The organism is Rhizobium sp. C4 (genome assembly GCF_021026315.1).
In the GTDB taxonomy this organism is placed as follows: Bacteria; Pseudomonadota; Alphaproteobacteria; order Rhizobiales; family Rhizobiaceae; genus Ensifer_A.
In genome coordinates this window covers 1-57,377 of the sequence record NZ_JAJNCX010000010.1, presented here as the reverse complement: position 1 = coordinate 57,377, position 57,377 = coordinate 1, and the positions used below count along the sequence as shown (strand labels likewise).

General features: G+C 61.9%; 52 protein-coding genes (1 of these 52 running past the window's edge). 24 read left to right on the top strand and 28 right to left on the bottom strand.

The features are described 5' to 3' along the window. Positions 1-102: the 5' end (the start) of an FxsA family protein gene (locus tag LQK84_RS17110; RefSeq protein ID WP_230829943.1), read on the bottom strand. The gene continues 408 nt to the left of window position 1, outside the view; the window shows 102 of its 510 coding nt (coding positions 1-102); it begins with the start codon at positions 100-102; the stop codon falls past the left edge of the window. A 114-nt stretch (positions 103-216) separates the two neighbouring features. Here LQK84_RS17110 and LQK84_RS17105 point away from each other — a divergent pair, with 114 nt between their 5' ends. The 5 genes from LQK84_RS17105 (at position 217) to gyrB (ending at position 5,592) form a co-directional block, all read left to right on the top strand. After that, positions 217-915, top strand: a complete 699-nt coding sequence (locus tag LQK84_RS17105; RefSeq protein ID WP_230829942.1) for a Tim44/TimA family putative adaptor protein — start codon at positions 217-219, stop codon at positions 913-915. Then, positions 915-2,024, top strand: coding sequence for a murein transglycosylase A (gene mltA / locus LQK84_RS17100; RefSeq protein ID WP_230829941.1), 1,110 nt, complete (start codon positions 915-917; stop codon positions 2,022-2,024). Before LQK84_RS17105 ends, mltA begins: the two co-directional genes overlap by 1 nt. Before the next feature lies 1 nt (position 2,025). Further along, positions 2,026-2,580 carry a Smr/MutS family protein gene (locus LQK84_RS17095; RefSeq protein ID WP_230829940.1) on the top strand — a complete coding sequence of 185 codons (555 nt, stop codon included), beginning with the start codon at positions 2,026-2,028 and terminating at the stop codon, positions 2,578-2,580. Then, the gene (locus LQK84_RS17090; RefSeq protein WP_230829939.1) at positions 2,577-2,945 is read left to right on the top strand and encodes a helix-turn-helix domain-containing protein; all 369 of its coding nucleotides are present in this window, start codon (positions 2,577-2,579) and stop codon (positions 2,943-2,945) included. Before LQK84_RS17095 ends, LQK84_RS17090 begins: the two co-directional genes overlap by 4 nt. 208 nt (positions 2,946-3,153) lie before the next feature. Then, positions 3,154-5,592, top strand: a complete 2,439-nt coding sequence (gene gyrB, locus LQK84_RS17085) for a DNA topoisomerase (ATP-hydrolyzing) subunit B (protein WP_230829938.1) — start codon at positions 3,154-3,156, stop codon at positions 5,590-5,592. Between the two features lie 95 nt (positions 5,593-5,687). On the opposite strand, the gene LQK84_RS17080 is transcribed toward gyrB, so the two are convergent. Further along, positions 5,688-6,269, bottom strand: a complete 582-nt coding sequence (locus LQK84_RS17080; RefSeq protein ID WP_230829937.1) for a nitroreductase family protein — start codon at positions 6,267-6,269, stop codon at positions 5,688-5,690. A gap of 345 nt (positions 6,270-6,614) precedes the next feature. Between LQK84_RS17080 and LQK84_RS17075 the strand changes: the two genes are divergently transcribed. From LQK84_RS17075 to LQK84_RS17040, 8 genes are all read left to right on the top strand, one after another. After that, positions 6,615-7,913 (top strand): polyhydroxyalkanoate depolymerase, encoded by a 1,299-nt coding sequence (locus tag LQK84_RS17075; RefSeq protein ID WP_230829936.1) that lies wholly within the window; start codon positions 6,615-6,617, stop codon positions 7,911-7,913. A gap of 145 nt (positions 7,914-8,058) precedes the next feature. Then, a complete protein-coding gene (locus tag LQK84_RS17070; RefSeq protein ID WP_230829935.1) occupies positions 8,059-8,490 on the top strand; it encodes a DUF2852 domain-containing protein in 432 nt (143 codons plus the stop codon). A gap of 110 nt (positions 8,491-8,600) precedes the next feature. Then, positions 8,601-9,341, top strand: a complete 741-nt coding sequence (locus tag LQK84_RS17065) for a M48 family metallopeptidase (RefSeq protein ID WP_230829934.1) — start codon at positions 8,601-8,603, stop codon at positions 9,339-9,341. A gap of 98 nt (positions 9,342-9,439) precedes the next feature. Then, positions 9,440-10,114: a phosphoribosylanthranilate isomerase gene (locus LQK84_RS17060; protein ID WP_230829933.1), complete on the top strand. Its 675-nt coding sequence runs from the start codon at positions 9,440-9,442 to the stop codon at positions 10,112-10,114. Further along, positions 10,111-11,331: a tryptophan synthase subunit beta gene (gene trpB, locus LQK84_RS17055; protein ID WP_230829932.1), complete on the top strand. Its 1,221-nt coding sequence runs from the start codon at positions 10,111-10,113 to the stop codon at positions 11,329-11,331. The genes LQK84_RS17060 and trpB overlap by 4 nt, the downstream gene beginning before the upstream one ends. 5 nt (positions 11,332-11,336) lie before the next feature. After that, positions 11,337-12,176 (top strand): tryptophan synthase subunit alpha, encoded by an 840-nt coding sequence (trpA, locus tag LQK84_RS17050; RefSeq protein WP_230829931.1) that lies wholly within the window; start codon positions 11,337-11,339, stop codon positions 12,174-12,176. 32 nt (positions 12,177-12,208) lie between these two features. Next, complete coding sequence (gene accD / locus LQK84_RS17045) at positions 12,209-13,075, top strand: acetyl-CoA carboxylase, carboxyltransferase subunit beta (protein ID WP_230829930.1); 867 nt, start codon at positions 12,209-12,211, stop codon at positions 13,073-13,075. 46 nt (positions 13,076-13,121) lie between these two features. Continuing rightward, a complete protein-coding gene (locus LQK84_RS17040) occupies positions 13,122-14,417 on the top strand; it encodes a bifunctional folylpolyglutamate synthase/dihydrofolate synthase (RefSeq protein WP_230830066.1) in 1,296 nt (431 codons plus the stop codon). Between the two features lie 50 nt (positions 14,418-14,467). On the opposite strand, the gene trxA is transcribed toward LQK84_RS17040, so the two are convergent. The 12 genes from trxA to LQK84_RS16980 all read right to left on the bottom strand — a co-directional run bounded on the left by trxA (position 14,468) and on the right by LQK84_RS16980 (position 32,188). Beyond that, complete coding sequence (gene trxA / locus LQK84_RS17035; RefSeq protein ID WP_230829929.1) at positions 14,468-14,788, bottom strand: thioredoxin; 321 nt, start codon at positions 14,786-14,788, stop codon at positions 14,468-14,470. Between the two features lie 84 nt (positions 14,789-14,872). Next, on the bottom strand, positions 14,873-18,436 hold the full coding sequence (gene addA, locus LQK84_RS17030; RefSeq protein WP_230829928.1) for a double-strand break repair helicase AddA: 3,564 nt from the start codon (positions 18,434-18,436) through the stop codon (positions 14,873-14,875). Continuing rightward, positions 18,429-21,620 (bottom strand): double-strand break repair protein AddB, encoded by a 3,192-nt coding sequence (addB, locus tag LQK84_RS17025; protein WP_230829927.1) that lies wholly within the window; start codon positions 21,618-21,620, stop codon positions 18,429-18,431. Before addB ends, addA begins: the two co-directional genes overlap by 8 nt. Before the next feature lie 4 nt (positions 21,621-21,624). Further along, positions 21,625-22,359, bottom strand: coding sequence for a nucleotidyltransferase family protein (locus LQK84_RS17020; protein ID WP_230829926.1), 735 nt, complete (start codon positions 22,357-22,359; stop codon positions 21,625-21,627). A gap of 28 nt (positions 22,360-22,387) precedes the next feature. After that, entirely contained in the window at positions 22,388-23,911 is a 1,524-nt protein-coding gene (gene tsaE / locus LQK84_RS17015; protein ID WP_230829925.1) for a tRNA (adenosine(37)-N6)-threonylcarbamoyltransferase complex ATPase subunit type 1 TsaE, read from the bottom strand. Next, complete coding sequence (locus LQK84_RS17010) at positions 23,908-26,397, bottom strand: ATP-binding protein (protein ID WP_442966977.1); 2,490 nt, start codon at positions 26,395-26,397, stop codon at positions 23,908-23,910. Before LQK84_RS17010 ends, tsaE begins: the two co-directional genes overlap by 4 nt. 255 nt (positions 26,398-26,652) lie before the next feature. Further along, the gene (gene ahcY, locus LQK84_RS17005) at positions 26,653-28,053 is read right to left on the bottom strand and encodes an adenosylhomocysteinase (RefSeq protein WP_230829924.1); all 1,401 of its coding nucleotides are present in this window, start codon (positions 28,051-28,053) and stop codon (positions 26,653-26,655) included. Between the two features lie 226 nt (positions 28,054-28,279). Further along, the gene (locus LQK84_RS17000; protein WP_230829923.1) at positions 28,280-28,552 is read right to left on the bottom strand and encodes an HPr family phosphocarrier protein; all 273 of its coding nucleotides are present in this window, start codon (positions 28,550-28,552) and stop codon (positions 28,280-28,282) included. A 27-nt stretch (positions 28,553-28,579) separates the two neighbouring features. Continuing rightward, complete coding sequence (locus LQK84_RS16995) at positions 28,580-28,981, bottom strand: PTS sugar transporter subunit IIA (protein ID WP_230829922.1); 402 nt, start codon at positions 28,979-28,981, stop codon at positions 28,580-28,582. A gap of 148 nt (positions 28,982-29,129) precedes the next feature. Beyond that, the gene (locus tag LQK84_RS16990; RefSeq protein WP_230829921.1) at positions 29,130-29,579 is read right to left on the bottom strand and encodes an HPr kinase/phosphorylase; all 450 of its coding nucleotides are present in this window, start codon (positions 29,577-29,579) and stop codon (positions 29,130-29,132) included. Then, positions 29,576-31,327, bottom strand: coding sequence for a sensor histidine kinase (locus tag LQK84_RS16985; RefSeq protein WP_230830064.1), 1,752 nt, complete (start codon positions 31,325-31,327; stop codon positions 29,576-29,578). Before LQK84_RS16985 ends, LQK84_RS16990 begins: the two co-directional genes overlap by 4 nt. Positions 31,328-31,456: 129 nt before the next feature. After that, on the bottom strand, positions 31,457-32,188 hold the full coding sequence (locus LQK84_RS16980) for a response regulator transcription factor (RefSeq protein ID WP_230829920.1): 732 nt from the start codon (positions 32,186-32,188) through the stop codon (positions 31,457-31,459). On the opposite strand from LQK84_RS16980, the gene LQK84_RS16975 reads away from it, so the two are divergent. The 4 genes from LQK84_RS16975 (at position 32,187) to LQK84_RS16960 (ending at position 35,344) form a co-directional block, all read left to right on the top strand. Further along, entirely contained in the window at positions 32,187-32,411 is a 225-nt protein-coding gene (locus tag LQK84_RS16975) for a hypothetical protein (RefSeq protein ID WP_230829919.1), read from the top strand. The two genes, LQK84_RS16980 and LQK84_RS16975, sit on opposite strands and share 2 nt — an antisense overlap. Before the next feature lie 101 nt (positions 32,412-32,512). Beyond that, complete coding sequence (locus LQK84_RS16970) at positions 32,513-34,123, top strand: phosphoenolpyruvate carboxykinase (RefSeq protein ID WP_230829918.1); 1,611 nt, start codon at positions 32,513-32,515, stop codon at positions 34,121-34,123. A 143-nt stretch (positions 34,124-34,266) separates the two neighbouring features. Beyond that, on the top strand, positions 34,267-34,701 hold the full coding sequence (gene arfB / locus LQK84_RS16965) for an alternative ribosome rescue aminoacyl-tRNA hydrolase ArfB (RefSeq protein WP_230829917.1): 435 nt from the start codon (positions 34,267-34,269) through the stop codon (positions 34,699-34,701). Between the two features lie 31 nt (positions 34,702-34,732). After that, positions 34,733-35,344: an alpha-ketoglutarate-dependent dioxygenase AlkB gene (locus LQK84_RS16960; RefSeq protein WP_230829916.1), complete on the top strand. Its 612-nt coding sequence runs from the start codon at positions 34,733-34,735 to the stop codon at positions 35,342-35,344. Positions 35,345-35,410: 66 nt separating this feature from the next. Here the strand turns inward: LQK84_RS16960 and coaA are convergent, their stop codons facing one another. The 8 genes from coaA to hisB form a co-directional block, all read right to left on the bottom strand. Next, the gene (gene coaA / locus LQK84_RS16955) at positions 35,411-36,406 is read right to left on the bottom strand and encodes a type I pantothenate kinase (RefSeq protein ID WP_230829915.1); all 996 of its coding nucleotides are present in this window, start codon (positions 36,404-36,406) and stop codon (positions 35,411-35,413) included. After that, a complete protein-coding gene (locus LQK84_RS16950) occupies positions 36,403-36,723 on the bottom strand; it encodes a phosphoribosyl-ATP diphosphatase (protein ID WP_230829914.1) in 321 nt (106 codons plus the stop codon). Before LQK84_RS16950 ends, coaA begins: the two co-directional genes overlap by 4 nt. Continuing rightward, complete coding sequence (hisF, locus tag LQK84_RS16945) at positions 36,720-37,514, bottom strand: imidazole glycerol phosphate synthase subunit HisF (protein WP_230829913.1); 795 nt, start codon at positions 37,512-37,514, stop codon at positions 36,720-36,722. The genes LQK84_RS16950 and hisF overlap by 4 nt, the downstream gene beginning before the upstream one ends. Positions 37,515-37,611: 97 nt before the next feature. After that, positions 37,612-37,947 carry a hypothetical protein gene (locus tag LQK84_RS16940; RefSeq protein ID WP_230829912.1) on the bottom strand — a complete coding sequence of 112 codons (336 nt, stop codon included), beginning with the start codon at positions 37,945-37,947 and terminating at the stop codon, positions 37,612-37,614. Then, positions 37,944-38,681 carry a 1-(5-phosphoribosyl)-5-[(5-phosphoribosylamino)methylideneamino]imidazole-4-carboxamide isomerase gene (gene hisA, locus LQK84_RS16935; protein WP_230829911.1) on the bottom strand — a complete coding sequence of 246 codons (738 nt, stop codon included), beginning with the start codon at positions 38,679-38,681 and terminating at the stop codon, positions 37,944-37,946. The genes LQK84_RS16940 and hisA overlap by 4 nt, the downstream gene beginning before the upstream one ends. A gap of 22 nt (positions 38,682-38,703) precedes the next feature. Continuing rightward, positions 38,704-39,354, bottom strand: a complete 651-nt coding sequence (gene hisH, locus LQK84_RS16930) for an imidazole glycerol phosphate synthase subunit HisH (protein WP_230829910.1) — start codon at positions 39,352-39,354, stop codon at positions 38,704-38,706. Next, positions 39,354-39,824: a DUF2628 domain-containing protein gene (locus tag LQK84_RS16925; protein WP_230829909.1), complete on the bottom strand. Its 471-nt coding sequence runs from the start codon at positions 39,822-39,824 to the stop codon at positions 39,354-39,356. The genes hisH and LQK84_RS16925 overlap by 1 nt, the downstream gene beginning before the upstream one ends. Before the next feature lie 36 nt (positions 39,825-39,860). After that, a complete protein-coding gene (gene hisB / locus LQK84_RS16920; protein WP_230829908.1) occupies positions 39,861-40,469 on the bottom strand; it encodes an imidazoleglycerol-phosphate dehydratase HisB in 609 nt (202 codons plus the stop codon). A gap of 214 nt (positions 40,470-40,683) precedes the next feature. Between hisB and hslV the strand changes: the two genes are divergently transcribed. The 4 genes from hslV (at position 40,684) to LQK84_RS16900 (ending at position 45,231) form a co-directional block, all read left to right on the top strand. Next, the gene (gene hslV / locus LQK84_RS16915) at positions 40,684-41,214 is read left to right on the top strand and encodes an ATP-dependent protease subunit HslV (protein ID WP_230829907.1); all 531 of its coding nucleotides are present in this window, start codon (positions 40,684-40,686) and stop codon (positions 41,212-41,214) included. A gap of 27 nt (positions 41,215-41,241) precedes the next feature. Beyond that, on the top strand, positions 41,242-42,549 hold the full coding sequence (gene hslU, locus LQK84_RS16910; protein WP_230829906.1) for an ATP-dependent protease ATPase subunit HslU: 1,308 nt from the start codon (positions 41,242-41,244) through the stop codon (positions 42,547-42,549). A gap of 225 nt (positions 42,550-42,774) precedes the next feature. Next, the gene (locus tag LQK84_RS16905; RefSeq protein WP_442966979.1) at positions 42,775-43,725 is read left to right on the top strand and encodes a DUF1402 family protein; all 951 of its coding nucleotides are present in this window, start codon (positions 42,775-42,777) and stop codon (positions 43,723-43,725) included. A 105-nt stretch (positions 43,726-43,830) separates the two neighbouring features. Further along, positions 43,831-45,231 (top strand): cytochrome P450, encoded by a 1,401-nt coding sequence (locus LQK84_RS16900; RefSeq protein ID WP_230829904.1) that lies wholly within the window; start codon positions 43,831-43,833, stop codon positions 45,229-45,231. A 28-nt stretch (positions 45,232-45,259) separates the two neighbouring features. Here LQK84_RS16900 and LQK84_RS16895 read toward each other — a convergent pair whose 3' ends face one another. Next, positions 45,260-45,526, bottom strand: a complete 267-nt coding sequence (locus tag LQK84_RS16895; protein WP_230829903.1) for a DUF2798 domain-containing protein — start codon at positions 45,524-45,526, stop codon at positions 45,260-45,262. Positions 45,527-45,784: 258 nt separating this feature from the next. Here LQK84_RS16895 and LQK84_RS16890 point away from each other — a divergent pair, with 258 nt between their 5' ends. Continuing rightward, complete coding sequence (locus tag LQK84_RS16890) at positions 45,785-47,785, top strand: hydantoinase/oxoprolinase family protein (RefSeq protein ID WP_230829902.1); 2,001 nt, start codon at positions 45,785-45,787, stop codon at positions 47,783-47,785. Positions 47,786-47,956: 171 nt separating this feature from the next. Further along, entirely contained in the window at positions 47,957-50,125 is a 2,169-nt protein-coding gene (locus tag LQK84_RS16885) for a malate synthase G (RefSeq protein WP_230829901.1), read from the top strand. Between the two features lie 86 nt (positions 50,126-50,211). Here the strand turns inward: LQK84_RS16885 and LQK84_RS16880 are convergent, their stop codons facing one another. Beyond that, entirely contained in the window at positions 50,212-50,865 is a 654-nt protein-coding gene (locus LQK84_RS16880) for a L,D-transpeptidase (RefSeq protein WP_230829900.1), read from the bottom strand. Positions 50,866-51,050: 185 nt separating this feature from the next. Here LQK84_RS16880 and LQK84_RS16875 point away from each other — a divergent pair, with 185 nt between their 5' ends. Next, a complete protein-coding gene (locus LQK84_RS16875) occupies positions 51,051-51,557 on the top strand; it encodes an MmcB family DNA repair protein (protein ID WP_230829899.1) in 507 nt (168 codons plus the stop codon). Between the two features lie 6 nt (positions 51,558-51,563). Here the strand turns inward: LQK84_RS16875 and LQK84_RS16870 are convergent, their stop codons facing one another. The 4 genes from LQK84_RS16870 to LQK84_RS16855 form a co-directional block, all read right to left on the bottom strand. Beyond that, positions 51,564-52,109, bottom strand: coding sequence for an ActR/PrrA/RegA family redox response regulator transcription factor (locus LQK84_RS16870; protein WP_230829898.1), 546 nt, complete (start codon positions 52,107-52,109; stop codon positions 51,564-51,566). A gap of 86 nt (positions 52,110-52,195) precedes the next feature. After that, positions 52,196-53,503, bottom strand: coding sequence for an ActS/PrrB/RegB family redox-sensitive histidine kinase (locus tag LQK84_RS16865; RefSeq protein ID WP_230829897.1), 1,308 nt, complete (start codon positions 53,501-53,503; stop codon positions 52,196-52,198). Positions 53,504-53,514: 11 nt separating this feature from the next. Continuing rightward, entirely contained in the window at positions 53,515-55,992 is a 2,478-nt protein-coding gene (gene hrpB / locus LQK84_RS16860) for an ATP-dependent helicase HrpB (RefSeq protein WP_230829896.1), read from the bottom strand. Between the two features lie 83 nt (positions 55,993-56,075). Then, on the bottom strand, positions 56,076-57,035 hold the full coding sequence (locus tag LQK84_RS16855) for an ornithine cyclodeaminase family protein (RefSeq protein WP_230829895.1): 960 nt from the start codon (positions 57,033-57,035) through the stop codon (positions 56,076-56,078). Positions 57,036-57,377: the final 342 nt, after the last annotated feature.

Below are 57,377 nucleotides of genomic sequence, written 5' to 3'. Positions count from 1 at the left end.
GATCACCGGCAGCACGCCGATATAGCGGCCGACGATGATGAAGACCGCAATTTCCAGAAGCGGCAGCACGACCAGTGCCAGGGGAAGGATCGAAAATCGCATGTCAGGCGCCTTTATTGCCGCTGGAACTGTCGAAGCGACATCTAGCGTTTGAATAGCTGTGGTTTGAAGACTATATGATCTCAAGAGATAAATGAGAAACTGGTTTATAGGCCAATGGGTTCAAACGACATCGTCACGATTTTTTTCCTCGTTGCGGCAGTGGTTATTTTCATTCAGCTGCGCAACGTGCTGGGGAGAAGAACGGGCAACGAGAAGCCGCCGCACGATCCCTACGCACGCCGCGATACGGCCGAGGTTCGGCCGACAACTGAAAAGGCCGCACCTGTTGCGGTCGGTCGCGAGGCCGGCGAGCCGGTCAATCCCTATGGTTCGGCTGATGCGTTCACGGCCGCCGGCAGCGATCTGAACAAGGGCATCCGTTCGGTCATTGATGCCGACGCCAGCTTCAATCCGGCAGAATTCATGAAGGGCGCCCGCGCCGCTTATGAAATGATCGTCATGGCCTTTGCCGAAGGCGATCGCAATTCGCTGAAGAACCTTCTGTCGCGCGAGGTCTACGAGGGCTTCGAAACGGCGATCAAGGATCGCGAAGTGAAGGGCGAGCGGATGAACTCGACCTTTGTCGGCATCAGCAAGGCAGACATGCTGAGCGCTGTCGTCAGAGGTTCGGAAGCCTTGGTCACCGTGCGCATCGTCAGCCAGCTGATTTCTGCGACCTATGACAAGCAGGGCGCGCTGATCGACGGGCATCCGGAAGAAGTGGCCGAGGTCAAGGATATTTGGACCTTTGCCCGCGATACCCGCTCGCGCGACCCGAACTGGAAGCTCGTCGGCACCGAATCGGAGCAGTAATGACGCCCGGTTTCTCGCTCGAAAGACGCGGCTTCAACGATCTGGCCGGGTGGGGCGGGGACGACCCTCGGGAACTCATTGCAGCGCTGCGGCGATGCCGCAGGCATATTCTGGAAAAGAAGCCCTATCGCACTGGCGCCCTCGGCATAAAGGCCGAGGAACTCCTGCCGGCCATGGATGTCGCAGAGGCGCTGGGCGGAGCCTCTTCCGCCGAAGCCGCCCGCGCCTTCTTCGAAGCTCATTTCGTCCCCTTTTTCATTCGTCGCGATGATGGCGGAAGCGGCTTTGTAACCGCGTTCTATGAGCCGGACGTCGAGGTGTCGGACACGCCTGATGCGACATGGCGTTACCCCTTCTATCGCCGGCCTGATGATCTGATCGACCTTGACGACCAGAACCGTCCGGCTTCGCTCGATCGCTCCTACATGTTCGGGCGTCTGCAGGACGGCGTGATTTCCGAATATGCCGACCGCAAGGCGATCGATCTGGGCCATCTCGATGGGCGCGGACTGGAGATCGCCTGGGCGCGATCGAAGGCGGATGTCTTCTTTGCACATGTGCAGGGCGCAGCGCGGCTGAGCTTTCGCGACGGATCGGTCACGCGTGTGACCTATGCCGCCAAGGCCGGTCATCCCTTCACGGGCATTGGCCGCCATCTTGTCGAAACGGGTGAAATCGATCCGGCAGAAATCTCCATGGGCGCGATCCGCGACTGGCTGGCCCGCAATCCCGACCGGGCTGACGAGACCTATTGGCGCAACCGCTCCTATATCTTCTTCCGCGAGGAAGAGATCGGTGATCCGTCTCTTGGACCCGTGGCCGCTGCCAAGGTGCAGATGACGCCCGGCAGATCGCTCGCCGTCGACCGCAGCATCCACACCTTCGGCTGTCCCTTTTATATCGAGAGCGAAAGCCTGACGCGACTGGACGAGGGCAAACCTTTCCGTCGCCTCATGCTGGCGCTCGACACCGGCTCTGCGATCCTGGGGCCGGCACGCGGCGATATCTTTACCGGCTCGGGTGCCGAGGCCGGCGACCTTGCGGGTGCGGTCCGCAACGACGCCAACTTCTTCATCCTCGTCCCCAAAGCGGCGGCGGAGCGCTGCTGAGATGGCGACGAAGAAGACCATGTCGTCGGAAGACCGGATCCTTTGGGGAAAGGTTGCGCGCTCCGTTCGCGCCTTGCCGGGACGCATGGAGTTCTTTGAGGATTTCGAAACGGAAGAAGCCGAGCAGGCCAAAGGCGCCAGCGGCATGCCGGTCTTCAGTCCAAAGGACACCGCCACCACCTCCGTTCCAGCCAGTCCCAGGCCCGAACATCGCCACCACCCCATCGAACGGCCGGTGCAGAAAAAGATCGCCAAGGGTCGTCTCCAGCTCGAAGCCCGCATCGACCTTCACGGGCTGGTGCAGAGCGAAGCCCATGCCATGCTGCTGGGCTTTCTCGTTCATGCGCATGAGCGCGGCCTTCGCCACGTCCTGGTGATCACCGGCAAGGGTTCGTCCATGGGCAGCGAAGGCGCCCTGAAGCGTGCCGTGCCGCTCTGGTTCTCCAAGCCGGAATTTCGTTTCCTGATATCGGGCTATGAAGCGGCCAGCCGCGGCCACGGCGGCGAGGGTGCTCTCTATGTCAGGCTCGCCCGCAAGCCGGGGGACAAGTCATGACCCCCTTCGGCGAGGCGATGCGCGAGCTGCGGCGCAAGAAGGGCGTGACGCAGAAGGAAATGGCAACGGCGCTCGGTGTCTCGCAGGCCTATCTGTCGGCGCTGGAACACGGCAACAGAAGTGCCCCAAGCTTCGATTTCATCCAGCGTGTGGCCGGCTATTTCAACATCATCTGGGATGATCTCGAGGACCTGATGCGCGTCGCCGGACTGTCGCATCCCCGCGTTGTCATCGACACGTCGGGCCTCGATGCGGCCTATACGGCACTGGCCAACCGGTTGGCGCATGAGATCAGAAACCTCGATCCGGAGACGGTTTCCGCAATCGATGCCGTGCTGACCGAAGCGGCCCGGCAGCGGGCCTGAAAAAGCCCCGAAAACTGCCGCTTTCCGGGGAAAAGCGGTCCCACGCGTTTGGTTTGGGCAACAAAGTGCCTATAGTCGAAATGATAAATTCATGGTGATTCGGGCAGATGACGGCGGACCGCTCGTCCTGCCCCGAAACCGGCGGATTAGGTGCCTATTCAAAGGCTCGCCTGCCGCATCGGTCGCCGGTTCATCTGGGAAAGTTTAAATGAGCGAGAATACCGAAATCCAACAGGTTTCCAGCGCCGAGGAATATGGCGCAGACAGCATCAAGGTCCTGAAGGGTCTCGATGCCGTGCGCAAGCGGCCTGGCATGTATATCGGCGACACCGATGACGGCTCCGGCCTGCATCACATGGTCTATGAAGTGGTCGACAACGCCATCGACGAAGCGCTGGCCGGCCATGCCGACCGCGTGACGGTGACGCTGAATGCTGAAGGCTCGGTCACGGTTACGGACAACGGCCGCGGCATCCCCACGGGCATCCACCACGAGGAAGGCGTTTCGGCGGCTGAAGTCATCATGACGCAGCTCCATGCCGGCGGCAAGTTCGACCAGAATTCCTACAAGGTGTCTGGTGGTCTCCACGGCGTGGGCGTCTCGGTGGTCAACGCGTTGTCGACCAAGCTGAAGCTCAAGATTCGCCGCGACAACAAGGTTCACGAGATGAGCTTCACGCACGGCGTTGCCGATGCACCGCTTGCCGTGACGGGTCCATATGAGGGTCGCTCCGGCACGGAAGTCACCTTCCTGCCGAGCACGGAAACCTTCACCAAGACCGAATTCGACTACGACACGCTGGAACACCGCCTGCGCGAACTCGCCTTCCTCAATTCCGGCGTTCACATCATCCTGACCGACAGACGTCATTCGGATGTCCGGGAAACGGAACTGGTCTATGACGGCGGTCTCGAAGCCTTCGTTGCCTATCTCGACCGTTCCAAAAAGCCGCTTGTGCCGAAGCCTATCGCCATCAAGGGCGAGAAGGACGGCATCACGGTCGAAGTGGCCATGTGGTGGAACGACAGCTACCACGAGAACGTCCTCTGCTTCACCAACAACATCCCGCAGCGCGATGGCGGCACGCACCTTGCCGGCTTCCGTGGCGCGCTGACGCGTCAGGTGACGTCCTATGCCGAGACCTCCGGTATCCTGAAAAAGGAAAAGGTGACACTGACTGGCGAAGACAGTCGCGAAGGCCTGACCGCAGTTCTTTCGGTCAAGGTGCCGGACCCGAAATTCTCGTCGCAGACCAAGGACAAGCTCGTCTCCTCCGAAGTCCGCCCCGTGGTCGAAAACCTCGTCAACGAAGCGCTGAACCGTTGGTTCGAGGAACATCCGGGCGAAGCCAAGGTCCTGATCGGCAAGGTGGTTGAAGCCGCTGCTGCCCGCGAAGCCGCCCGCAAGGCCCGCGAACTGACACGTCGCAAGGGTGCGCTCGACATTTCCTCGCTGCCCGGCAAGCTTGCCGACTGTTCGGAACGCGATCCGGCCAAGTCCGAACTCTTCCTCGTCGAGGGTGACTCGGCAGGCGGCTCGGCCAAGCAGGGCCGTTCGCGCGAGAACCAGGCGATCTTGCCGCTGCGAGGCAAGATCCTCAACGTCGAGCGCGCGCGCTTCGACAAGATGCTGTCGAGCCAGGAAATCGGCACGCTGATCACCGCGCTCGGCACCTCGATCGGCAAGGACGAGTTCAACGCCGAGAAGCTGCGCTACCACAAGATCATCATCATGACCGATGCTGACGTCGACGGCGCCCACATCCGTACCCTGCTGCTCACCTTCTTCTTCCGCCAGATGCCGGAACTGATCGAGCGCGGCCATCTCTATATCGCCCAGCCGCCGCTCTATAAGGTAACCCGTGGCAAGTCCTCGCAATATCTGAAGGACGAAAAGGCGTTTGAAGACTACCTGATCAATGCCGGCCTGGACGAATCGGTTCTCCAGCTTGGCAGCGGCGAAGCCCGCGCCGGACAGGACCTGCGTGAAGTCGTCACCGATGCGCTGCGCCTGCGTGCCCTGATCGAGGGTCTGCATTCGCGTTATAACCGGAACGTCATCGAGCAGGCGGCGATTGCCGGCGCACTGAATATCGAGCTGGTCCAGAACCGGGCTGTCGCCGAAAACACGGTTGCTGAAGTCGCTCGCCGTCTCGATCTGATCTCCGAAGAAACGGAACGCGGCTGGACCGGCCATGTGACCGACCAGGGTAACCTCGTGTTCGAACGCATGGTGCGCGGCGTCAAGGAAACGGCTCTCATCGACATGGCGCTTATGGGCTCGGCCGATGCGCGCTATATCGACCAGATGCATACACGCCTGAAGGACATCTACGCCATCCCGCCGGTCCTGCGCCGCAAGGAAGGCGAGACGGAAATCATCGGGCCACGGGCGCTGCTCGACATCATCTTCGGCGCCGGCCGCAAGGGCATCGCCATGCAGCGTTACAAGGGTCTCGGCGAGATGAATGCCGAACAGCTCTGGGAAACGACGCTCGATCCGAACGTCCGCTCGCTGCTGCAGGTGCGGGTGATGGATGCGGTGGATGCCGACGGTCTCTTCTCCCGCCTCATGGGCGATGAAGTCGAACCCCGCCGCGACTTCATCCAGGAAAACGCGCTGAGCGTCGCCAACCTCGATATCTGAGCCGTAGAGGAATCCGGCTTGGACTCCGACAAAGAAAAGCCCGCCTCGATCACTCGAAGGCGGGCTTTCTGTTTCTGTTCGAGGTCGCGAGGCGATCAGGCGACGAAAACGCCGTTGCCGGCAATGGCGGACAGCGGCTTGCGCGGGCTCGGAGCCTCGCGCACCTGCAGGCGTTCCGGAAGCGCTTCCTTCTCGCCGCGCGTGCCGATGGCAACTGCCACTTCGAGACGGAAGGACGAAGGCACGTTGAAGATTTCCATTGCCTTGTCATGCAGCACGCCACCCATGGCATGGGCATGATAGCCGAGCAGATGTGCCTGGAGGGCAAGCGACATCCAGGCAGCGCCCGCGTCGAAGGCATGGCTGTAGAAGGGCTTTTCCTCGCCGGTGTCCGACGTCACGGTCTTCTGCGAGAAGATGAAGACGAGGGCCGATGCATTCGTCGCCCACATGGCGTTGAACTCGACCAGCGCCGAGGCCAGCTTTTCGAATTCCGGGGTGTCACGATGCGCGTAGACGAAGCGCCATGGCTGAGCATTCATAGCCGAAGGGGCAAAGCGGGCCGCCTCCAGGATCGTCATCAGATCCTTGTCGGAAATGGCTTGCGGAACAAAAGAGCGGGGAGACCAGCGGGCGGTAAAGAGCGGATCGACGGGAAGTTCTGACTGACGCGACATATTCAGCTTGCCTTGTCTTGGGGTGAATGACGTCTGATAAACGCCTCGCAAGTCCGGCGGGAGGGGCCGGTCGAGGCAGGCGGACATTAGTGCCAATCCGGCAAAGTTGGAAGAGTGTTGCAGCGCAACAAATGTCACCGATTCGTCATTTCTCAAGGAAAGCGGCCGCTATGCATTGGTGGCGCTTTGTAAGTGGCTGGCTGAATTCGTTGAAAAAAGGCGGCAATTCATCCCTAGTCCTAGACTATAATCTTGATTGTTCGGAAAGGGAAAAGTGCTAGGGTCGAACAATAGTCCGGTGCAGTGCGTTATGACATCTGCAATCCGGCCAGAAAGGCTCTGCTGATGTTCTATCAGATGTATGAATTCAACCATGCGGTCATGGCCCCATGGAGAGCTGCTGCTGACGCCATGCGCGTCGCTTACAGAAATCCCTTCAATCCTCTTTCGCATACGGCTTACGGCCGGGCGATGGCTGCCGGCTTCGAAGTCTTCGAGCGTGCCACGCGCCGCTACGGCAAACCGGAATTCGGCCTGCCGCTGACCGTCATCAACGGCGAGGAAGTTTCGGTTCACGAGAAGATCGTCTGGTCGAAACCCTTCTGCAATCTCCTGCATTTCGAGCGCGTTCTGCCGCCGGGTGCGGAGCGGGGGCCGAAACTGCTGATGGTCGCGCCCATGTCCGGCCACTATGCAACGCTTCTGCGCGGTACGGTCGAGACCATGCTGCCGCATGCCGATGTTTACATCACCGATTGGGTGGATGCGCGCATGGTGCCGCTCCAGGACGGGACGTTCGATCTGGACGACTATATCGACTACGTCATCGAGATGATCCGGCATCTTGGGCCTGATACGCATCTGATGGCCGTCTGCCAGCCCTCCGTTCCTGTTCTGGCGGCTGCCGCCGTCATGGCGATGGATGAGGATCCGAACATGCCGGCCTCCATGACGCTGATGGGCGGGCCGATCGATACGCGCAGCAACCCGACCGCCGTCAACCGGCTGGCGGAAAAGAAGCCGATCGAATGGTTCGCTGACAATGTCATCATGCAGGTTCCGTGGCCGCAGCCGGGCGCCATGCGTCTCGTCTATCCGGGCTTCCTGCAATTGTCGGGCTTCATGTCGATGAACCTTGATCGTCACGTGAACGCGCAGAAGGATTTCTTCTTCCATCTGGTCAAGAACGACGGCGAGCCGGCCGAGAAGCACCGCGAGTTCTACGACGAATATCTCGCCGTGATGGATCTCACTGCCGAATTCTATCTCCAGACGGTGGATACCGTCTTCATCCGTCATGCCCTGCCGAAGGGGGAAATGACCCATCGCGGCCGCCTGATCGATCTGAAGGCGATCACCAAGACCGCGCTCATGACGGTCGAGGGCGAGAATGACGACATTTCCGGCGTCGGCCAGACGGCGGCAGCGCAGACTCTCTGCTCCTCGATCCCCGACAATATGCGCATGCACTACATGCAGCCCGATGTCGGTCACTATGGCGTCTTCAATGGCTCCCGCTTCCGTCGCGAGATCGCACCGCGCATCCTGACCTTTATGAAGGACAATGCGGTCGAAAATCGGGGCCAGACGGTTGAGGAACCGCGCGTGGTCAAGGGCCGCTTTGCCCGCAAGTCAGCCACCTGACATCGATTTCGATTGAAATCCTTGAGCGTTTCGCAGCGCTTATCCGGTTTTGGCCCGGGTCGTCTTGAAAGCGATCCGGGCCTTTCCCACTTCGTAATCAGTGAGATCGCATAGGGCGGTCTCCTTGAAAAACGAGGTTTCTTCAATGAACCAGTCAGCCTGGATCCGTCCGGAATGGAATCCGGCGACCATCGCGCTCATGGTATTGGGTTTTGTGATCTTCTGGCCGCTCGGCCTTGCGATGCTCGCCTATATCCTGTTCGGCGACCGTTTGCATGAATTCAAGCGCGAGGCCAACGCCACCGTCGATCGCGGCTTCGAGACCATGCGCCGCTATACTGGCGGCAAGGGCTTCAGCCAGTACACCGGCACCGGCAATGCCGCTTTTGACGACTGGCGTCGTCAGGAGCTGGAGCGGATCGAAAACGAACGCCGCAAGCTCGACGAGGCACGCGCCGAATTCGATGAATATCTGAGCGAGCTCCGCCGTGCGAAGGATCAGGAGGAATTCTCCCGCTTCATGCGTGATCGCGGCGCCCGCAACAGCGGCAATGCTGCCGGAACGACCGGCAACTGATCCGCTGACGGGATAGCAACAACCGGCCTTTCACGAGAAGGCCGGTTTTTTCGTGCCGGAAGGCCTGCCGAATCGGCTACGGATGCGGCGACCACAACCCAAAGACCGCGATGTTTTTCAGACGAACAAAACCCGCAGAGCCGCAGCAACGGACGGTCAGTGTCGCCGGCCGCGCCATTCCGCTGACGATCCGCAGCGACCGCCGTGCGACCCGGCTGACGCTGCGCATCGAGCCGGGTGGGCGCGCGCTGAAGATGACCGTGCCGCTCGGCGTGCCGATCCGCGATGTCGAGGATTTCCTGCAGCGCCATCACGGCTGGCTCGCCTCGCGCCTTGCCAACCTTCCGAGCGAGGGGGGCTTGGGCGAGGGCGGGCAGATCATGCTGCGCGGCGTCAGCCATCGCATCGTGTCGACCGGCAAGCTCCGCGGCCTGACCCAGAAATCCGCAATTGATGGCGAGCCGGTTCTGCTGGTCAGCGGCGAGCCGCAGCATATCGGCCGGCGGCTGTCGGACTTTCTCAAGAAGGAAGCCCGCCGCGATCTCGAAGAGCTGGCGCATTATCACGCCCGCATCAGCGGCAAGCGGATTTCCTCGATCAGCATGAAGGACACGAAAAGCCGCTGGGGCTCGTGCACACATGATGGCAACCTGAGCTTCTCCTGGCGCATCGTCATGGCTCCGCCGAATGTCATCGATTATCTCGCAGCGCACGAAGTGGCGCATCTGACCGAGATGAACCATGGTCCGCGCTTCTGGGCGCTCTGCGAGAAGCTTTGCCCCGGAACCAAGGATGCCAAAGCCTGGCTGAAACGTCACGGTTCCGCTCTGCACGCGATTGATTTCAGCTGAAAAAGATCGCCCTGATTTCCATCCATTGCCGCAACGCGATCAGTCCATAACGCAATTTGGCTCGACTCTTTTCCCGTTTCATGCGAGTGCCAACAGCCATGACATTCTCGATCAAGATCTGTGGTCTCAAGACGCCCGAGGCGGTGGAACTGGCTGTCCGCCGCGGCGCGACGCATATCGGTTTCATCTTCTTTGCCAAGAGCCCGCGCTATGTCGAGCCGATGGACGCGGCGCGTCTGGCGGACGCTATACGCGGCAAGGCGAAGATCGTGTCCGTGACGGTCGATGCCGACAGCGATTTTCTCGATGAAATCGTCGATCAGCTGAAGCCGGATATCCTCCAGCTTCATGGTCACGAGACCTTCGAAGAGATCCTGCGGGTCAAGGCTTTCTATAATCGCCCGGTCATGAAGGCATTTTCCATCCGCGATGCCCATGATCTCGACCGGATCGATCCCTATATAGGGGTAGCCGATCGCTTCCTCTTTGACGCCAAGGCGCCGGCGGGCTCGCAATTGCCCGGCGGCAACGGGGTTTCCTTCGACTGGTCGCTGCTTGATGCGCTTGACGCCGACTGCGATTACATGCTTTCCGGTGGCCTCAACAAGGACAACGTGGCGGACGCCATTCTGCGCACCCGTTGCACCGGCATAGATGTTTCCTCAGGTGTCGAGAGCGCTCCCGGCGTGAAGGACCTGGATAAGATGAACGAGTTTTTCGATGCGGCCGAACGCGCGATTGCCATGCGCAAGGCTCCTGGGAGTTTGATGTGAACGAGACGCCAAAGCTGAATTCTTTCCGCGCCGGTCCCGATGAGGACGGTCGTTTCGGCATCTACGGCGGCCGCTTTGTGGCCGAAACGCTGATGCCGCTGATCCTCGATCTCGAGGCCGAGTTCAAGAAGGCCAAGGACGATCCGGAATTTCAGGCGGAGCTTGCCCATCTCGGCAAGCACTATATCGGCCGCCCGAGCCCACTTTATTTCGCCGAGCGCCTGACCGCCGAGCTTGGCGGCGCGAAGATCTATTTCAAGCGCGACGAGCTGAACCACACGGGTTCGCACAAGATCAACAATTGCATCGGCCAGATCCTGCTGGCCAAGCGCATGGGCAAGAAGCGCATCATCGCGGAAACCGGTGCCGGCCAGCATGGTGTTGCGTCTGCCACCGTTGCCGCCCGATTCGGCTTTCCTTGCGTTGTCTATATGGGCGCGACCGATGTCGAGCGTCAGGCCCCTAACGTTTTCCGCATGAAGTTGCTCGGTGCTGAAGTGAAGCCGGTGTCGTCCGGCCACGGCACGCTGAAGGACGCCATGAACGAGGCGTTGCGCGACTGGGTCACGAATGTCGACGACACCTATTACATCATCGGCACGGCCGCCGGCCCGCATCCCTATCCGGAAATCGTTCGCGAGTTCCAGTCGGTGATCGGCAAGGAAGCCAAGGAGCAGATGATGGAGGCCGAAGGCCGTCTGCCCGATATGCTGGTCGCTGCCGTCGGTGGCGGTTCGAACGCCATTGGTCTCTTCCATCCCTTCCTCGATGACGAAACGGTCAAGATCGTCGGCGTCGAAGCCGGCGGCAAGGGTCTGGACGGTGAGGAACATTGCGCGTCGCTGACCGCAGGCAGCCCCGGCGTTCTGCACGGCAACCGCACCTATCTGCTGCAGGACAGCGATGGCCAGATCAAGGAAGGTCACTCGATCTCCGCCGGCCTCGACTATCCCGGCATCGGCCCGGAACATTCCTGGCTCAAGGATACCGGCCGCGTCGAATATGTTCCGATCATGGACAATGAAGCGCTGGATGCCTTCCAGATGCTGACCCGCACCGAGGGCATCATCCCGGCACTCGAGCCGAGCCACGCGCTTGCCGAAGTCATCAAGCGCGCGCCGAAGATGGACAAGGACCAGATCATCCTGATGAACCTCTGTGGCCGCGGCGACAAGGACATCTTCACCGTTGGCAAGATTCTCGGAATGGGGCTCTGATCGTCATGACCGCACGTATGGACAAACGCTTTGCCGACCTGAAAGCCGAAGGCCGTCCGGCCCTCGTCACCTATTTCATGGCTGGCGATCCCGATTTCGATACCTCGATGAAGATCATGCAGGCGCTGCCCAAGGCCGGCGCTGACGTGATCGAGCTAGGCATGCCCTTCTCCGATCCGATGGCCGATGGCCCGGCGATCCAGATGGCCGGCCAGCGCGCGCTGAAGGGTGGCCAGAACCTTCACAAGACGATCGACATGGCCCGCCGCTTCCGCGAGACGGATCAGGATACGCCGATCGTTCTGATGGGCTATTACAATCCGATCTATATCTACGGCGTCGAGCGCTTTCTCGACGCGGCTGTTGAAGCTGGCATTGACGGCTTGATCGTCGTCGATCTTCCGGCCGAAATGGATGACGAGCTTTGCATCCCGGCGGTTGCCCGTGGCATCAATTTCATCCGGCTCACCACGCCGACGACGGACAACAAGCGCCTGCCGCGCGTTCTCCAGAACTCATCCGGCTTCGTCTATTACGTCTCGATGAACGGCATCACCGGTTCGGCCCTGCCGGATCCGTCGCTGATCGCAGGCGCAGTCGCCCGCATCAAGGGACACACCGATCTGCCGATCTGCGTCGGCTTCGGCGTCAAGACGGCCGAACACGCCCGCCTCATTGGCGCGTCCGCCGATGGCGTTGTCGTCGGCACGGCCATCGTCAATCAGATTGCCGGCAGCCTGACCAAGGATGGTGCGGCCACGGCCGATACCGTGCCGAGCGTTGAAACACTTGTCAGCGGCCTGTCCACGGGCGTGCATGCAGCGCGTCTCAAGGCCGCCGAATAACAGGCAAAGACCAGCACAAGGAGTTTAGGCCCATGAACTGGCTGACCAATTATGTTCGCCCGCGCATCAACTCGATGCTCGGCCGCCGCGAAGTTCCGGAAAACCTCTGGATCAAGTGCCCGGAAACGGGCGAGATGGTCTTTCACAAGGATCTCGAAGAAAACCAGTGGGTGATCCCCGCATCCGGCCACCACATGAAGATGCCCGGCAAGGCGCGTCTCGCCTGGCTGTTCGACAACGGCCAGTATGATCTGATGTCGCAGCCGAAGGTGGCGCAGGACCCGCTGAAGTTCCGCGATTCCAAGAAATACAGCGACCGCCTCAAGGACAGCCGCGCCAAGACCGAGCTTGAGGACACGATCCTTGCCGGCGTCGGCACGATCCAGGGCGTCAAGGCCGTTGGCGTTGTCCATGAGTTTGAATTCATGGGCGGCTCGCTCGGCACCGCTGCCGGCGAAGCGATCATCGCAGCCTTCGAAAAGGCAATTGCCGAAAAGTGCCCGCTCGTCATGTTCCCTGCGTCCGGCGGCGCGCGCATGCAGGAAGGCATTCTCTCGCTGATGCAGCTGCCGCGCACGACGGTTGCCGTTGAAATGCTGAAGGAAGCTGGTCTTCCCTACATCGTCGTTCTGACGAACCCGACGACCGGCGGCGTGACGGCCTCCTACGCCATGCTGGGCGACATCCATATCGCCGAGCCCGGCGCTCTCATTGGTTTCGCTGGCCGCCGCGTCATCGAACAGACCATCCGCGAAAAGCTGCCCGAGGGCTTCCAGACGGCGGAATATCTCTACCAGCACGGCATGGTCGACATGGTCCTGCACCGCCACAAGATCCCGGAAACGATCGGCCGCATTCTCTCGATGCTGGCTGAAGGCGTGAAATCCAAGGCGGCTTGAGAAAATCACCCCCGTGAGCAAAGCCGCGCTGGAAATCGACAAGTTGATGACCCTTCATCCGAAGGGTTTCGATCTCTCACTGGGTCGAATCCGCCGTCTTCTTGATCGGCTGGGCAATCCCGAAAAACGCCTCCCGCCGGTCATTCACATTGCCGGCACGAACGGCAAAGGGTCGACCTCCGCCTTCTGCAAGGCCCTGCTGGAAAGCAAGGGTCTGTCCGTCCACGTCCATACCTCGCCGCATCTCGTCAGCTGGCATGAACGCTATCGGCTTGGCCGCAAGGGCGGACGGGGGGAGTTTGTCGATGACGAGACGCTGGCTCATGCCATTCGTCGCGTCGGCGATGCCAATGCGGGCGAATATATCACCGTCTTCGAAATCCTGACCGCGGTCATGTTCGTGCTTTTCGCCGAGCACCCGGCAGACGCTGCTATTGTTGAAGTCGGGCTTGGCGGTCGTTTTGATGCGACCAACGTGATCGAGGGCCCTGCGGCCTGCATCATTACCTCCATTTCGCTCGACCATGTCGCCTATCTCGGTGATCGTGTGGAGCTGATCGCCGCCGAGAAGGCCGGCATCATGAAGCGCGGCCGCCCGGTCGTGATCGGCTATCAGGCCGAAAGCCCGGCGCTCGACGTTCTGGTCGAGACCGCGGAGCGTCTCGGCTGCCCGCATTCGGTTTTCGGCCAGGACTATCTCGCCTTCGAGGAATTCGGTCGCCTGGTCTATCAGGATGAATTCGGCCTTTCCGATCTGCCGCTACCGCGGCTTCCAGGCCGCCACCAATATGGCAATGCTGCTGCCGCCATTCGCGGCGTCAAGGCGGCAGGCTTCGAATTGGACGACGCGACCATCGCCCGCGCCCTCAAATCCGTTGAATGGCCTGCCCGCATGCAGCGACTGCCAGAGGGCCGGCTTTCCGGCTTCGCGCCGGCGGGGTCCGAAATCTGGCTCGATGGCGGGCACAATCCGGGTGCCGGCGTCGTCATCGCGGAAGCGCTTGCCGAGCTGGAAGAAAAGCAGTCGCGCCCACTTTTCATGATAGCCGGCATGATCAACACCAAGGATGCCACCGGCTATTTCCGCGCATTTACCGATCTGGTCGAGACCGTCTTCACCGTCCCTGTCGATCAGTCCGAGGCAAGCGTCGATCCGGTGGCGCTCGCAACCGATGCGCAGAATGCCGGCCTCATGGCCCGCCCGCGGTCCTCGGTCGAGGAGGCGTTGAGAGAAATCGCCAGTCTGGGCGAGCCTGGAGAGGAACCCCCACGCATCCTCATCGGCGGTTCACTCTATCTCGCCGGCTCGGTGCTCAGGGACAACGGTACGCCACCCCAATAAAAAAGGCCCGGTCTAAGCCGGGCCTCTTGCAATTCACATCGTTGCCGAAATCAGGCAGCGCCGTTGATCCATGCCGACAGCTGCGACTTCGGGCGTGCGCCGGTCAGCTGGTCGGCGAGTTCGCCGCCCTTGAACATGGCGAGCATCGGAATGCCGCGAACGCCGAAGCGCGCTGCGATTTCCGGGTTTTCATCCACATTGATCTTGGCGATCTTCACCTTGCCGGCGAGTTCCGTCGACAGCTCTTCGAGAGCCGGCGCGATCATGCGGCAGGGGCCGCACCATTCGGCCCAGAAATCAACGACGACCGGCTCGGCGGACTGCAGAACCTCGGTCTGGAAATTGGCATTATCGACCTTGACGGTGCCCATGGGGAAACTCCTGAACGAATCTAGTTATTCCATCATGTATGCTTGCATGCAGATAATTCAATCCCTTTCCTGCACGCTCGCCGTTTAAACGACGCGCGCGCCGAAAAGGCCGAGTTCCGCCAGCGCATCGTCGAGCATCGCGGCCGACAGGCAGAAGCCGTCGCCGGATGTGGTGAAGATCAGCCGGCATTCGATCGCCCGGTCGGGATAGAGCGGGCGCAGGATTTCGCGATAGATCGCAAGCTGTGCAACATAGGGTCGCGAGATCTCCTCAAGCCGCTTCGGCGGAGCGCGATCCGTCTTGAAATCGGCGATAATCACCCGATCCTTCTCGACGGAGAGCCGGTCGATCCGCCCGGCGACGGAAAACTGCCGCTCTGCAGTGGCCAGAACACCCATGAGATTGGCCTCGGCCCGGGCTGTCGCGCCGAAGAGGCTGGCAAAATCCGGATTGTCCAGAATGGCAAAGACCTGCTCCAACGCGAGCTGCCGATCCTCGTCGCGCCAGTCGGCTGCTGCGCGCGAAAGATAGCGCTCGGCCGCGGTCTTCCGTTCAGAGATCGCGATGTCGGGCAGAACCTGGAACAGCCGATGGATCATCTTGCCGCGCTTGATGGCAAAGCTCGCCTTCTCCGCCTCGTCGAACAGCTGGGAACCCGGCGCCGGACGCGGGCCGACGCCTTCGAGCTCTGCCGCAGCGCCCGAGGGGCTGAGCGGACGGGGCAGGCGGGCCTGTTGCGGCAGGGGCTTCAGGAGCGAGGCGGGCAGGTGGAATTCGCCTGCCGTGCGGGCCAGTTCGCCGTGGCGCTCCAGATCGCGAAGAGTTTCGCCGGACGTCCAGACAAGGCCGTTCCACTCCTCGGTCCGGGTCTTGAAAACCGTCTCGCGGCAGCGTTTTTCATCGGCCGCGAGCGTCGACCAGACGAGCTTGTGCCAGCAATCGGCAATCTCGCGCTTCTTGCGATGGCCACAGATGATCAGCCGATCGGCCGCACGCGTCATGCCGACATAGAGAAGCCGGCGATATTCCTCTTCCGCCAGCCCCTTGCGCCGCGCCGCGTCGTCCTCCGTCAGTGAGACGCCCAGCGATGAATCCGGCAGCCAGACCGGAAGAGGCGGCTGGTCCTCGCCCTGTTCGATGATCCGAAGCTTCGGCATGTGATTGGCGTTGAACGGCGCGCTGCCGTCATCGACGAGAAAGACGATCGGCGCTTCGAGCCCCTTGGACGCATGAACCGTCATGATCCGCACCTCGTCACGCCCCTTGTCCTGCTCACGCTTGACGGTGGGCGGATCAAGCTCCAGCGCCGAGATGAAGGATTGCATGCCGGGCAGACCCTTGGCTCCATGGTCGAGCGCCAGCGCCAGAAACTCGTCCAGCACATCGGTCACCTCGGTACCAAGGCGCGCAAAGAACTTGCGCCGCCCGCCCATGGGGCCGAGAATCCGGGAAAAGAAGTCGAACGGGTTTTGCCTGTCGGCCAGTCGTCGCCAGGTCTCGATCAGATCGACGGCTTCGGAGAACAGAGCGTTTCCATCGCCGGCCAGGGTCCGAAAGCGCTGCCACAGGCTTTCCCGCTTGTCTCGACCGGCCGCCGCCAGCATCAGGTCTTCCTCGGAAAGACCCATCAGCGGGGATTTGCTCAATGCCGCGAGAGACAGATCGTCATCCGGCAAAAGCATGAAACGGCCAACGGCCATGAGGTCCTGGATGGCGATATGACGGGTGAGGACGAGGCGGTCCGCGCCACCCACCGGAATTCCGTTTCGCGATTTCAGCGCGCGCGTCAGCGCATTGACGAAGCCGTCGCGCTTGCGCACTAGAACCAGAATGTCGCCCGGCCGGATGGGCCGCGCCTTGCCATCCTCGACAATCGTTTCACGACCGATCCATCCCGCAATCGTATCGGCAATGCGCCGCGCAAGGATGGCGGGCGGCGTGGTTTCCGGCGTCGCGTCGAAGGGCAGCGTCCAGTCGTCCTCTTCGACGCTGTCGGCGGGCGCGATCATCTCCCAGACTTCGGTAAGGCCCGGATGACCTATGCGGCTCGACTGATGCACGACCGCATCGTCGCCTTCACCAAGCCCGCGCCGGTTCTCAGGGGTCGAAAACACCTGGTCCACGGCGCTCAGCACATGGCTCGTCGAGCGGAAGGAAAGCGGCAGGCGGATGGGACGGAATTCCAGTTCCGCCGCCTCGGCCATGGCCCTCGCATGCCGGCCTTCACTCGCCAGCTTTTCCGGCCGGGCGCCCTGGAACGAATAGATCGACTGTTTTTCGTCGCCCACCGCAAACAGCGTGCGATAGACGTTGCGTGCGGATTTGCCGGCGAAAAATTCCTCCGACAGAGCGCGGATGATGCGCCACTGAACGGGGCTCGTGTCCTGCGCTTCATCGACCAGAATATGGTCGATGCCCTGGTCCAGCTTGTAATGGATCCACGGTCCGGCATCGCTGCGGGTCAGAAGCGTTGCCGCGCGCGAAATCAGATCCTCGAAGTCCATATAGCCGAGCCGGCGCTTGAGGTCTTCGTAGTCATGCACCAGACGCTCGGCAATCATCAGTGCTGCAGTGCTCGCCTCCAGCAGATCAAGCTTGCGAAGTGCATCCAGATGTTCGCTGACATGGGCTATCATGTCGGCGACGCGTTGCTCCAGCGTCGGGTCCTGCTTCAGCATCGCCGCGTTGTAGAAGGCCTGGTTGCCGCGCGGCGATCCGGTCTGGGTGTAGGCAAAGGCGCGAATGGCCTCAAGACGCTTGTGGGGATCGGTCTCGGTCAGAACACTTGCCAGCCGCTCGACGCTTTCCAGAACCTTCGCGCCGCCAGCCTGCCGTCCAAACTCCAAGTATGCCGTAGCATCAGGGCCGCTGAATCCGGGTAATTCGCCGAGTGCCGCCTGTCCGACATCCCGCGTATAGTGTTCGGCCAGACCGAGCTTGCGACGAAGCACGCGTCCGTAGCTGCCATCGCGCGCGCCGCGCAGGCTTTCGGTCAGCAGACTGCGCTGCGAGACGATTTCGCCGATCAGCGTTTCAAGCCCGCTATCCGACCCATAGTCCATCACGGTCGCAAAGGCAGAAGCAAGCTCGGCATCGTCTTCGGCTGTTGCGGCGACCAGCAGGTTTCGCCGGACGTCTGCAATCAGATCGGACGCGGCACGCTCGTCGAGTACGGTGAAGTGCCCGGCGACATTGGCCTCCAGCGGAAACTGATGCAGCAGCGCCTCGGAGAAGGCGTGGATCGTCTGGATCTTCAGCCCGCCGGGCGTTTCCAGCGCCCGGGCAAAGAGCCGCCGCGCTTCAGCGAGCATGACAAGGCTGGGTGCCTTGCCTTCCATCACCTCGATCTCGCGGGAGAGTGTTGCGTCATCCAGCAGCGCCCATTTCGACAACGTCCGGAAGACGCGGTTCGACATTTCGGAGGCGGCCGCCTTGGTATAGGTGAGGCAGAGGATGGCCGACGGCCGCGCACCGGCAAGAAGCAGGCGGATCACGCGCTGCGTCAGCACATGTGTCTTGCCCGAGCCGGCATTGGCCGACACCCAGGCAAGTGCTGTCGGATCCGACGCTAGCCCCTGGCGCCGCGTCGTCCAGCCGATCGCGTCGCGCGGATCCGAGGGCATCGGCTCGGTGATCGGATCAGGCATCGGCGTCCCCCTCGTCATTGTCTTCGCCGGAGGCCCATTCGGCAACGCGGGCGAGGTGGTCATAGTCTCCGGCAAACGCCGCAGTCTCCGGCAATACGCGGGAGAGAAAGCCGCGCTTGCCGGTCTTCAGCATGGTCAGCAGCTTGACGAGTTCGCGCGCCGCATCCTCCGCCAGCTGTGCGGAGGTCTTGGACGGTGTCTTCGATCGCGAACTTGCCGGATCGCCGTTGATGGTCTCCGTCTTGAAGCGGTCGCCGGGGCGAAGGCGCACATAGATGAGATCGCCGGGTTCGCGCGCGCCGACATCGGCAAAGCCCCCCGCCTGCAGGGCGGCAGCTTCCAGCGCCAGCTGCGGGTCGATCAGCGTGCGGGCCTGTTTCAGCGAGGGCGAGCTGCCGGTCTTGTAGTCGATGATATCGGCCACACCGCCGCGGGTGATATCGATCCGGTCGGCAAAGCCGGTGAGCAGAAAGCCACCGGGGAGGTCCATCGCCGCTTTCGCTTCGGTGAAGGAATGGCGAAGTTCCGCCTGGCGTTTCTTTTCCCAATCGAGAAAGGCTCGCGCCGTTTCATCAAAGCGCGGTCGCCACGTCGCCTCGATATGGGCGGGCAGGTCTGCCTCGGCAAAGGCACGGTCGGCCAGATCTGTCATCGCGGCGGCGGCGGTTTCGCTGTTCGGGTCGATCCTTTCCCCGACAAAGGATTCGATGATCGCATGGTAAAGCGTGCCGCGCTCTGCCGGACCCGGATCGGCATTGAACGGATCGACTGGATCGAGGCGGAGAATGCGTCGGGCATAGACGGAATATGGGTCGCGCCGGAGCTTGCCTGCCTCGGAGAAGGAATAGCGATCTGGGATAAGGGCGGCGTCCGGCCGCGGCTCGGGTCGCTGCGCCAAAGGCTCCCGTTCGCCTTCATCGATCAGTGCCGCACAGCGCAGATAATAGTCTCCGCGTTCGCGCATCTGTTGCGTCAGGGCGGGACCGGCAATGGCGGTCAGGCGCTGCAGAAAACGCGAGGCGACGGAGGGCGCGCTGCCGGACCGCAAAGCCCGCGAATAGATGACATTGGGCATGCCGCTTGCCATCTGGAAGTCATGGGCGATCTGGCCTGCACGCCGTTCCGGCGGCTCAAGTCCCATCCGGATCTTCATGATGCGCGACAGAAACGGGTTCGTGCCGGCCTGCTGCGGCCAGGCGCCCTCGTTCATGCCGCCAAGAACAATCGTATCGACATGCTGGAGGCGTGCTTCCTGCGTGCCCCAGATGAAGACGCGCGGATGGCTCATCGCGCGCGGCTTGACCGCGACGCCGGAAACCAGCGCATCGAGCACGCCCGCCCAGTCTGGCCCGGTGAGCGCCAGACCACCCGGCGCCTCCATCACCCCGGAGAGCAGATCGGCGAGCGCCTCGCCGGCTTCGCCCGTCCATAGCGACGAGACGTCGCCGGCCTCGTCTGCGACAAGCGCCTCCAGCGCACGCCCGGTCCGCTCGGCCCATTCGCCCGTGCCGCGGGTGATCGTCAGCCCTTGCCCCGGCATGCGCCGCACCAGCGCCTCGACAAGAGGCTCGACCGCCGCAGCCATCCTGTCCGCAACGTCGAGCGCGAGCGTAAGGTCGCTTGCCGAGAGCTTCGCCCGCCAGGCTGGCTCATGATGCGACGCGGCGGCGCGCTCCGTCTGGGCTTGCAGGAGGGGTGCGAGCGTTGAAATATCGACCGCGCCCGTGCCGCCGCGCAAGGCGTGGACTTCCAGCAGGCGTGCCGCCTTCGCGATCGTCTCTGCCGGTAATCCGAGCCGGGTCAGCGGATGCTTCAGCAGCGACACGATCGGCACTGGGTCGCCGGGAAACAGGGTCGATTCGACCAGCAGCTTCAGCAGCGTCCCCTGCGGTGTCGCGTTCAGCGGCGTACCGGCACTGTCGTCGGCCTCGATACCAAAGCGTTCGAGCTCGGCGACAACCCGTCGTGCCAGTCCGCGGTCCGGGGTGATCAGCGCCACCTGGCTGTCTTCGGATTGCGATGTATCGAGCGCCAGTTTCAGCGCCACCGCAATACCCGTCGCCTCCAGCCGCTCGTTGGCCGCTTCGATCAGCGCCACGTCTGAGAAGGCTGCGGCCATCGCCTCTTCGCCGATCGCAGCCTTCAGTTCCGGCCAGAGATGGGTCGAGGCCGACGGTGCCAGTGCCAGAGAAACCGCCCGTGCTCGGGTATCGATGGCGTGCTCCGCACTGCCATAGGGGATGACATCGTCGCGTTTCAGATGCAGTTCGTCGAGCAGGCGGGCGAGGCCGAATTGCGGATGGCCGAAAATGGTCGGGTCTATCCCTGTTCCGTCAGCGGCGGGATTGAGCGCAAGACAATCCCATTGTGTCTCCGGCATCCCGATGTCGAGCCCGGGAAGCACCACCGCGCCCTCCTCAAGCTGGCTCACTGCATCGATCAGCCGGGCTGTGGCCGGCAGCGAACCGGTGGAACCAGCAACAATGACCGGCCCCTTGTGGATCGTCGTTGCCAGCCGCTCGACTTCGGCTTTCAGGATGGCATTGCGATGCCGCGAGGCGGACGAGGCATTCAGCTCCTCAAGCCGCGCCGGCCAGTAGACATGCGCAATCTTCAGGAATTCCAGTGTCAGCTGCCACCAAGAGGCATAGTCTTGGGTGTCCAGCTTGTCGAGATTGCTCCATTCGATCTCCGCGGTCTCGACCTCGCCGATCAACGCGATCAGTTCCTTGGCAAGCCAGACCGCATCCGCCGGGCTTGCCGGCGCAATCACCGGGGCGCCGCCATGGAAATTGACGACCGCTTCCGGCAGGCTGTTGCGCCACACGGTAATCAGCCGCGCCAGCTCCAGCGCTGCCGCAACCGGGCCGATCGGGGGCAGGAGGTCCAGCGTCTCCGGCAGGCTCGCTTCAAAGAAGCCGCTGTCGTCATCGGTTTCGCCGAGCGGGCGGATGGTTGGCAAAATGGCGGAGCCGTGCCTGAGCAGCAGCGCGAACTCCGAGCGCAGCACGCGCGCAGCACGCCGCGTCGGCACGAAGACGGTCACGTCGGCGAGCCTCTCCGGCTCGTCCGGATCGAAGGCGAAGCCCCCGACGATCTCGCCCTTGAGGATGCCCTCCGCAAGCGTCCGCAGAAAGGCGGGGCCGGGCGGGATGGTGAGAACACGCTTCTGTCGCCGCGCCATGGCCCTAGCGCCCTGTGGTCGAGAAGCGGGCGACAGCGGCCTCGGCCGGGGCAATCGCGTCGGGCGTGCCGACGGTGATCCAGTGGCCCGAGAGCTCAAGCCCGAAGAGCCGCCCGGCAGCAATGGCCTTGTCGAAGCTTGCGTTCAGGCCGAAGGGCCCGCAAGGTGCGCCGTCGAGAAGTTCCGGCGCCAGAACGAAGGCTCCGGCATAGACGACCGGGTTCGGCATGCCGTCCCTGTAGCGCGTCAGCCGACCATCTTCGCCGAGCGAGAAATCCAGCTTGCCGTTGTGACCCGTCGTATCCTCGTTGCGCACTACCAGCATGGCGATGTCCATGCGGTCGGGATCGAAAAATCCGGCTAAGCGGGACAGGTTGCTGGGCCCGTCCGCATGCTCGCCCACCCAGAAAAGATCGGCATTCATAACGAAAAGCGGCTTGCGCGGCAGCAGTTCCAGCCCCTTGACGAGACCGCCGCCTGAATCCATCAGCTGCGCCCGCTCGTCCGAAATCCTGATCTTCGGCCGGTTGCGACGCGCCAGATGCGTTTCCATCTGGTCGGCCAGATGGTGAACGTTGACGACAGCCTCCTCAACGCCGGCTTCAGCCAGCGCATCGAGCACATAGTCGATCATCGGCTTGCCGGCGATCGGCACCAGCGGCTTCGGCATCGTATCGGTGATGGGGCGAAGCCTTGTGCCGAGGCCGGCCGCAAGGACCATCGCGGTGTCGATCTTCATAGAGGACTGTCCTGCTCGCGCGCCCGCCTCATGCGGGCGCTGATTCGCTCAGCAGGATTCCAGCCTCCAGGCACCAATTGCGCAAGGGGGCCAGCGTCTCATGTTCGAAGGCGACCTCCAGATGCCAGAGCGTGCGGGGCATGTGCTGCATGTAATTCGGCAGGTTGTCACGCTTCAGCAGCCGCACCCACAGTCCATTGAGCCGGCAGGCACGCTGCGCCGACATGATCGACCAGTTTTTGAGGAACGCCTTGCGATCGAAGGCACCAGCCGCCTCGCGCGCCTGCATGTAGGTCTCCATCAGGTCGTCCATCAGCGGACGCTCGACGGTGACGCGCGCATCTTGGACTAGCGACACGACGTCGTAGGACGAGGGGCCGATGATGGCGTCCTGGAAATCGATCATGCCGATCTTGCGGAAACCTTCGCGCTCCGGCAGCCAGAGCAGGTTCGGCGAGTGATAGTCGCGCATGACGAGATGGGTCTCGCCAGACAGCGCCTCATCGATCAGGCCGCTCCAGATGGAAAGATAGGCTTCGCGCTCGGCAGCCGTCGCCTGAGCGCCATTGCGCTTCCATGGAATATGCCAGTCGAGCAGCAACTCGACTTCATAGAGCAGGGCAGCCTTGTCGAAGGCCGGAACCTGGTGGATCCCGCTATCGTCGATCGGGAGATCGCGCGCGATCGGAAGCTGGTGATATTCGGCAAGGCACAGAACGGCCTCGTGGTAGCGTTCCGCAATCGGTTTGCGCTGCGCATCGATCACGCCTTCGTTGCCGAGATCTTCGACCAGAAGAATGCCCTGATCCTGGTCGGCCTCATAGATTTCCGGCGCCGACAGCCCGATGCCGCGCAGGTAGCGATCAACCGCAATGAACGGCCGCACATCCTCGGCAAGGTGGACTAGCTGCGAATAGGTCTTTCCGTTGCGGATCACCGGTCCGTTGGAGCGCGCAGGCGAATCCATCAGCACGATGCCGCGCCCGTCCGCCGTCTGGATGCGCTCATAGGCCCGGAAGGAGGAATCGCCGGTCAGGAAGCTCCGGCGTGCGCCGGAATAGCCGCGCGTGTCGAGAAAGCTGCGAATGTCGATCACGCGCTTGACGCGCGCAAGACGCTTCTCCGGCCCGGTGATCGTGGCACGCCGACCCGCACCTTCGTTCTTCAGTTCGATGCGCAGCAGGTCTTCCGGCAGGCGATTGCCCGCCCGTTCGGGCCATTCGACAAGGCAGACGCCGGTGTCGAGAATTTCGTCGAAACCCAGCTCGTCAAGCTCGCTCGAATCGCTGATCCGGTAAAGATCGAAATGGCCGACCTGAAACCGCAGGTCATAAACCTGCACGAGCGTGAAGGTCGGGCTTGGCACTTCCAGAGACGGATCGCAGGCCAGTGCTCGCAAGGTGGCGCGCGCCAACGTCGATTTGCCGGCACCCAGATCGCCATCGAGCGCCACGCAGAGCCCGGGTCCCAGAGCCAGAGCCAGATCTTCACCGAAGCGGAGCGTTGCGGCTTCGTCAGCAAGATGAAGCGAGATGGATCCCATGCGGGTCACTCCGCAGCGGCGATCGCGCCCATGTCGGGCATGATTTTCGATGGAATCCGGCAGGTGACTTCCGTCCCGCGACCTTCGACGGAATCAATGGTGACCTGACCGTCATGCAGCGTGACGAAGCTGTCGACGATGGCGAGCCCCAGCCCGGCACCGCTGCCCTTGCCATGCGATTCGAAGCGGTTGAACACCGTGTCGAGAACGTCCTTGGGAATGCCCGGCCCGTCGTCGGAAACCTTGAAGACGAAATCGTTGCCGTCGCGCCAGCATTTCAACCGGATCGTGCTGTGTTCGGGCGCGAAATTGGCGGCGTTTGTCAGAAGCTTCAGCAAGATCTGCTTGAGGCGCTGGCGGTCCGCATTGATCGTCCCGAGTCCTGCGGGCGCGGTGATCTGCAGGGTAATGTTCATCTCCTGCAGCCGTTCGGCGATCTGCTGCGCGACGTCGTCCAGGAAGCCATCGAGCGCAATCGGCGCAAAGTCGAGCTGCATGATGCCGGCATCGACCGTCGCGAGATCGAGGATGTCGTTGACGATCGTGAGAAGGATCGAGGAGGAGGACGAAATATGCTCGACATATTCCGCCTGCCGCTCGTTCAGCGTCCCGAGCGCCGGCGTCTTCAGGAGATCGGTGAAGCCGATGATGTTGGTGAGCGGCGACCGCAATTCGTAGGAAACGTGCTGGACGAAATCGTTCTTGATCTCGTCGGCCTTTTGCAGGGCTGCGTTCTTTTCGGTGAGCGCCCGTTCTGCCAGCACGCTGTCCGTCATGTCGACAAATGTCAGCATGGTCTGGGCGTTGGGGAGCGGGGTGACGGCATAGTCGAGCACGAGGCCGGTGTTGAGCTCCAGCGTCCCGCTGAAATTGGCGCGTTCATCCTCGAAGCTGGTGATGAGCTGTCCGAAGTGCCGCCAGCCGTCTGCCTGGCCATAGGCGGCCGAGCAGGCCGTCTCGACGGCGCGGATATGCGTGCCGGGCTTGGCGGCGTCTTCACCCAGGCCCCAGAGTTTGCGGAAGGCGGGGTTGGAAATCCGGATCTTGCCATCCGGCCCAAACACCGCCACGCCCTCGGCGAGGTGATTGATCGTCTCTTCCTGCACCTGGACGAGCGAATTGTAGAGCGTTTCGAGATTGACCTTCTCGGTCAGGTTCTCGAACACCCAGGTCGCTCCGCCCTGCGGAAGCGCATTGGCGAAAACGCGCAGGGTCTGGCCGTTCGGCAGATACCAGATGTCGGTCTGCGTCTCGACGGCGCGATAGACGCTGAGCGCATGTTCGCGCCAGGATTTCCAGTTGAGCTGCTCCGGCAGGCGGCCCTTGGCGCGCAACCGGTCGAGAAGCGCGCCGTTGTCCGGGCGCGATTCGAGGAAGACGAGGTCCAGTTCCCAAAGCTGCTGGAAGGCCTGATTGTAGAATTGCAGGCGCTGGTCCTTGTCGAAGATCGCGACCGGCGTGCCGAGATGATCGAGGATCTCCGCGTGGCTCTTCAGCGTTCGCTTCAGCTCCTCGCGCAGCGCCTCCTGAGCCGTCGTGTCGATCGCCATGCCGGCCGTGCCGCCACGGCTCTTCACGTCGAAGACTTCGTAGAAGGTGCGCTCGCCGCGAACCACGGTCGAAACCTTGTCATGAAAGGGCGTATCCGGGGTCATCGTGGCGCGGATCTTCTCGCGTGCGACCGTCGGCAACAGCTCGCGGCCCTCGCGCAGGGCCTCGTCGCGGGTTTTCGCTTCGACCGCGCCGCTATAGGCCTCGTTGACCCAGTTCAGCCGGCCTTCGGTGTTGCGCTGCCAGACAGGCATGTCGATCGTGTCGAGGAGAGCCTGGAAGGAGGCGATCGTCGCCGCCAGCCGGTCGCGTTCGATCTGCAGCTCGGCAAGCTCCGCCCGCAGGCTGTTGAGCGCGATGAAACGCACGAAGGAGCGTCCGCCGGTCACGCGTCCCTGGGCCTCGATGGCTTCGCCGCGCTGGCTTTCGACCACGAGATCAAAGGACGTGCCCTGACCGCGCAGCCGGTCGATGGCGCTTTCGATCTCGGAGGCCGAGCGGGGGCTGAGCCACCGGCCAAAGGCGATGAAATCGCGATCCTGCACCGGCGCGCCGGTTTCCAGCGGCAGTTGACCGATGATCTCGACCTGGCCGGAAAGCCCGTCCCAGATGACGATGCGGCGGTTCTTGTCGGCAATCAGCGCCTGATAGCTGGAGATCTTCTGGCTGGCTTCCGAAAGCGCGCTGCGGATTTCCCGGCTTTCCGCCTCGACCGAATTGCGGCGACGGGCGTTCCAGAACGAGGAGATGAAGGCGGCCGAGAGGATGCCGGCGAGAATGGCGGCGCCGGCAATGCCACCGGTGGTGTAGAGCGAACCCACCGAAGGCGAAGCGGCAAAGACATCCGTCGCGGTCAGCGCGGTCGTTGCGGTCATGAACACGCGAATTGATTTCAAGGGGCTATTCTTCTTGTTGGGCGAACCGGATGTCTGTCCCGATGTCATGTCCGGTTTTTCTCCATGCAGCTCATGCAAAGGCCGAAACGGCCATTCCAGGCACAGCCTGCCACGAAGAACTTGTGCGAAGGCTGCGCGAAACGGCCATGCGGCGGCCTGCGCAAAACAGTCCAAAACTGTCGAATCAGTGTCGGTGACAATACTGCCAACGGGAATCGCCATAAAGCGAAATGCCCAAAAAAGAGCCGCCGGCAGGTTGCCCTGCCGGCGGCGACTATATCTTGTGGTAGTGACTGATCTAGATCAGTAGCGGTAGTGTTCCGACTTGAACGGGCCGGTCTGACCGACGCCGATATAGGCTGCCTGCTCTTCCGAAAGCTCGGTCAGCTTTGCGCCGAGCTTGGAGAGATGCAGACGGGCAACCTTTTCGTCGAGGTGCTTCGGCAGAACGTAAACTTCGTTCTTGTAGTTGGCGCCACGGACGAAAAGTTCGATCTGGGCGAGAACCTGATTCGTGAACGAGGCCGACATGACGAAGGACGGATGGCCCGTCGCGTTGCCGAGGTTGAGCAGGCGGCCTTCCGAGAGAAGGATCATGCGGTTACCCGCGGGGAACTCGATGAGGTCGACCTGCGGCTTGACGTTGGTCCACTTCAGGTTACGGAGTGCCGCGACCTGAATTTCGTTGTCGAAGTGGCCGATATTGCCGACGATCGCCATGTCCTTCATCGCGCGCATGTGCTCGATGCGGATGACGTCCTTGTTGCCGGTCGTGGTGATGAAGATGTCGGCCGAAGACACGACGTCTTCGAGCTGGACGACTTCATAGCCGTCCATGGCTGCCTGCAGCGCGCAGATCGGGTCGACTTCCGTGACCTTGACGCGTGCGCCGGCGCCCTGGAGCGAAGCGGCCGAACCCTTGCCCACGTCGCCGTAACCGCAGACGACGGCAACCTTGCCGGCCATCATCACGTCGGTGCCGCGGCGAATGCCGTCAACCAGCGATTCCTTGCAGCCATACTTGTTGTCGAACTTCGACTTGGTGACAGAGTCGTTGACGTTGATGGCCGGGAAGGGCAGCAGGCCCTTCTTGGCGAGCTGGTACAGACGGTTGACGCCCGTCGTGGTTTCTTCCGTCACGCCCTTGATGGCGTCGCGCTGGCGGGTGAACCAGCCCGGCGATGCCTGCAGACGCTTCTTGATCTGTGCGAACAGGATTTCTTCTTCTTCCGAGCCGGGGTTCGACAGCACGTTCTCGCCGGCTTCGGCGCGGGCGCCGAGCAGGATGTACATGGTGGCATCGCCGCCATCGTCGAGGATCATGTTGGACACGCCACCGTCGGTCCACTGGAAGATCTGGTCCGTGTAGGTCCAGTATTCATAGAGCGATTCGCCCTTCTTCGCGAAAACCGGGATACCGGCGGCGGCAATGGCTGCAGCGGCATGGTCCTGCGTCGAGAAGATGTTGCAGGAGGCCCAACGGACTTCCGCGCCGAGCTTGACCAGCGTTTCGATCAGAACCGCGGTCTGGATCGTCATGTGGAGCGAGCCGGTGATGCGTGCGCCCTTCAGCGGCTTCGTCGTGCCGAATTCCTCGCGTGCGGCCATCAGGCCCGGCATTTCGGTTTCGGCAATTTGGATTTCCTTGCGGCCAAAATCGGCAAGGTTGATATCGGTGACGATATAGTCGGTGGCTTTGCTCATCAAATTCTCCAGATCCGGCGGAAACAGGGCTTGAAAATGCAAACCCCAAACGGACGCAATGCCGGTCATCGGCGTCCGAGAAATGGATGTGCGCTATGTATCAGCGATAGGGTGTTTTGGCAATCGGGATATAAAGAAGTCTTTATGTCTTTATATCGCAGGATGAATCAACCGTTAGGAACGGCTGTCGAAGGCCGCGCATCCCGCCAACCCCGATGAAAGGAATTCAGGCTTCCTCGCCGAACTTGTCGGCGATGAGGGCAGCAATCGCCTCGAGCGCGACATCGGCCTCGGCACCATCCGCCTCGACCATGATCGTGCAGCCCGGGCTTGCCGCCAGCATCATCAGGCCCATGATCGAGGTTCCGCCGACGGTCATGCCGTCCTTGGACACGGCGATCTTGGCATCGAAGCCTTCGACGGTCTGGACGAATTTTGCCGACGCGCGCGCATGAAGACCGCGTTTGTTGATGATCAGAAGCTCACGTGAAACGGACACCTTTAGGTCTTGCTCCCGATCTTGAGGTTATTTGCTGGCAAGCACGCTGCTCGCAACGTTGATGTACTTTCGCCCGGCTTCCGAGGAATCCGTCAGCGCCTTCTGCATGTTGTTTTCGCCGCGAATGCCGGCAAGCTTGATCAGCATGGGAAGATTGACGCCGGCAATGACTTCGACCCGGCCGGCAGACATGACCGAGATGGCAAGGTTTGACGGCGTACCGCCGAACATGTCCGTCAGGATGATGACCCCGTGGCCTTCATCCGCACGCATGACCGAATCAAGAATATCCTGCCGGCGCTGATCCATGTCGTCTTCGGGCCCGATCGAGACGGTCTCAAGCTGCTTTTGCGGCCCGACCACATGTTCGAGGGCATGACGAAATTCTTCAGCCAGCTTGCCATGGGTGACAAGCACAAGTCCGATCATGTCGCATTTTGCTCCATTGCACAGTCCAGAGGCACGCCTGTTATCGCATTGCAATAATAACGTCCACCGGCAAGGTGGCCATCATGGCGAGGAAATTTTGAAGTGCAAGAGCAAAATAGGGGCCTTCAAGGGGCTCAAACGGGCGAAATCACGCTCTTGCCGCCGCTATCCGCAGCAATATGTCCAGCGTTTCTGCCGACGGCTGAGGCAATCGCAGCAACGGAAGTGAACCGATTCCTTCCATGTGAAACTGCTCGTTCTCCGGGGGGAGGCGATCCGAATTCCGGGCATCGACCGGCTGCACCGCATAGTCCATGACCGCTGCGGAAATGGCAGGCACATCAACGATTTCTGCGCCGCGCACTTCGGCGCGTCCGGCAATCGTGTCGATCGCTTCGGCGACCACCCGGCCGGACCTTACAGAGATCATGACCTGGTCGTCGCCCACGAATGCGGCAAAGATCGCCCGCGATTGCGCCTGCGCTGCGCAGGCCAATGCGCTCTCGGTCTTTCCGCTTCCCGAAGGTCCGATGAACAGAAACCCTTTCGTGCCGATGACGATCGCCGTCGCATGAAGGTTTCGGGCGTTGGTGGTCATGCTTCTTTGAAGGCGGGCAGGGTCAGGATGAAGCGCGCGCCCGCAGGCTTTTCACCATCGTTGGAGGTCAAGTTCTCGGCGTGGAGCGTCCCCTGGTGGGCTTCAGCGATCTGGCGGCTGATCGAAAGACCGAGGCCGGAATTCTGGCCGAAGTCCTCGCCATCCGGCCGGTCGGTATAGAAGCGTTCGAAAATGCGCTCGATGTCTTCCGCCTGGATGCCAGGACCATTGTCCTCGACGACAACGATGCACTGGTGACGGTTGCGCGTCAGCTTCACGAGGATGCGACCGTTTTCGACCGGAACGAACGAGCGGGCGTTCTCGATCAGATTGGTGATGATCTGACCGATGCGCAGGTCGTGACCCGGCACGCGGAACCCTTCCTTCGCCGCCCTGGCGCTGCGGTCGACCTGCAGATCGATCGTCACCGGCTTCTTGGCGCTGCGGATTTCACGTGAAATGTTGACCAGATCGCCGAGCAGCTTTTCGAGATCGACCTCGCGCTGGTCGACGCGCGCCAGTTCGGCATCGAGACGCGAGGCGTCCGAGATGTCGCTGATCAGGCGGTCGAGGCGTCGAACGTCGTGCTGGATGATATCCATCAGCCGCTGTTTCGACGTGTCGGTCTTGGCGAGAGGCAGGGTCTCGACCGCGCTTCGAAGCGAGGTAAGGGGGTTCTTCAGCTCGTGGCTCACGTCGGCGGCAAACTGCTCGATCGCATCGATGCGATCGTAAAGCGCATTCGTCATGCCGCGCAGCGCGATCGACAGGTTGCCGATTTCGTCCTGGCGGTCGGAGAAGTCCGGGATCTCAGCCCGCTCCTTGCCGCGCCGGACGCGAATGGCAGCGGCGGAAAGCCGGCGCAACGGTGTGGCGATCGTCGAGGAGAGAAGCAGCGACACGATGACGTTCACCAGTGTCGCGACGCCAAAGACGCGCAGGATCGCGAAGCGCTCCGCATGGACAATCTTGTCGATGTCGCCTGCCTGTGTCGAAAGCAGGAGAACGCCAAGAACGGCGCGGAAGCGCTGGACCGGAACGGCAACCGAGACGATCAGTTCGCCGTCATCGGTGATGCGGACCACCGCCCCGCGCACGCCGGTCAGCGCGTTCATCACTTCCGGATAGATCGAACCGTCGCCGCCGGGCGATTCCTTGTAGACCGGCAGATCGCTCTGCTGCAGCAGCCGATTGAAGAAATTCGCAACCCGGTCGGTCCAGCTGACCGGCTCGCCTTCGAGCGGCGGAAGGTCGAAGCGCAGCACCTGCGCGCCGGTATAGAGGTGCTTGGAATCGAGGATCAGATTGGCGTCGGCATCATAAATGCGCGCCCGCGTTCTCGTCGGCGAGATCAGGCGGCGGAGCACCGGGGCGACGCGCTGCGGAACGATCGGAAATTCCAGATCCTCGTCATTCGGAACCGGGGTGATGCTCTGCCCCGCCTGAAGCTCGAGAAGCTTTTGCGGATCGATGGTGATCGAGTTCGTGTCGACCGAGGCCGAGGCGGCGATGGCGCCCGAGATGATCTCGCCCTGCGTCAGCAGGCTCTCGACGCGCGCGTCGATCAGGCCCTCGCGGAACTGGTTGAGATAGAGAATGCCGCCGACGAGGACGATGAGGGCGGTGAAGTTGAAGAAGAGAATGCGGCGCGTCAGGCTCGAGAAGACCGCGTGGCGCAGAATGCGACGGATGCGCGGGAACGGCCAGAAGCGCAAGCGACCGCGGCGACGCCTTTCGCCGGCGTCCACCGTGTCTTCGAAGCCGTTGTCGAGAGTGTTATCCGCCAATTCTGCTGTCCGTGTCGCCCCGTTGCGACACGCAGGGCTCGCACGAAACAGGCCCCGCGTTCAAATTCATGTCTGTCGGTGATCGGCGGTTCAGGCGGCTTCGCGGAACCTGTATCCGACGCCATAGAGCGTCTCGATCATGTCGAATTCCGTGTCGACCATCTTGAACTTCTTGCGCAGCCGCTTGATGTGGCTGTCGATCGTCCGGTCGTCGACATATACCTGTTCGTCATAGGCGGCGTCCATAAGCGAATCGCGGCTTTTTACCACGCCCGGGCGCTGCGCCAGCGAATGCAGGATGAGGAATTCCGTCACCGTCAGCGTCACCGGCTCGCCCTTCCAGGTGCAGGTATGGCGCTCCTGGTCCATGATCAGCTGCCCGCGTTCCAGCGAACGCGACGGTGCCGTTGCGGCCGCGCCCGGCTTCGGGTTGGCCCCGGCAATGGCAGCAGCCTCGCGGCTGGCGGCACGGCGAAGCACGGCCTTGACGCGCTCGACCAGCAGGCGCTGCGAGAAGGGCTTGGTGATGAAATCGTCCGCGCCCATCTTCAGGCCGAACAGTTCGTCGATCTCTTCATCCTTGGAGGTGAGGAAGATCACCGGCAGGTCCGACTTCTGCCGCAGGCGGCGCAGCAGCTCCATGCCGTCCATGCGCGGCATCTTGATGTCGAAAATTGCGAGCTGCGGAGGCCGGGCCAGCAGACCTTCGAGTGCGGAAGCGCCATCGGTATAGGTCTCCACCTTATAACCTTCGGCTTCGAGGGCGATCGAAACAGACGTCAGGATGTTCCGGTCATCGTCCACGAGTGCAATCGTCAGCATGGGCATTCATCTCCTTGGGAATCGCGCGGTGCGGCCGGCATGTCTGGTGGCCACGCCCGTTGAGTCGGATCGTTTCATGAGGATAAAGGTGGAACAAATTGTGGCAAGCACAAAGAACGGCGGCTGTCGGGCTTTTTTACCGGCCAGTAAAAATCGCGTTTGTGCGCCAACTTTCAAACGATTTAAAAAAGAGAGGGAAAAATTAAATCGATTAATTTATTGATATCATTGTAAAATTCTACTTTTTGCCGATTGTCTTTTTAAAAAACTCTGCCTATGTTCCGCCCATCGACGGTGCAACCAGTGAGAAAAGGAATTTGCACGATGGAGGAGCTCGGCGTTCGCAACCAGGCTAACGGTCTGGCAAAGATCGGCTTCAGGAATCTGGCGACAGTTCGCTATAACTTTCTGGAAGCCTCCCTTTACGAAGAAGCCATCCGCAACGGCGAAGCCGTCCTGACGGCCGATGGTGCGCTGCGCGCCATGACCGGTCAGCACACGGGCCGCTCCGCCAAGGACAAGTTCGTCGTCCGCGACGCCAAGACCGACGGCCAGATCTGGTGGGACAACAACAAGCCCATGTCGCCGGTGCATTTCGAAGTGCTCTACAACGACATGCTGCAGTTCGCTGAAGGCAAGTCGCTTTATGTGCAGGACCTCATCGGTGGCGCTGATGCCGCCAATGCACTGCCCACCCGCGTTGTCACCGAATATGCCTGGCACTCGCTCTTCATCCGCAACCTGCTGATCCGCCCGGAACAGTCGGCGCTCGCAAGCTTCCTGCCGAAGCTGACGATCATCAACCTGCCGTCGTTCCGCGCCAATCCGGAGCGTCATGGCTGCCGCACCGAGACCGTCATTGCCTGCGACCTTGAAAACGGCGTGGTTCTGATCGGCGGCACGTCCTATGCCGGCGAAATCAAGAAGTCGGTCTTCACGGCGCTGAACTACCTGCTGCCGGCCAGGAAGGTCATGCCGATGCACTGCTCGGCCAACGTTGGCCCGGCCGGCGACACGGCCGTGTTCTTCGGCCTGTCCGGCACCGGCAAGACCACGCTCTCGGCTGATCCGAGCCGCACGCTCATTGGCGACGACGAGCACGGCTGGGGCGAAGAAGGCGTCTTCAACTTCGAAGGCGGCTGCTATGCCAAGACGATCCGTCTGTCGGCCGAAGCCGAACCGGAAATCTACGCCGCTTCGCGCCGCTTCGGCACGGTTCTGGAAAACGTGGCTCTCAATGATGCCCGCGTTCCGGACTTCGACGATGCGTCGGCCACGGAAAACACCCGCAGCGCCTATCCGCTGCACTTCATCCCGAACGCCTCGGACACGGGTCGTGCGGGCCAGCCGAAGAACATCATCATGCTGACGGCTGACGCCTTCGGCGTTCTGCCTCCGATCGCCAAGCTGACGCCCGAACAGGCCATGTACCACTTCCTCTCCGGCTACACCGCCAAGGTTGCCGGGACGGAAAAGGGCGTGACCGAGCCGGAAGCCACCTTCTCGACCTGCTTCGGCGCACCGTTCATGCCGCGTCATCCGTCGGAATACGGCAACCTGCTGAAGGATCTGATCGCCAAGCATGGCGTCAACTGCTGGCTCGTTTCCACCGGCTGGACCGGCGGCGCTTACGGCACCGGCAAGCGCATGCCGATCAAGGCAACCCGTGGATTGCTCACGGCTGCTCTCGATGGCTCGCTGAACAATGTCGAGTTCCGCGTCGACCCGAATTTCGGCTTCCGCGTCCCGGTTGCCGTTGAAGGTGTCGATACGGCGATCCTCGATCCGCGTTCGACCTGGTCCGATGCCGCTGCCTATGACGCCCAGGCCCGCAAGCTGGTCGACATGTTCGTCGCCAACTTCGCCAAGTTCGAAAAACATGTCGATGGCAGCGTCCGTGACGCCGCCCCCGGCACCCGTCTGGCGGCTGAATAAGCCAGAGGACCACAGACGGATTCACGTGAAACCCGGTGCGCTCGGCAGCGCACCGGGTTTTCCGTTTCTTGCGGGATGTTCCAAGGCGGCAGGAAATATGAAATAGAGAGGCCCGTGCGAAACACCCGCGGGAACCTGAAAGCATGGCAAGCGACGACCTCATCATCTCAAGCCGGGTCACGATCAACGGCTGGGAACTGACGGAACAGTTCATTCTCGCCGGCGGTCCCGGCGGGCAGAATGTCAACAAGGTCGCCAGCGCCGTTCAGCTCTTCTTCCCGTTGATGGCCTCGCCCTCGCTGTCCGAGGCGGTCAAGGAGCGGGCCGCAAAGATCGCTGGTCGCCGGCTGTCGAAAGAGGGTGTACTTCTCATCGAGGCGAGCCGTTTCCGCAGCCAGGACCGCAATCGCGAGGACGCCCGCGAGCGTCTGAAAGATTTGATCGTCGAAGCGATGCAGCCGCCACCGCCGCCGCGTCGGAAGACGAAGCCGACCAAGGGCTCGGTGGAACGCCGCCTCAAGGCGAAGTCAGGCCGCTCTGAAATCAAGAAGATGCGCGGCAAACCGGGCGGCGATTAAGCGCGTAGTCTTTTGGCAAAGGACTGAACCGATGAAAGATCTTCCGCAAGATTTCGTCTATCTGCCCGGCTATCTTGATCGGGACGCGCAGGCCTCTCTCCTCGAAGCGGTGCGCGCCGGCGTGGCGGAAGCCCCGCTCTTCACGCCTGCCATGCCGAAGACTGGCAAGCCCATGTCGGTCAGGATGACAAATTTCGGATCGCTCGGCTGGGTGACGGACAAGGAACGTGGCTATCGCTATCAGTCGGTCCATCCGGTGACGGGAAAGCCATGGCCCGCCATTCCCCCGGTTCTCCTCGACATGTGGAACACGTTGTCAAACCATCCGAAGGAGCCGGAGGCCTGCCTCGTAAACTTCTATGGCCCCGAGGCCAAGATGGGCCTGCATCAGGACCGCGACGAGAGGGAATTTTCAGCACCCGTCCTGTCGATTTCGCTCGGCGATACCTGCCTGTTTCGAATCGGTGGTCAGGAACGGACTGGGCCTGCCGCCTCGCTGAAGCTTTCAAGCGGCGATGTTGTGCTGCTTGCCGGCAAGAGCCGGCTGGCGTTTCACGGGGTGATACGGATTTATCCCGGCACCTCGACGCTTTTGAAAGGCGAGGGGCGGGTTAACCTGACGCTGCGCCGGGTCAATCCTTGAAGCAACAACGCTTTGTTTCACCGCAATTCCGGACGCAAAACCGGTACGCACTTTTGCGGGAATTGCTCAGAGCTTACGCAGTGCCACTTCTTCGATGAGGTGGTTTTTGCCCTTGCGCAGAATGAGATCGGCGCGCGGCCGTGTCGGCAGGATGTTTTCGCGCAGGTTCTTCAGGTTCGTATTGGCCCAGAGCCCTTCGGCGATCTTCAGCGCGTCCGCCTCGCTCACTTCCGCATAGCGATGGAAATAGGATTCCGGCTTCTTGAACGCGGTTTCGCGCAGCCGCATGAAGCGGTCGATATACCAGGTGTGAATCAGGCTCTCTTCAGCATCGATATAGATCGAGAAGTCGAAGAAATCCGACACCATCGGCACGATCTTGCCATCTGCCGGAAGATTGCGGGCCTGAAGGACGTTGATGCCCTCGAAGATCAGAATATCGGGCCGGTCAACGATATCGAACTCGCTGTCGAGCACGTCATAGGTCATGTGCGAATATTTCGGCGCCTTCACATTGGGCTGGCCGGCTTTGATCGCGGAGAGAAAGCGCAACAGCGCGCCGATGTCGTAGCTTTCCGGAAAGCCCTTGCGATCCATGATCTTCTGGGCGTTGAGGGTGGCGTTCGGATAGAGAAATCCGTCCGTCGTCACCAGATCGACCTTCGGGCTCGAAGGCCAGCGCGCCAGCAGCTGCTTCAGGATACGTGCCGTCGTCGATTTGCCCACGGCCACCGAACCGGCAATGCCAATGACGAAGGGCGTCTTGATATCATTGTTCATCGACAGGAAGCGCTGACGCTGCTGAAACAGCAGCTGCGTCGACTCCACATGGGTCGATAGCAGTCGTGACAGCGAGAGATAGATGCGCCGCACTTCCGAAATGTCGATCGGGTCGTTCAGCGAACGGAGCTGTCGAACTTCTTCTGCCGTCAGCGTCAGCGGTGTGTCTGCTCGAAACTGCGACCACTTCTCGGCGGTGAAGAATCGATAGGGGGAATAGTCGTTGGGCTGGAAATGATCCAAGGCTTCTACCGCTTCGATGTCACCGACAATGCTGTTCATTGCGTCCGGCTCGCCTTTTCCTTGAGACCCGATTGCGCTGTTCGGCGCTCGAGTTCCGACATGACGTCGCTGATCGGGATGCCGGCTATGCCGAGAACCACCAGCAGATGATAGATCAGGTCCGCCGCCTCGTAAGTGAGGTTTTCGCGGTCATTGGCAATCGCCGCAATAACGGCTTCGATGGCCTCTTCGCCGAGCTTCTTGGCTGCCTTGGGCTGCCCGCCGGCATAGAGCTTGGCCGTCCAGGATTCGTCAGGCGACGCCTTGGCGCGTGCGGCAACGATGGCCTCGAGATCGGAAAGGGAAAAGCCGCTCATGCCGCTTCTCCCGGCGGATCGAGCCGCATCGCAATGCCGTGCTCGGCCATGTAGCGCTTGGCTTCGCCGACAGAATAGGTGCCGAAATGGAAGATCGAGGCGGCAAGAACCGCCGTCGCATGGCCGTCGCGAATGCCCTCAACCATGTGATCGAGATTGCCGACGCCGCCAGACGCGATCACCGGCACATGCACGGCGTCCGCAATGGTGCGCGTTAGCCCGATATCATAGCCCGACTTCTGACCGTCGCGATCCATGGAGGTCAGCAGCAGTTCGCCGGCTCCGCGTTCCACCATCTTGATGGCGAATTCCACGGCGTCGATGCCGGTCGCATTGCGGCCGCCATGGGTGAAAATCTCCCAGCGGTCGGTTTCGCCGGGCTTCGAAACCTTCTTCGAATCGATGGACACGACGATGCACTGGTCGCCGAACTTGTCTGCGGCTTCCGAGACGAATTCGGGCCGCTGCACGGCGGCGGAATTGATGGAAACCTTGTCGGCACCCGCCAGCAACAGCTTACGGATATCGCCGACGCTGCGCACGCCGCCGCCAACCGTCACCGGCATGAAGCAATGGTCTGCCGTCCGGGCCACGACATCGAAAATCGTGTCGCGATTGTCGGACGAGGCGGTGATGTCGAGGAAGCAAAGCTCGTCGGCGCCGGCCGCGTCATAGGCCTTGGCGGCATCGACCGGGTCGCCGGCGTCAATGAGATTGACGAAGCTCACGCCCTTGACGACGCGCCCGTCCTTGACGTCGAGGCAGGGAATTACGCGTGCTTTCAAGGTCATGAATACCGCTCCCGCGATAAGGGTTTTCTGTTTTCAGGTAGAAAGGGCTGCGGGGGCCTCTTGTCAAGGCGTCGCCCGAAGGCAAATCGTTTCAGGGTCACGATTTCTTCCTTCTGATATTCATCACGACGACCACCGTCAGTGCAACGCACCAGACAACTGCGGCGAGCGCGCCCAGTGGCAGCGTAACGAGCCCGAACCAGCCCAACACGAACATCACGGACAGCGTTTCACCGTAATCGGCGCCGCCGATCATGCAGGGATGTACGCCGCCTTCATCCAGAGCGCAGCCCTGGATATCGGCAATGGTGCTGGCGAGAAGGGCCGACAGGATCGGACCGCAGGCAAAAAGGATGATCAGGACCGCAGACACGGCAAAGGCCACGATCGTGCCTTTTCTGCCTTTCGCAACCGTCGCCATCGTCTCCGTCATCCGGCAGCAGCCTCGCGCAGGATCGCCAGCGCTTCCGCCGGATCAACGCGCCCGTCATAGAGCGCCCGACCGGAAATCGCGCCTTCCAGCTTCTTCGCATCCGGCATGGTCATGCGCACGATATCGGCAATCGAGGCGAGACCGCCCGAGGCAATGACGGGAATGCTCACCGCATCGGCAAGCTCGATCGTCGAATCCCAGTTGATCCCGGTCAGAATGCCGTCGCGGTCGATATCTGTGTAAACGATGGCCGACACACCGGCGCCTTCGAACTTTTGGGCGAGTTCGACTACTCCGAGCTCGGAGGCTTCCGCCCAGCCCTCGACAGCAACCCGTCCGCCCTTGGCGTCAATGCCGACGGCGATATGGCCGGGGAATTTGCGGCAGGCTTCCTTGACGAGGTCCGGATTGCGAACCGCGACCGTGCCGAGAATGACGCGTGTCAGCCCCTTGGAAAGCCAGGCCTCGATATGCTCCAGCGTGCGGATGCCGCCGCCGAGCTGAACCGGGTTCTTCGTCGCCTTCAGGATTGCTTCTACGGCCGCACCATTGACCGATTCGCCAGCAAAGGCGCCGTTCAGGTCAACCACATGCAGCCACTCAAAGCCCTGATTCTCGAAGGCCAGCGCCTGTGCTGCCGGATCGGGATTGTAGATCGTCGCCTGGTCCATGTCGCCAAGCTTGAGACGAACGCACTGGCCGTCCTTGAGGTCGATTGCCGGAAAAAGGATCATGATCGTCTCTCGAACGCGTGCTTCAGGGCTTCCATTTGAGGAAGTTGGAAATGAGGGCGAGGCCGAGCTTCTGGCTCTTCTCGGGATGGAATTGCGCACCGGCCTTGTTTTCATGGGCGACAAAGGCTGTCACCGGCCCGCCATAGTCGGTCACGGCCACGACATCGTCGGCCCGCTCGGCCTTCAGGTGATAGGAGTGAACGAAATAGGCGTGCAGCCCGTCCGGCCCGGTCGGAATGCCGTCAAACAGCGGGTGCGGACGGTTGAGCGTCAGCGTGTTCCAGCCGATCTGCGGCACTTTCAGCGTCTGGTCTTCCGGCTCGATCAGGACGACATCGCCCTTGATCCAGCCGAGACCTTCGGTGACGGTCTTTTCAAGCCCGCGCGAGGACATAAGCTGCATGCCGACGCAGATGCCAAGGAACGGATTGCCCTTGACCTCGACCGCCTCGCGCAGCGCCTCGACCATGCCGTCAACGGCATTCAGTCCGGCGCGGCAATCGGCATAGGCGCCGACACCCGGGAGGACGATATGGCTGGCAGACGCAACGACATGCGGATCGGCCGTCAGCACGATCTGGTGGTCAAGGCCGGCCTCGCGGGCGGCGCGCTCGAATGCCTTGGTGGCAGAGCGCAGGTTTCCCGAACCGTAATCGACAATGGCGGTCAGCATCAGCGTCCCTTCTGAAAATCAATCATGCCGAACTGTGCAGCCGGCCTCTGAGTCGGGCTTCGGCTCGTTTCAGACCCGAGTTTGAACATCGGATCGTCGGGCGATACCGCATCGTCCTCGCCGTAGTGGATTGCCTCGGCATCCGCAAGGCTTTGCGCCGTAATCACGCGCTCGGTTTTCCAGCCGCGGCGCGAAAGATTATCCGCCAGCCGCCGTCTTGCCTCGAAGCCGTAGATCAGGCTGGAGGCAACAAGCAGGACGAAGCCGACGGCGCGTGTCTCGCCTGCGGCCAGAAAAGCAAGGCCGAAGGCGCGAACGGCAACGAGAACCAGCGCATCGATAATCAGCCCATGCACGATCGCATGGATCACCGGAAAGAGCGCGGCGAGCCACGAGAAGCCGTCGCGCACGAAGCGGCAATCCGGATCATGGGCCCGGCCATTGGGTGAAAGAACGATATAGGCTGCCATCTCCGTCAATCCCGATGGAGCGGGCTGCTTGGCGTTTCAGACAAGCATGCCCTTGGTGGAGGGAACCCGGCTTTGCTGGCGCGGATCGATCTCGCAGGCGGTGCGCAGAACCCGCGCAACGGCCTTGAAGCAGGTTTCGGCAATATGATGGTTGTTGGCGCCGTAGTGGTTCAGCACATGCAGCGTGATGCCGCCATGCTGTGACAGCGCCTGGAAGAATTCCCGCACCAGTTCGGTATCGAACGTGCCGATCTTCGGTGCGGAGAAGTTGACGTTCCAGACGAGGAAGGGCCGGCCGGAAATATCGACGGCAGCCTTCGTCATCGTCTCGTCCATGGCAAGGTCAAGCGAAGCGTAGCGCGCAATGCCGCGGCGGTCGCCGAGCGCCTTGGAAATCGCCTGGCCGATGGCAATGCCTGTGTCTTCGACCGTGTGGTGGTCGTCGATATGCAGGTCGCCCTTTGCCTCGATCTCCATGTCGATCAGCGAATGGCGCGAAAGCTGTTCCAGCATGTGGTCGAAGAAGCCGACGCCGGTCGAAATGCGCGATGCGCCCGTGCCGTCGATATTGACGGAAACGGAAATCGACGTCTCGTTCGTCTTGCGGGAAATGCTTGCGCTGCGGCTTTGCATGGTCTCGGCCATCGCATACTCCACTCGAAAAGGATCGCCGCTGCATATCAGGCGGGAGGAGAAGAATCCAGCGCGAAGGGCAAATGTCTCGCGCGCGTGAGACATAGGCGCGTGCCCCTTGCGTTTCAACGGATTGCAATCGTCGCGCCGCCGCTTACATAGGTCTCGAAACGTGCCTGAAGGGGCGTCTTAAAAGGGCCGGAGTGTCCGGTGCAACGGGTGTTTTATGACAACGATTATTACAGTCCGCAAAGGCGGCAAGGTCGTGATGGCCGGTGATGGCCAGGTGAGCCTCGGCCAGACGGTGATGAAGGGCAATGCGCGCAAGGTGCGCCGCATCGGCAAGGGCGGTGACGTGATCGCCGGTTTCGCCGGCGCCACGGCAGACGCCTTCACCCTGCTCGACCGGCTTGAAAAGAAGCTCGAACAATATCCCGGCCAGCTGATGCGCGCCGCCGTCGAACTCGCCAAGGACTGGCGCACCGACAAGTATCTGCGCAATCTCGAAGCGATGATGCTGGTGGCCGACAAGGACATTACGCTGGCTGTCACCGGCAATGGCGACGTGCTGGAACCCGAACATGGCGCGATCGCCATCGGCTCTGGCGGCAATTACGCCTTTGCGGCGGCCCGCGCGCTCATGGACACCGATCTCTCGGCCGAAGACGTCGCGCGCCGCGCCATGGCCATCGCCGCCGACATCTGCGTCTACACCAATGGCAATGTCATCGTCGAAACGCTCGACGCTGCCAACTAAGTCTCAGTTTGAATTGGACCTGTCCCAATGACCAATTTCTCTCCCCGCGAGATCGTCTCCGAGCTCGATCGCTATATTATCGGCCAGCATGAGGCCAAGCGCGCCGTGGCGATTGCGCTGCGCAACCGTTGGCGCCGTCAGCAGCTGCCGGACGATCTGCGCGATGAAGTCATGCCCAAGAACATCCTGATGATCGGCCCGACCGGCGTCGGCAAGACGGAAATCTCCCGCCGTCTCGCCCGTCTGGCCGGTGCGCCCTTCATCAAGGTGGAAGCCACCAAGTTCACCGAAGTCGGCTATGTCGGCCGCGACGTCGAGCAGATCGTGCGCGACCTTGTCGAAGCCGGCATCGTGCTGGTGAAGGAAAAGAAGCGCGCCGAGGTGAAGGCCAAGGCGCATCTGAATGCTGAAGAGCGCGTGCTCGACGCGCTGGTCGGTTCGACTTCTTCGCCCGCCACCCGCGACAGCTTCCGCAAGAAGCTCCGTGATGGCCAGCTGGACGACAAGGAAATCGAGGTCGAGGTTGCGGATGCCGGCGGCCAGGGCGGCGGTTTTGAGATCCCCGGCATGCCGGGCGCCAATATCGGCGTGCTCAACATTTCCGATCTGCTCGGCAAGGCCATGGGTGGCCGGACGAAGAAGATCCGCACGACGGTGAAGAATTCCTATGCCGATCTCATCAACGACGAGTCCGACAAGCTGATCGACAACGAGCAGATCACCCGCGAAGCGATCCGTTCGGCGGAAAACGACGGCATCGTCTTCCTCGACGAAATCGACAAGATCGCCGCCGGCGAAGGCCGCTTCGGCGCGGGCGTTTCCCGCGAAGGCGTGCAGCGCGACCTGCTGCCGCTGGTCGAAGGGACAACGGTCGCGACGAAATATGGACCCGTGAAGACGGATCACATCCTCTTCATCGCCTCCGGTGCGTTCCATGTCTCGAAGCCCTCCGATCTTCTGCCCGAACTGCAGGGTCGTCTGCCGATCCGCGTCGAGCTGAAGGCGCTGACGAAGGAAGACTTCCGCCGCATCCTGACGGAAACCGAAGCAAGCCTCATCCGCCAGTACAAGGCGCTGATGGCGACGGAAGAGATCGAGTTGGATTTCACCGAAGACGCCATCGATGCTCTGGCCGATGTGGCCGTCCATCTCAATGGCACGGTCGAGAACATCGGTGCGCGCCGTCTGCAGACCGTGATGGAGCGCGTGCTGGACGAGATTTCCTATGCCGCGCCCGACAAGTCCGGGGAAAAGTTGATGATTGATTCCGACTATGTGGCTAAGCATGTCGGCGATCTGGCGGCCAATACGGATCTGTCGCGCTACATTCTCTGACAATCCGATTCTTTGTTCGAACCGGGCCCGGCTGAAAAACTCGGCCGGGCCCGGTTGTTTTAAAAGGCCTTTTTCGAACCTCCCCAAATACTTCGTCTTGACGGTGAAAGCGTTGTTGCCCTCGTGGCCGTTTAAGGGCATTTTTCCGCCAAATTTCGCAGGCAGTTGCGCCTCTTCGAGGCGAAGATGAATTCTTGAGCGGGTAGTGAGATCGTGAAAATCGGTGTGCGGATCGGGGCATGTTTTCTGGCGGTCGCTTTGATGTTGCCGGGTGCTGCCGCGTGGTCGGCGGATGTCGTGAAGGTCCCGCCGGGCAATCGCAACGCCGAGCAGCCGCAGATCCCCGGCGCGTCCTACAAGCGCACGAAGGAAGGCCGCACGACCTTCGACGACAAGTATGACAAGGTTCGCGATCTGCTGAAGAGCGACCGCGCGCTGATGTCGAAGATTGAAGCGACCGCCTCGCGCTACGGCATCGAGCCGATCCATATTGTCGGTGCGATCGTCGGCGAGCATACCTATAATGTCGACGCCTATGACCGCCTGCAGAGCTATTACATCAAGGCCGCATCCTATGCCGGCAACAGCTTCCGCTTCGGCTATGATGGTCAGACGGTCGACCAATTCGTCAACCGGCCCGAATTTTCCGAATGCGCGGGCAAGGATGACAGCTATTCGCTCTGGACCTGCCGCGAACGGGTCTGGGAATCCGACTTCCGCGGCAAGACGGTGGGCGGCAAGTCCTATCCGAACAACCGCTTCAGCGCCGTCTTCTTCCAGCCCTTCTTCGCTGGCCAGACCTTCGGCCTTGGCCAGATCAACCCGCTGACGGCGCTCAAGCTCACCGACCTCGTTCACCAGAAGTCCGGCTTTGAACGGCTGGATGAAAACAAGGCCGGCGATGTCTACAAGGCGATCATGGACCCCGACCAGTCGCTGGCCTACATCGCGGCAGCCATCCGCAAGTCGATCGACGAGTATCGTTCCATTGCCGGCATGGATATTTCGGGCAATCCCGGAATTACCGCAACGCTCTATAATCTCGGCAATTCTGCCTCGCGCGCAGCAGCGCTTGCCGCCAAGAACCGGGGCCGTGCCTCACCCGAATGGCCCGAGGAAAACTACTATGGCTGGCTCATCAACGAAAAGCTTGCCGATCTGAAGTCGCTGCTTTGATGACAAGTCTGGCGCCGCTGCATCTGCGGCGGCGGTGATCCGATTGGCAGGCCGGACGCATAATGGAAACGGGAGCCTGATATCCGGGCTCCATGGAGTCGACCGATGACCGTTGCCGTTCTTCCCTTCGAACCGCCCGCACCCATACCGAGGAACACGCCACCCTCGCGGCTGGAGGTCATCCGCACCCTGTTCCGCAATCCGCTCGAGCTGTGGGGCGAGCCGAGCTATACACAGCCGGTCATTCAGGCGAAATTCTTCGGCCAGCTTACCACCATCGTCAATCACCCGGGCCTGATCCGCCATGTGCTGGTCGACAATGCTGCCAATTACGGCATGCAGCCAGTGCGCCAGCTCGTGCTTCGTCCGATCCTGCGCGATGGTCTGCTGACGGCTGAGGGCGACACGTGGAAACGCTCGCGAAAGGCGATGGCCCCTGTCTTCACGCCACGCCACGCGCGCGGCTTTGCCAACCAGATGCTGGAGCAGTCGCAGAAATTTGCCGATGGCATGCAGGCCTCGGCATGCGCGGCGGCGGAAGTCAATGTCTCGCAGGAGATGACGGAGCTCACCTTCGCGATCCTCGCCGAGACCCTGTTTTCCGGTGAGATCGTCCGCACCGCCGACAATTTTGCCGAACATGTCGACAAGCTTCTGCACACGATGGGCCGCATCGACCCCATGGACCTGCTGCAGGCCCCATCCTTCGTACCACGCGTCACACGCTGGGCCGGTCAGCGGCCGCTCAATCATTTCCGTCGTATCGTTGCCGAAACCATGGAACAGCGCCGCCCGCGTATTGCCGACGGCACGGCACCTCGCGATTTCCTGACGCTGCTTCTCGAGCTGGAAGGCCCGGATGGCCTGACGCGCGCCGAAATCGAAGACAATATCCTGACCTTCATCGGCGCCGGCCACGAGACGACGGCGCGTTCGCTGGCCTGGACGCTCTATCTTCTGGCCGAGGCACCGCATTTTTTGGCGAAGGTCGAGGAAGAAGTCGACCGCGTTGTTGCCAGCGGCGCGGATCCGGTCGATTGGCTGGATCTGCTGCCGCACACGCGCGCTGCCTTTGAAGAGGCCATGCGCCTCTATCCGCCAGCGCCTAATCTTGGCCGCGCGCCGTTGAAAGATGACGTGTGGACGGACGAAAACGGCAAACGCTACGAAATGCCTGCGGGCGAGGCCGTTCTGGTCATGCCCTGGGTTCTGCATCGCCATAAGCTCTATTGGGAAAATCCCCGCCAATTCGTGCCGGAGCGCTTCCTGCCCGGCAATCGCGAGAAGATCGGCCGTTTCCAGTATCTCCCCTTCGGCGCCGGCCCGCGCATCTGCATCGGCGCGACCTTCGCGCTTCAGGAAGCCGTCATCGCGCTCGCCGTCCTTCTCAATCGTTTCCGATTTGAAACGACGGCCAATACAAAGCCCTGGCCCGTGCAGCGGTTGACCGTTCAGCCGCTGCACGGACTGCCCTTGCGGGTACGCGAGCGCTCCCGATCGCAATGATCGGAAGCATTCGCTTCATCGAACGGTGTCAGCGCCGGCCAGGCGCTTCGACCACGAGGCCCACCAGCCACCGCACGATCGGCAGGACGAGCAGCAGGGTCGGGAAGGCGACAAGCCAGGACAGGCCCCAGGCAACGGGCCATGTCGTCAGGAAACTGCCATTGAAGCCGAGGCTTTTCAGCGTCGAAATCGCCGAGACGACGAAGGTCATGACGATGGACAGGAAAAGCGGCATGACGAACGCAGCATAGCGCGCCGGCAGCTTGGCTCCGCGAGAAGTGTTTTGATGTGTCATGGGATTGTTCTTTCGATTTGCGGGTCCGTCCTGCGTCGCTCATTCCATCGACTTGGCATTCGGCAGGGTCGAAACCCGGTTGAATGCGTTGCCTGACGTCGGACGCTTACGGTGCTCTTGCAAATCTGAGGCACGACGAAATTCAAACACAGGCCTTGAGAATGGTCAAGTGGAACGCTTGGCGTCGCGGGCAAGCTTGCGGGCCAGGCCTAATAATGCCATCGCTCGGGTGATGTGTTTATTTCGCATGGGCTGACAGTGGCAGACATCATCTCTCTCGGCATCGATACCGGCGGCACCTATACGGATGCCGTTCTTTTTTCCGCCAGCCGCGGCGTCATCGCCAAGGCCAAGGCGCTGACCACCCGCCACGATCTGTCGGAAGGCATATCGGGTGCAGCCGATGCAGCACTTGCCGCCGCCAAAATTGATTCACGTGAAATACGTCTCGTGTCCCTCTCGACGACGCTCGCCACCAACGCCCTGGTCGAGGGGCAGGGCCAGCGTGCCGCCCTCGTCATGATCGGCTTTGGCGAAGAGGACCTGGCCCGCGATGGTCTCGGCGAGGCAGCCAAGTCCGGACCGGTCGTCTTTCTGCCCGGTGGCCACGATGTGCATGGTCGCGAAACCCCGCTGCAAACGGAGGCGCTGGAACAGGTGCTACCGCAGCTGGCGCAGGAAGTCTCTGCCTTTGCCGTCGCCGGCTATTTCGCCGTGCGCAATCCCTCGCATGAACTGCGCGTCCGCGACCTGATCGTCGAGAAGACCGGTCTTCCGGTCACCTGCAGCCACGAGCTTTCCTCCAAGCTCGGCGGCCCCCGACGGGCGCTGACCACGCTGCTGAACGCCCGCCTCGTCGGCATGATCGGCCGGCTGGTCGGGGCCTGCGAAAGCTACCTCGCCAGCCGCAACATCGCCGCGCCGCTGATGGTGGTGCGCGGTGACGGCGCCTTGATCTCCGCCTCCGAGGCACGCCTTCGCCCGATCGAGACTATTCTTTCCGGCCCGGCGGCAAGCCTTGCTGGCGCACAATTCCTCACCGGCCTCGACAGCGCCGTCGTCAGCGATATCGGCGGCACGACGACCGATGTGGCGATCCTCGAAAACGGTCGCCCGAAGCTCGATCCCGATGGCGCTCTGGTCGGCGGCCATCGGACGATGGTCGAGGCGGTCGCCATGCGCACCTATGGGCTTGGTGGTGATTCGGAAGTGCGGATCGATCTCTCGGGACTTGTCGCCCGCATCGAACTCGGCCCCCGCCGCGTCCTGCCGCTCAGCCTGATCGGACATCGCTTCCCGGAGATCGTCATTCCGGCGCTGGAAAAGCAGCTCGGCTCCGTCCACGCGCAGCGTCACGAAGGCCTGTTCGCGATCCGCACGGGCCTGCCGGACAGCATGGCCGCTGGCCTTTCGGCGCAGGAGGCTGCCCTTTACGCCCGCATCACGCTTGAGCCGCAACCACTGACGCAGCTTTTGACCGCGGCCCCGCAGAAATCCGCGCTCGACCGGCTCGCAGCCCGCGGCCTTGCCCATATCTGTGGCATTACGCCGTCGGATGCGCTGCATGTTCAGGGCCGGCAAGGCCAGTGGAATGCCGCTGCCGCGCGCCTAGGTCTCGACCTTGCAGCCCGCCAGAAGGGCGGCAATGGCAAGCCCATTGGCGATTCCGCCGAAGATCTGGCGGCCCGGATAGTCCAACGCCTGACGCGGCAATCGTCTCATGCCATTCTGGAAGCCTGTCTCACCGATGACGGAGAGACAGGGATTGAGCCGGCGAAATCCCGCGCCATTGCCCGCGCGCTGGACCGTCAGCCGGGCGTCGTCCGCTTCTCGCTGGCGCTGGATCGGCCGCTGATTGGGCTCGGCGCCTCCGCCCCGGTCTATTATCCCGCCATTGCAGAAGAATTGTCCGCCCCCGCTGTCATTCCCGATCATGCCGACGTTGCCAACGCCATCGGCGCGGTCGCCGGCCAGATCCGTGAAACGGTGACGGTTTTCGTCACCAGCCCGGAAGAGGGCATCTTCCTGCTCAACGGCTCCGGCGAGACATTGCGATTCGTCTCCGAAGCCGAAGCGCTGGACGCCGCCCGCGCTCGCGCTATGGAACATGCCCGCGCGCTCGCCGCCCGCAGTGGCCTGAGTGAGCCGCATGTCGAGATCGAGGAAGAAGCGGATGCCGCCGAAATCGAAGGCAAGCGCAAGCTGGTCGAGGCGCGGGTGAGGGCGGTGGCCTCCGGACGCCCGCGCGTTGCCGATTGATTATCGCCATTTCGGCGAAAATCTTTGGCATTCTTGCCCCATTGACCAGCAATGGCGCTTCGTCGAGACTACGCTATCTTTCTATTGCGACGCAATTCCGGACGCGAAACCGGTTTCCACTTTCGCTGGAATTGCTTTAGGGCTGCAATTGTATCTGACGGGAGCGTTACCATGGGCATGATCGACAAGAACGGGCTGAAGATCGACAGCGAGCTTCACGACTTCATCGTCAACGAGGCTATCCCCGGCACGGGCATTGATCCGGACGCTTTCTTCCAGTCCATGGCCGCGATCATTTCCGATCTCGCGCCGAAGAATCGCGCCCTTCTCGAAACGCGCGATCAGTTCCAGGCAAAGCTCGACGACTGGTATCGCAAGAACGGTGCGCCGGTCGACATGGCGGCTTACGAGGCCTATCTCCGCGAGATCGGTTATATCCAGCCGGAAGGCGCGGCCTTCCAGGTCGCAACCGACAATGTCGATCCCGAAATTGCTGAAATCGCCGGGCCGCAGCTTGTCGTTCCCGTTTCCAACGCCCGCTATGCGCTGAACGCGGCGAATGCGCGCTGGGGCTCGCTCTATGATGCGCTTTACGGCACGGACGCTATTTCCGAAGCCGATGGTGCCGAAAAGGGCAAGGGCTATAACCCCGTGCGCGGCGGCAAGGTCATCGCCTGGGCCCGCGATTTCCTCGACCGTTCCGTTCCGCTGGCCGGCGAAAGCTGGAGCGTCGCGCAAGGCTTCTCGATCAAGGACGGTGCTCTCCTCATCGAAACGCCGAACGGCACGACCGGACCCTCTGATCCGTACCAGTTTGCCGGCTATCGCGGCACGATCGAAGCTCCGACGGCGCTCGTACTCAGCCGCAACAATCTCTATCTGATCGTCGAAATCGACGCGACTTCGGCCATCGGCAAGACCGATCCGGCCCATATTTCCGACGTCATCGTCGAATCGGCCATCACCACAATCATGGACTGCGAAGACTCCGTTGCCGCCGTCGATGCCGAAGACAAGGTTGGCGTTTATCGCAACTGGCTCGGCCTGATGAAGGCCGATCTGACGGAAGAGGTCTCGAAGGGCGGCAAGACCTTCACCCGCAAGCTCAACCCGGATGTCGAATTCCTCGCGCCCAATGGTTCGCCTGCCTCGCTTCCCGGTCGCTCGCTGATGCTGGTCCGCAATGTCGGGCATCTGATGACCAATCCGGCGATCACCTTTGATGGTGGCCGTGAGGTTCCAGAAGGCATCATGGATGCGCTCGTCACCGGCCTGATCGCGCTGCACGATCTGGGCACGAACGGCCGCCGCATGAATTCCCGCGCCGGCTCCATGTATGTCGTCAAGCCGAAGATGCATGGTCCGGAAGAGGTCGCCTTTGCCTGCGAAATCTTCACCCGCGTCGAACAGGCGCTCGGCATGGCGCCGAACACGATGAAGATGGGCATCATGGACGAGGAGCGCCGCACCACGGTCAACCTCAAGGAATCCATCCGCGCCGCCCGCGAACGCGTCGTCTTCATCAACACCGGCTTCCTCGACCGCACCGGCGACGAGATGCACACGTCGATGGAAGCAGGCCCGATGATCCGCAAGGGCGACATGAAGCAGGCCGCCTGGATTGCGGCTTACGAAAACTGGAATGTCGATATCGGTCTGGAATGCGGGCTGTCCGGTCGTGCCCAGATCGGCAAGGGCATGTGGGCGATGCCTGACCTGATGGCCGCGATGCTCGAGCAGAAGATCGCCCATCCGAAGGCCGGCGCCAACACCGCCTGGGTTCCGTCGCCGACGGCAGCGACCCTGCATGCTACGCACTATCACAGCGTCAATGTTGCCCATGTTCAGGATAGCCTTCGCAAGCGCGGCCGCGCCAAGCTCTCCGATATCCTCTCCGTTCCGGTGGCCTCGCGTCCGAACTGGAGCCCGGAGGACATCCAGAAGGAGCTGGACAACAATGCGCAAGGGATTCTCGGCTACGTCGTGCGCTGGATCGACCAGGGTGTCGGCTGCTCGAAGGTCCCGGACATCAACAATATCGGCCTGATGGAAGACCGCGCGACGCTTCGCATCTCCTCCCAGCACATGGCCAACTGGTTGCGCCACGGCGTTGTCACGGAAGCGCAGGTTGTTGAAACGCTGAGGCGCATGGCGGTCGTGGTCGACAAGCAGAACGCGGACGACCCGCTCTACACGCCGATGGCCGCCAATTACGACGGCTCCGTCGCCTTCCAGGCGGCGCTTGAACTGGTCCTGAAGGGTCTGGAACAGCCGAACGGTTATACCGAGCCGGTCCTGCACCGCCGCCGTCTGGAGCTCAAGGCGAAGCTCGCCGGCTGATTTCAGAGAAGGCCACACATGATAAAGCCCGCGATCCGGTCAGGATCGCGGGCTTTTCCGTATCAAGAGTGTGAGGCGAAAACGCCTTACTGAATCACGACGACCTTGGTGTTGCGGCCCGGACGGACGCGGCTATAGAGGTCGATGACGTCCTGGTTGATCAGGCGGATGCAGCCCGAAGAGGCGGCGGTGCCGATCGAGGACCATTCCGGCGTGCCGTGCAGACGGAACAGCGTGTCCTGGCCCTTTTCATTGAAGAGATACATGGCGCGGGCGCCGAGCGGGTTGGTGACGCCCGGGTTCATGCCGTCTTCGACATACTTGGCGATTTCCGGCTTGCGGGATGCCATTTCCTTCGGCGGATGCCAGGTCGGCCATTCCTGCTTCCAGGCAACATAGGCCGTGCCGGACCATGCGAAGCCCTGCTTGCCGACGCCGATACCGTAGCGGACGGCCTTGCCGCCGGACAGCACGTAATAGAGGAAGCGTTCACGGGTATTCACGATGACAGTGCCGGCGCTTTCCTTGGTCTGGAAATCGACGACCTGACGGTGGAACTTCTTGTCGAGCTTCTGGATCGGGATCGCCGGAAGCTGGAAGCCGTTGTCGATGATCTTGCCATAGGCGTCGGGAACCGGGCTGCCAGCTTCGGTCGGTGCAGCGAGCGAGGCGGAAGCAAAACCGGAAATGGCGAGGGCGGCGAAAATGCCGAGGATTTTTGTCGTGTTGCGCGGGCGCATGGTAATCTCTTGAAGTCGGAGGGTTTCCGGCCGGACGTTCATGTCCGTGCAGAACCGGTTCATTCGTTATTTTACAGAGGCTACTCGTTTGCAAGGCAAGCTTGGGTTCGCGCGGGGCGAATCACCCAAAAAAGCCGGCCGAGGGTTTTTTTGCAACAGAACCCGATTCGTGCCAAGGTCTCTTCATGCCAATTCTCAACCTGCATGATTCTCACCCGCTGATCGACGGGCGGCAATCCGAGCGCGCCATGCTGGTGCGGCGCGGCGTGCAGCGCCTGCTTCATGCCATGCGGCTTGCCGTTCTTCCGGAGCTTTCGCTGTCGAGTGGCCGCCGCGCCGACCTCATCGCGCTGACACCGAAAGGCGAGATCTGGATTGTCGAGATCAAGTCCTCGATCGAGGATTTCCGCGTCGATCGAAAATGGCCGGATTATCGCCAGCATTGCGACCGGCTGTTCTTCGCGACCCACAAGGACGTACCGCTGGAGATCTTCCCGGAAGATTGCGGGTTGTTTCTCTCGGACGGGTATGACGCCCATATCATCCGCGATGCCCCTGAGCACAAGCTGCCCCCGGCCGTGCGCAAATCCGTGACGCTCAATTTCTCGCGTATTGCAGCCCAACGGCTGCTGATGGCGGAACTGGCGCTGGAGTCAGGCCGACCATTGCCGGCCTCCTGGGATGAGGGCTGAGATCGGTTACTTCGGGGCGCGCTTGGCGAGAATGCGCTGCAGCGTGCGGCGATGCATGTTGAGCCGACGCGCCGTCTCCGACACGTTGCGTTCGCACATTTCATAGACGCGCTGGATATGTTCCCAACGGACCCGGTCAGCCGACATCGGGTTTTCCGGCGGCTCGACCTTCTCGCCGGGGCTGCGAACCAGCGCGGCGTAGATCTCATCGGCATCCGCAGGCTTGGCAAGATAGTCTTCGGCGCCCAGCTTCACGGCGTTCACGGCGGTCGCGATATTGCCATAGCCGGTCAGCACGATCACGCGCGCATCCGCCTTGTTCTGGCGAATGGCGGCAATGACGTCCAGCCCGTTGCCGTCGCCAAGCCGCAGGTCCACCACGGCATAATGCGGCGGCCGGGCGCGGGCGCGGTTGATGCCTTCGCTGACGGATTCCGCACTTTCGACGGCAAATCCCCGGCTCTCCATCGCCTTGGCGAGACGCCGGATGAACGGGCCGTCATCATCGACGATCAAAAGTGAATTGTCCGGGCCGATTGCGTCATCTGTCATGGGAGAAACAGCCGTTTTGTTCTTGAGATTTGCTGTCAGGATTGCATTCATCAAGTCTATAGGCCCCGTCGGCCCCAAGCGTAAAGTCATTTCGAACGAGAAACATCCATCCGGTGTCGCGGCCATTCGACACTCACGCGCGCGCCGCCCGTTTCGCCGGCGCTGTTGCCGAAAGTCAGCCGCGCGCCCGAGCGCTCCAGCAGCGTCTTGGCGATGAAGAGGCCAAGGCCAAGCCCGCCGGCATTGTCGTCCCGGCTCCGCGACGTGACATAGGGTTCACCGATCCGCTGCAGGATGTCGCTCGAATAGCCCTCGCCATCGTCTTCGATGGTGACGATCACCTTGTCGTTCCGGGCTTCCGTCGTGACGACCACATGGTTTCGCGCATAGTCCACGGCATTTTCGACGAGATTTCCGAGCCCGTAGATGATGCCGGCATTGCGCGCGCCCACAGGCTCCGCATCGCGGGCTGTCTTTTCGATCACGATGATCCGGATGCCGAATTCACGGTGCGGCGCCGTCACTTCCTCGATCAGCGAGGACAGCGGCAGCAGCTTCATGGCCTCCGCCTCCTCGGAGGAAAGCGTCGTCAGCCGCCGCAATATGTCGCGGCACCGCTCGGCCTGGCTGCGCAGCAGCTGCACATCCTCGCCATAGCGCTCGTCCTTGCCCAGTTCCCGTTCCATCTCCTTGGCAACCAGGCTGATGGTCGCCAGAGGCGTCCCAAGCTCATGCGCCGCTGCGGCCGCAAGCCCATCCAGCTGGGTCAGATGATTTTCCCGCTGCAGCACCAGTTCGGTCGCCGCCAGCGCCTCTGAAAGCTGCATGGCTTCCAGAGAGACGCGGTAGGAATAGACCGCCGCAAAGGCCGTGGTGGTCAGAATGGCCAGCCAGATGCCGATGATGAGTTCGGTCGGCATCGTGTAGGACGAGCCCGGATACCAGGGCAGCGGGTAGGGCGAGAAGGTGAGGATGGAGACGAAGAGAATGAGAAGCAGGCCGAGCCCCAGCGTGTAGCGGATCGGCTGCGTCGATGACGAAATGATCACCGGCACGCAAAGCAGGGGCGCGAACGGATTGCTGAGGCCCCCCGTCACGAAAAGCACGCCGGCCAGTTCGAGAAGGTCGATCGTCAGCAAGGCCAGCGTTGCCTGCGGCGCAAGACGCAGCGTCGGCGGATAGCGGACGGAGAGATAGAAGTTGAAAAACGCGAGCAGGCCGATCATCGCCCCGCAGACGAGATAGGGAAGCGGGAAGGCGACCCAGACATGCACGATATAGACCGTCAGGGATTGTCCGACGACCGCCAGCCAGCGCAACCGGACGAGTGTCTGCAGACGGATCCGCCGGCTTTCGCGGTAGTCGCTGATTTCGCTTTGGCCCGGTTCGGACATAGTCTCGCCTTTCAGGTTCCGCGCGGCTTCGCCCGATGCGTGGGCGCGGCCTCCGCCGGGTCTTCCGGCCAGGGATGTTTGGGGTAGCGCCCCCGCATGTCGGCCCGCACATCCCTCCAGGAGCCCGCCCAGAAACCGGGCAAGTCGCGTGTGGTCTGAATGGGCCTGTGTGCCGGCGATGTCAATTCAAGCAAGAGAGGCAGTTTGCCGCCCCCGATCACCGGATGGGTCTTCAGCCCAAACAGCTCCTGCACGCGAACAGTGAGCACCGGTTCTTCACCATCATACTGGATCGGATGGCGCTGCCCGGCCGGTGTTTCGAAATGCGTGGGCGCAAAACGATCAAGCTCACGCCCCGCACCATGCGGCAGAAGCGCCATTAGCCCGTCCCGCAGACTTGCCTGAGAAACATCATTGAGGCCCCTCGTGTCGTTCTGGAAGGGAACGAACCAGTCATTGAGCCGATCGAGAAGTGCCGTGTCGCTGACGTCAGGCCAGGGTTCTCCGAGCGAGCGATGCAGGAAACTGATACGATCGCGCAGTTGCCCGGCCTCCTTGCCGAAGTTCAGCACCTGCAGGCCGAGCTTCTTCAGCCCGTCTGCGAGAACCTCGGCGGCGTCGGGCCCGGAGGGGCGTGGCATCGGCGTCTCTTCGAACACGATCGCCCCGAGCCGTGTCGACCGGCGGGCGCGAACCTCCCGGCTTGCCTCGTCGAAATACACCTGCGCGCCGGAAATGATGGCGCCCGGCAGGCCCTCCTCGATTTCCGTCCGCGTCACTTCCGCGGCCGAGAGAATGCGCGTCTTCCCGGCCCGCCCGGTCGCATCCGCCACAACCAGCATGGTGGATCCGGCGAGCCGCGTCTCGGCATCGAGTTCGCCGCCGCGTCCATTCGCCATGACAAACCGCCCGCGCCCGCCACGCTGCAGCGCGATCCGGTCCGGAAACGCATGGATCAGCAGTGTGCCCGGCTGCGGTGTCACGGCCGCCCTTTTTGCAGCCGCTTCGCCCGCGACCTGTGCCGCGATGCGCGAGGCGAGCCCCTTGGCTGCCTGCGCACGCGGGCTGCGGTCATTCCTGAAATTGCGCAGGCGATCTTCCAGATCGATGGAGGAGCCGCCAAGGCCCTGTTCGGTAATCAGGACGGCGAGTTCCGCGGCTGCCAGCGTCGCCTGCGGCTCGCGCAAGGCGGTTCTTGCCACCATCGCCGACAGTCGCGGCGGCAGACCGAGCTTCCGCATCAGCTTGCCCATCTCGGTGAGCCGTCCCTGCCGGTCGATGGCTTCGAGGCTGATGAGAAGCGTGCGGGCTTCCTGGAAGGCGCCATACGGGGGCGGATCGGCAAAGCGAAGGGCAGATGGTTCGGTCACACCCCAGGCCGCCATGTCGAGAACGAGGCCGGAAAGGTCGGAGGCCAGGATCTGCGGCGTGGTATGCGCCGCCAGCGCTGCCGTCTGGCCCTGATGCCACAGGCGGATTGCAATGCCCGGCTCCGTTCGTCCCGCGCGGCCGGCCCTCTGGTCGGCGGAGGCGCGCGACACGCGGACAGTCTCCAGCCGGGTCATGCCGGTTGCCGGCTCATAGGCAGGAATGCGTTGCAGACCGCTGTCGATGACGATCCGCACGCCATCAATGGTAATGGAGGTCTCGGCAATCGAGGTCGCCAGCACCACCTTGCGGATGCCCGCCGGTGCCGGCTGGATCGCTTGATCCTGTTCCTTCTGGGTGAGATTGCCGTAAAGCGGCACGACGATCACGTCGGCCCCCAGCGTTCCGTCCAAGGCATTCGCCGCCCGCGTGATCTCGCCCTGCCCGGGAAGAAAGGCCAGAATGGAGCCGTCCTCGTCAGCAATCGCTCGGCGCACGGCACGGATTACGGTCTGGTCGATCTGCTCGCCCGCCGGTCGCTCCTCGTGCCGGATATCGACCGGATAGGCGCGGCCCTCGCTGATGATGACGGGTGGATTTTCGAGCAGCGCGCCGACCTTCTCGACATCCAGCGTCGCCGACATGACGAGAATGCGCAGATCTTCGCGCAGCGCCGATTGTGCATCGAGCGCCAGCGCCAGCCCGAAGTCTGCATCGAGCGACCGCTCGTGGAATTCGTCGAAGATGACGAGACCGACATCCGACAGTTCCGGATCGTCGAGGATCATTCTGCTGACGACGCCCTCCGTCACCACCTCGATCCGCGTGCGCGATGAAATGCGGTTATCAAGCCGCATGCGGTAGCCGACCGTCCCGCCGGGTTCCTCGCCAAGCAGGCTTGCCATGCGCGACGCTGCCGCCCGCGCCGCAAGCCGGCGTGGCTCCAGCAGAATGATCTTGCGGCCTGAAAGCCACGGCGCCTCCAGGAGGTCAAGCGGCACGATCGTCGTCTTCCCCGCGCCGGGTGGCGCGCAGAGAACGGCGGATGCATTGTCCTGCAGGGCCGTGCGAAGCTTTGGCAGCACCTCGCTGACGGGAAGTTGTGGCAGTTCGCGTGGCAATGCGCTGATCCTAAGGGTGACGACAGACCTCGGGCATAATGGTCTTCGGCCGCCGGCGTCAACTCAAGGAGAGGCTGTCCGCGTCAGCCGTCCGACTGGACAAGCCGCGTGGCGGTTTCAAAGGCAAGGATCGCGCCGGCCAGATCCTCGAGTGCCGCACCCACCGACTTGAACAGCGTGATCTCGTCTGCGCTTGTGCGGCCGACATGGTCACCTCGCGAAAGCCCAGCAAGGTCAGCTCTTATAGAATCGCGCGCAATCAGCCCCGCCTTCATCGGCTGCACCAGATCGCCCCCTTCGGACAGCGCCCCGTCGAACGTATCGACAAAAAGGCTAGCCCGGAGCACCGCCTCGTCATCACACTCACGCATCGAGGGCGTAAACGCCCCGATGAGATCGAGATGCGCGCCCGGTTTCAGCCAGGCGCCACGCACGATCGGCGCATCGGACAGCGTTGCGCAGGAAATGATATCCGCCTCGGCAACTGCAGCTGCGAGGTCGGTGACGATCGAAACACGGGGATGAAGCCGCCCGGCGAGCTTGACCGTCTCCTCGGCCTTCTCGGCCGAACGCCCCCAGACCAGAACGGTCTCGATCGGTCTTTGCGAGCAATGTGCCTCTATGAGATTGAGAGAGAGCCGTCCCGTTCCGCAGACAAGCAGAACCTTCGCGTCCGTCCGCGAGAGAAACCGCGACGCCAGCGCCGAGCTCGCTGCCGTGCGCCGTGCGGTCAGTTCCGCCCCGTCGATAATGGCAAGGTTCTGCCCTGTCAGGGCCGAGGAGAGGAGATAGGTGCCGCTGACCGAGGGAAGCGCCCGGCGAACATTGCCTGGGAACACCGAAACGATCTTGACCCCCATATATTGTCCTTCCGTCCAGGCAGGCATCAGAAGCAGGGTCGCATCGGGTTCCGCGGGCACGTGAAGAGAATGGTGATGCCGTGTGGGCATGCGGCAATCCGACTGGAACATGCTACGCACCGCTTCGACGAGCTCCGGAAAGGCGGTCGTGTTTCGGACTTCGGTCTCGTCGAGGATCAACATGGGCACATCTCTGCTTTCGGAATTGAGGACGTCGTATCCACGGATTCTGGCACGCGCATGCGTGTACGGCAACCACGACGCCGCCAGGGACCGGCTGGCGGCCCGATAAATCCGCGGCACCATGGTTAACGGAACGGAAATTTGACCATGACAGGCAGGCAACAGCAAATATTGATAACAATCAGTCACTTGCCACTTTTTTTCATTTTTTTGTTTTGTGGCTGTTGACTGTTTTGGGGGCGTGGGTCTATAAGGCGATCACTGACGAGGGCGGCGGCGCTGCTAGCGACTAACGAACTCGTCCTTGAGAAAATCTTCTGATGGTTGCGAGAGTGACTGGGG

Excerpts from the sequence above, each read along its gene's own strand:
- LQK84_RS17010 (WP_442966977.1), bottom strand. The coding sequence starts at position 26,397 with ATGACATCGGGACAGACATCCGGTTCGCCCAACAAGAAGAATAGCCCC.
- LQK84_RS16950 (WP_230829914.1), bottom strand. The coding sequence starts at position 36,723 with ATGAGCGGCTTTTCCCTTTCCGATCTCGAGGCCATCGTTGCCGCACGC.
- LQK84_RS17080 (WP_230829937.1), bottom strand. The coding sequence starts at position 6,269 with ATGTCGCGTCAGTCAGAACTTCCCGTCGATCCGCTCTTTACCGCCCGC.
- mltA (WP_230829941.1), top strand. The coding sequence starts at position 915 with ATGACGCCCGGTTTCTCGCTCGAAAGACGCGGCTTCAACGATCTGGCC.
- hisH (WP_230829910.1), bottom strand. The coding sequence starts at position 39,354 with ATGCTGACCGCCATTGTCGATTACGGTTCGGGAAACCTGCGCTCTGCC.
- ahcY (WP_230829924.1), bottom strand. The coding sequence starts at position 28,053 with ATGAGCAAAGCCACCGACTATATCGTCACCGATATCAACCTTGCCGAT.
- LQK84_RS16900 (WP_230829904.1), top strand. The coding sequence starts at position 43,831 with ATGACCGTTGCCGTTCTTCCCTTCGAACCGCCCGCACCCATACCGAGG.
- LQK84_RS16885 (WP_230829901.1), top strand. The coding sequence starts at position 47,957 with ATGGGCATGATCGACAAGAACGGGCTGAAGATCGACAGCGAGCTTCAC.
- hisF (WP_230829913.1), bottom strand. The coding sequence starts at position 37,514 with ATGACCTTGAAAGCACGCGTAATTCCCTGCCTCGACGTCAAGGACGGG.
- trxA (WP_230829929.1), bottom strand. The coding sequence starts at position 14,788 with ATGGGCACCGTCAAGGTCGATAATGCCAATTTCCAGACCGAGGTTCTG.
- LQK84_RS16970 (WP_230829918.1), top strand. The coding sequence starts at position 32,513 with ATGGAGGAGCTCGGCGTTCGCAACCAGGCTAACGGTCTGGCAAAGATC.
- LQK84_RS16875 (WP_230829899.1), top strand. The coding sequence starts at position 51,051 with ATGCCAATTCTCAACCTGCATGATTCTCACCCGCTGATCGACGGGCGG.
- hslU (WP_230829906.1), top strand. The coding sequence starts at position 41,242 with ATGACCAATTTCTCTCCCCGCGAGATCGTCTCCGAGCTCGATCGCTAT.
- LQK84_RS17060 (WP_230829933.1), top strand. The coding sequence starts at position 9,440 with ATGACATTCTCGATCAAGATCTGTGGTCTCAAGACGCCCGAGGCGGTG.
- hisA (WP_230829911.1), bottom strand. The coding sequence starts at position 38,681 with ATGATCCTTTTTCCGGCAATCGACCTCAAGGACGGCCAGTGCGTTCGT.
- LQK84_RS16880 (WP_230829900.1), bottom strand. The coding sequence starts at position 50,865 with ATGCGCCCGCGCAACACGACAAAAATCCTCGGCATTTTCGCCGCCCTC.
- LQK84_RS16865 (WP_230829897.1), bottom strand. The coding sequence starts at position 53,503 with ATGTCCGAACCGGGCCAAAGCGAAATCAGCGACTACCGCGAAAGCCGG.
- LQK84_RS16895 (WP_230829903.1), bottom strand. The coding sequence starts at position 45,526 with ATGACACATCAAAACACTTCTCGCGGAGCCAAGCTGCCGGCGCGCTAT.
- LQK84_RS17070 (WP_230829935.1), top strand. The coding sequence starts at position 8,059 with ATGAACCAGTCAGCCTGGATCCGTCCGGAATGGAATCCGGCGACCATC.
- LQK84_RS16870 (WP_230829898.1), bottom strand. The coding sequence starts at position 52,109 with ATGACAGATGACGCAATCGGCCCGGACAATTCACTTTTGATCGTCGAT.
- LQK84_RS17075 (WP_230829936.1), top strand. The coding sequence starts at position 6,615 with ATGTTCTATCAGATGTATGAATTCAACCATGCGGTCATGGCCCCATGG.
- LQK84_RS16995 (WP_230829922.1), bottom strand. The coding sequence starts at position 28,981 with ATGATCGGACTTGTGCTTGTCACCCATGGCAAGCTGGCTGAAGAATTT.
- addB (WP_230829927.1), bottom strand. The coding sequence starts at position 21,620 with ATGGCGCGGCGACAGAAGCGTGTTCTCACCATCCCGCCCGGCCCCGCC.
- LQK84_RS16940 (WP_230829912.1), bottom strand. The coding sequence starts at position 37,947 with ATGACGGAGACGATGGCGACGGTTGCGAAAGGCAGAAAAGGCACGATC.
- addA (WP_230829928.1), bottom strand. The coding sequence starts at position 18,436 with ATGCCTGATCCGATCACCGAGCCGATGCCCTCGGATCCGCGCGACGCG.
- LQK84_RS16855 (WP_230829895.1), bottom strand. The coding sequence starts at position 57,035 with ATGTTGATCCTCGACGAGACCGAAGTCCGAAACACGACCGCCTTTCCG.
- trpA (WP_230829931.1), top strand. The coding sequence starts at position 11,337 with ATGACCGCACGTATGGACAAACGCTTTGCCGACCTGAAAGCCGAAGGC.
- LQK84_RS16980 (WP_230829920.1), bottom strand. The coding sequence starts at position 32,188 with ATGCTGACGATTGCACTCGTGGACGATGACCGGAACATCCTGACGTCT.
- LQK84_RS16990 (WP_230829921.1), bottom strand. The coding sequence starts at position 29,579 with ATGACCACCAACGCCCGAAACCTTCATGCGACGGCGATCGTCATCGGC.
- gyrB (WP_230829938.1), top strand. The coding sequence starts at position 3,154 with ATGAGCGAGAATACCGAAATCCAACAGGTTTCCAGCGCCGAGGAATAT.
- coaA (WP_230829915.1), bottom strand. The coding sequence starts at position 36,406 with ATGAACAGCATTGTCGGTGACATCGAAGCGGTAGAAGCCTTGGATCAT.
- LQK84_RS16960 (WP_230829916.1), top strand. The coding sequence starts at position 34,733 with ATGAAAGATCTTCCGCAAGATTTCGTCTATCTGCCCGGCTATCTTGAT.
- LQK84_RS16925 (WP_230829909.1), bottom strand. The coding sequence starts at position 39,824 with ATGGCAGCCTATATCGTTCTTTCACCCAATGGCCGGGCCCATGATCCG.
- LQK84_RS17065 (WP_230829934.1), top strand. The coding sequence starts at position 8,601 with ATGTTTTTCAGACGAACAAAACCCGCAGAGCCGCAGCAACGGACGGTC.
- accD (WP_230829930.1), top strand. The coding sequence starts at position 12,209 with ATGAACTGGCTGACCAATTATGTTCGCCCGCGCATCAACTCGATGCTC.
- LQK84_RS17105 (WP_230829942.1), top strand. The coding sequence starts at position 217 with ATGGGTTCAAACGACATCGTCACGATTTTTTTCCTCGTTGCGGCAGTG.
- hslV (WP_230829907.1), top strand. The coding sequence starts at position 40,684 with ATGACAACGATTATTACAGTCCGCAAAGGCGGCAAGGTCGTGATGGCC.
- LQK84_RS17095 (WP_230829940.1), top strand. The coding sequence starts at position 2,026 with ATGGCGACGAAGAAGACCATGTCGTCGGAAGACCGGATCCTTTGGGGA.
- LQK84_RS17090 (WP_230829939.1), top strand. The coding sequence starts at position 2,577 with ATGACCCCCTTCGGCGAGGCGATGCGCGAGCTGCGGCGCAAGAAGGGC.
- LQK84_RS17020 (WP_230829926.1), bottom strand. The coding sequence starts at position 22,359 with ATGAAGATCGACACCGCGATGGTCCTTGCGGCCGGCCTCGGCACAAGG.
- arfB (WP_230829917.1), top strand. The coding sequence starts at position 34,267 with ATGGCAAGCGACGACCTCATCATCTCAAGCCGGGTCACGATCAACGGC.
- LQK84_RS17040 (WP_230830066.1), top strand. The coding sequence starts at position 13,122 with ATGACCCTTCATCCGAAGGGTTTCGATCTCTCACTGGGTCGAATCCGC.
- hisB (WP_230829908.1), bottom strand. The coding sequence starts at position 40,469 with ATGGCCGAGACCATGCAAAGCCGCAGCGCAAGCATTTCCCGCAAGACG.
- LQK84_RS16975 (WP_230829919.1), top strand. The coding sequence starts at position 32,187 with ATGGGCATTCATCTCCTTGGGAATCGCGCGGTGCGGCCGGCATGTCTG.